General features: G+C 56.5%; 54 protein-coding genes and 1 tRNA gene (1 of these 55 running past the window's edge). 31 read left to right on the top strand and 24 right to left on the bottom strand.

Going from position 1 to position 57,671, the window contains the following annotated elements; all coding sequences use genetic code 11:
- The coding region (locus tag ROO76_02440) for a winged helix-turn-helix domain-containing protein (GenBank protein MDT8067004.1) at window positions 1–1,310 on the bottom strand (1,310 nt) is incomplete at its 3' end.
- A gap of 122 nt (window positions 1,311–1,432) precedes the next feature.
- On the opposite strand from ROO76_02440, the gene ROO76_02445 reads away from it, so the two are divergent.
- From ROO76_02445 to ROO76_02475, 7 genes are all read left to right on the top strand, one after another.
- The gene (locus tag ROO76_02445; GenBank protein MDT8067005.1) at window positions 1,433–1,903 is read left to right on the top strand and encodes a hypothetical protein; all 471 of its coding nucleotides are present in this window, start codon (window positions 1,433–1,435) and stop codon (window positions 1,901–1,903) included.
- Window positions 1,904–2,515: 612 nt separating this feature from the next.
- Window positions 2,516–3,682, top strand: coding sequence for an MFS transporter (locus ROO76_02450; protein MDT8067006.1), 1,167 nt, complete (start codon window positions 2,516–2,518; stop codon window positions 3,680–3,682).
- 10 nt (window positions 3,683–3,692) lie between these two features.
- A complete protein-coding gene (locus tag ROO76_02455) occupies window positions 3,693–4,766 on the top strand; it encodes an MFS transporter (protein ID MDT8067007.1) in 1,074 nt (357 codons plus the stop codon).
- Between the two features lies 1 nt (window position 4,767).
- Window positions 4,768–6,990: a molybdopterin-dependent oxidoreductase gene (locus ROO76_02460; GenBank protein MDT8067008.1), complete on the top strand. Its 2,223-nt coding sequence runs from the start codon at window positions 4,768–4,770 to the stop codon at window positions 6,988–6,990.
- Window positions 6,987–7,610: a 4Fe-4S dicluster domain-containing protein gene (locus ROO76_02465; protein MDT8067009.1), complete on the top strand. Its 624-nt coding sequence runs from the start codon at window positions 6,987–6,989 to the stop codon at window positions 7,608–7,610. The genes ROO76_02460 and ROO76_02465 overlap by 4 nt, the downstream gene beginning before the upstream one ends.
- Window positions 7,610–8,134, top strand: a complete 525-nt coding sequence (locus ROO76_02470; GenBank protein MDT8067010.1) for a Rieske (2Fe-2S) protein — start codon at window positions 7,610–7,612, stop codon at window positions 8,132–8,134. Before ROO76_02465 ends, ROO76_02470 begins: the two co-directional genes overlap by 1 nt.
- 1 nt (window position 8,135) lies before the next feature.
- Complete coding sequence (locus tag ROO76_02475) at window positions 8,136–8,375, top strand: DUF6755 family protein (protein MDT8067011.1); 240 nt, start codon at window positions 8,136–8,138, stop codon at window positions 8,373–8,375.
- Window positions 8,376–8,433: 58 nt separating this feature from the next.
- On the opposite strand, the gene ROO76_02480 is transcribed toward ROO76_02475, so the two are convergent.
- A complete protein-coding gene (locus ROO76_02480) occupies window positions 8,434–8,904 on the bottom strand; it encodes a PA2169 family four-helix-bundle protein (GenBank protein ID MDT8067012.1) in 471 nt (156 codons plus the stop codon).
- A 124-nt stretch (window positions 8,905–9,028) separates the two neighbouring features.
- Between ROO76_02480 and ROO76_02485 the strand changes: the two genes are divergently transcribed.
- A tRNA-Arg gene (locus ROO76_02485) sits at window positions 9,029–9,105 on the top strand.
- A 2-nt stretch (window positions 9,106–9,107) separates the two neighbouring features.
- Here the strand turns inward: ROO76_02485 and kdpC are convergent.
- The 7 genes from kdpC to ROO76_02520 form a co-directional block, all read right to left on the bottom strand.
- Window positions 9,108–9,701, bottom strand: coding sequence for a potassium-transporting ATPase subunit KdpC (kdpC, locus tag ROO76_02490; protein ID MDT8067013.1), 594 nt, complete (start codon window positions 9,699–9,701; stop codon window positions 9,108–9,110).
- Window positions 9,702–9,711: 10 nt separating this feature from the next.
- A complete protein-coding gene (gene kdpB / locus ROO76_02495) occupies window positions 9,712–11,742 on the bottom strand; it encodes a potassium-transporting ATPase subunit KdpB (GenBank protein MDT8067014.1) in 2,031 nt (676 codons plus the stop codon).
- 75 nt (window positions 11,743–11,817) lie between these two features.
- Entirely contained in the window at window positions 11,818–13,614 is a 1,797-nt protein-coding gene (kdpA, locus tag ROO76_02500) for a potassium-transporting ATPase subunit KdpA (GenBank protein ID MDT8067015.1), read from the bottom strand.
- A complete protein-coding gene (kdpF, locus tag ROO76_02505) occupies window positions 13,615–13,704 on the bottom strand; it encodes a K(+)-transporting ATPase subunit F (GenBank protein MDT8067016.1) in 90 nt (29 codons plus the stop codon).
- 199 nt (window positions 13,705–13,903) lie between these two features.
- Complete coding sequence (locus ROO76_02510) at window positions 13,904–14,620, bottom strand: hypothetical protein (protein ID MDT8067017.1); 717 nt, start codon at window positions 14,618–14,620, stop codon at window positions 13,904–13,906.
- A 579-nt stretch (window positions 14,621–15,199) separates the two neighbouring features.
- Window positions 15,200–15,916, bottom strand: a complete 717-nt coding sequence (locus ROO76_02515) for a response regulator transcription factor (protein ID MDT8067018.1) — start codon at window positions 15,914–15,916, stop codon at window positions 15,200–15,202.
- Window positions 15,917–15,918: 2 nt separating this feature from the next.
- A complete protein-coding gene (locus ROO76_02520; protein MDT8067019.1) occupies window positions 15,919–17,040 on the bottom strand; it encodes a histidine kinase in 1,122 nt (373 codons plus the stop codon).
- A 55-nt stretch (window positions 17,041–17,095) separates the two neighbouring features.
- On the opposite strand from ROO76_02520, the gene ROO76_02525 reads away from it, so the two are divergent.
- Entirely contained in the window at window positions 17,096–18,541 is a 1,446-nt protein-coding gene (locus ROO76_02525) for a DUF4118 domain-containing protein (protein MDT8067020.1), read from the top strand.
- 149 nt (window positions 18,542–18,690) lie between these two features.
- Window positions 18,691–19,329, top strand: coding sequence for an FMN-binding negative transcriptional regulator (locus tag ROO76_02530; protein ID MDT8067021.1), 639 nt, complete (start codon window positions 18,691–18,693; stop codon window positions 19,327–19,329).
- A 38-nt stretch (window positions 19,330–19,367) separates the two neighbouring features.
- Here ROO76_02530 and ROO76_02535 read toward each other — a convergent pair whose 3' ends face one another.
- Complete coding sequence (locus ROO76_02535) at window positions 19,368–20,789, bottom strand: PLP-dependent aminotransferase family protein (protein ID MDT8067022.1); 1,422 nt, start codon at window positions 20,787–20,789, stop codon at window positions 19,368–19,370.
- A gap of 188 nt (window positions 20,790–20,977) precedes the next feature.
- On the opposite strand from ROO76_02535, the gene ROO76_02540 reads away from it, so the two are divergent.
- The 4 genes from ROO76_02540 (at window position 20,978) to ROO76_02555 (ending at window position 29,726) form a co-directional block, all read left to right on the top strand.
- Window positions 20,978–22,621, top strand: a complete 1,644-nt coding sequence (locus ROO76_02540; GenBank protein ID MDT8067023.1) for an amidohydrolase — start codon at window positions 20,978–20,980, stop codon at window positions 22,619–22,621.
- A gap of 44 nt (window positions 22,622–22,665) precedes the next feature.
- Entirely contained in the window at window positions 22,666–24,051 is a 1,386-nt protein-coding gene (locus tag ROO76_02545; protein ID MDT8067024.1) for an amino acid permease, read from the top strand.
- A gap of 273 nt (window positions 24,052–24,324) precedes the next feature.
- Window positions 24,325–27,528 carry a carboxypeptidase regulatory-like domain-containing protein gene (locus ROO76_02550; GenBank protein MDT8067025.1) on the top strand — a complete coding sequence of 1,068 codons (3,204 nt, stop codon included), beginning with the start codon at window positions 24,325–24,327 and terminating at the stop codon, window positions 27,526–27,528.
- Between the two features lie 86 nt (window positions 27,529–27,614).
- Window positions 27,615–29,726, top strand: a complete 2,112-nt coding sequence (locus ROO76_02555; protein ID MDT8067026.1) for a prolyl oligopeptidase family serine peptidase — start codon at window positions 27,615–27,617, stop codon at window positions 29,724–29,726.
- On the opposite strand, the gene ROO76_02560 is transcribed toward ROO76_02555, so the two are convergent.
- A complete protein-coding gene (locus ROO76_02560) occupies window positions 29,713–30,933 on the bottom strand; it encodes a PepSY-associated TM helix domain-containing protein (protein MDT8067027.1) in 1,221 nt (406 codons plus the stop codon). The genes ROO76_02555 and ROO76_02560 overlap by 14 nt on opposite strands.
- A gap of 344 nt (window positions 30,934–31,277) precedes the next feature.
- Here ROO76_02560 and ROO76_02565 point away from each other — a divergent pair, with 344 nt between their 5' ends.
- Complete coding sequence (locus ROO76_02565) at window positions 31,278–33,194, top strand: sialidase family protein (protein ID MDT8067028.1); 1,917 nt, start codon at window positions 31,278–31,280, stop codon at window positions 33,192–33,194.
- Window positions 33,195–33,235: 41 nt separating this feature from the next.
- On the opposite strand, the gene ROO76_02570 is transcribed toward ROO76_02565, so the two are convergent.
- Both ROO76_02570 and smpB read right to left on the bottom strand, forming a co-directional pair.
- Window positions 33,236–33,496, bottom strand: a complete 261-nt coding sequence (locus tag ROO76_02570; protein ID MDT8067029.1) for a DUF3079 domain-containing protein — start codon at window positions 33,494–33,496, stop codon at window positions 33,236–33,238.
- Window positions 33,497–33,549: 53 nt separating this feature from the next.
- Window positions 33,550–34,080 (bottom strand): SsrA-binding protein SmpB, encoded by a 531-nt coding sequence (gene smpB / locus ROO76_02575; GenBank protein ID MDT8067030.1) that lies wholly within the window; start codon window positions 34,078–34,080, stop codon window positions 33,550–33,552.
- Between the two features lie 236 nt (window positions 34,081–34,316).
- Between smpB and ROO76_02580 the strand changes: the two genes are divergently transcribed.
- The 3 genes from ROO76_02580 (at window position 34,317) to ROO76_02590 (ending at window position 37,712) form a co-directional block, all read left to right on the top strand.
- Complete coding sequence (locus ROO76_02580; protein ID MDT8067031.1) at window positions 34,317–36,635, top strand: cohesin domain-containing protein; 2,319 nt, start codon at window positions 34,317–34,319, stop codon at window positions 36,633–36,635.
- Between the two features lie 211 nt (window positions 36,636–36,846).
- On the top strand, window positions 36,847–37,305 hold the full coding sequence (locus ROO76_02585) for a type II secretion system protein (GenBank protein MDT8067032.1): 459 nt from the start codon (window positions 36,847–36,849) through the stop codon (window positions 37,303–37,305).
- 2 nt (window positions 37,306–37,307) lie between these two features.
- Window positions 37,308–37,712, top strand: a complete 405-nt coding sequence (locus tag ROO76_02590) for a type II secretion system protein (GenBank protein MDT8067033.1) — start codon at window positions 37,308–37,310, stop codon at window positions 37,710–37,712.
- 155 nt (window positions 37,713–37,867) lie between these two features.
- On the opposite strand, the gene ROO76_02595 is transcribed toward ROO76_02590, so the two are convergent.
- The gene (locus ROO76_02595; GenBank protein MDT8067034.1) at window positions 37,868–38,815 is read right to left on the bottom strand and encodes a hypothetical protein; all 948 of its coding nucleotides are present in this window, start codon (window positions 38,813–38,815) and stop codon (window positions 37,868–37,870) included.
- Window positions 38,816–39,111: 296 nt separating this feature from the next.
- Here ROO76_02595 and ROO76_02600 point away from each other — a divergent pair, with 296 nt between their 5' ends.
- A complete protein-coding gene (locus tag ROO76_02600; protein MDT8067035.1) occupies window positions 39,112–39,492 on the top strand; it encodes a response regulator in 381 nt (126 codons plus the stop codon).
- A gap of 64 nt (window positions 39,493–39,556) precedes the next feature.
- On the opposite strand, the gene ROO76_02605 is transcribed toward ROO76_02600, so the two are convergent.
- The 5 genes from ROO76_02605 to uvrC form a co-directional block, all read right to left on the bottom strand.
- Window positions 39,557–40,411, bottom strand: coding sequence for a hypothetical protein (locus tag ROO76_02605; protein ID MDT8067036.1), 855 nt, complete (start codon window positions 40,409–40,411; stop codon window positions 39,557–39,559).
- A gap of 212 nt (window positions 40,412–40,623) precedes the next feature.
- Window positions 40,624–41,073, bottom strand: coding sequence for a MarR family transcriptional regulator (locus ROO76_02610; GenBank protein MDT8067037.1), 450 nt, complete (start codon window positions 41,071–41,073; stop codon window positions 40,624–40,626).
- 57 nt (window positions 41,074–41,130) lie between these two features.
- A complete protein-coding gene (locus tag ROO76_02615) occupies window positions 41,131–41,703 on the bottom strand; it encodes an isoprenylcysteine carboxylmethyltransferase family protein (GenBank protein ID MDT8067038.1) in 573 nt (190 codons plus the stop codon).
- A gap of 200 nt (window positions 41,704–41,903) precedes the next feature.
- Window positions 41,904–42,698, bottom strand: coding sequence for a hypothetical protein (locus ROO76_02620; GenBank protein MDT8067039.1), 795 nt, complete (start codon window positions 42,696–42,698; stop codon window positions 41,904–41,906).
- A 190-nt stretch (window positions 42,699–42,888) separates the two neighbouring features.
- Window positions 42,889–44,730: an excinuclease ABC subunit UvrC gene (gene uvrC, locus ROO76_02625; protein ID MDT8067040.1), complete on the bottom strand. Its 1,842-nt coding sequence runs from the start codon at window positions 44,728–44,730 to the stop codon at window positions 42,889–42,891.
- Between the two features lie 376 nt (window positions 44,731–45,106).
- On the opposite strand from uvrC, the gene ROO76_02630 reads away from it, so the two are divergent.
- The 3 genes from ROO76_02630 to ROO76_02640 all read left to right on the top strand — a co-directional run bounded on the left by ROO76_02630 (window position 45,107) and on the right by ROO76_02640 (window position 48,166).
- Window positions 45,107–45,844, top strand: a complete 738-nt coding sequence (locus ROO76_02630; GenBank protein MDT8067041.1) for an OmpA family protein — start codon at window positions 45,107–45,109, stop codon at window positions 45,842–45,844.
- Between the two features lie 140 nt (window positions 45,845–45,984).
- Entirely contained in the window at window positions 45,985–46,659 is a 675-nt protein-coding gene (locus tag ROO76_02635; GenBank protein ID MDT8067042.1) for a hypothetical protein, read from the top strand.
- A 154-nt stretch (window positions 46,660–46,813) separates the two neighbouring features.
- Entirely contained in the window at window positions 46,814–48,166 is a 1,353-nt protein-coding gene (locus ROO76_02640; GenBank protein MDT8067043.1) for a hypothetical protein, read from the top strand.
- An 868-nt stretch (window positions 48,167–49,034) separates the two neighbouring features.
- Here ROO76_02640 and ROO76_02645 read toward each other — a convergent pair.
- The gene (locus ROO76_02645; GenBank protein MDT8067044.1) at window positions 49,035–49,442 is read right to left on the bottom strand and encodes a NifB/NifX family molybdenum-iron cluster-binding protein; all 408 of its coding nucleotides are present in this window, start codon (window positions 49,440–49,442) and stop codon (window positions 49,035–49,037) included.
- 135 nt (window positions 49,443–49,577) lie between these two features.
- Between ROO76_02645 and ROO76_02650 the strand changes: the two genes are divergently transcribed.
- From ROO76_02650 to ROO76_02675, 6 genes are all read left to right on the top strand, one after another.
- On the top strand, window positions 49,578–49,967 hold the full coding sequence (locus tag ROO76_02650) for a helix-turn-helix transcriptional regulator (protein MDT8067045.1): 390 nt from the start codon (window positions 49,578–49,580) through the stop codon (window positions 49,965–49,967).
- A 53-nt stretch (window positions 49,968–50,020) separates the two neighbouring features.
- The gene (locus ROO76_02655; GenBank protein ID MDT8067046.1) at window positions 50,021–50,362 is read left to right on the top strand and encodes a hypothetical protein; all 342 of its coding nucleotides are present in this window, start codon (window positions 50,021–50,023) and stop codon (window positions 50,360–50,362) included.
- Window positions 50,359–50,832 (top strand): vitamin K epoxide reductase family protein, encoded by a 474-nt coding sequence (locus ROO76_02660; protein MDT8067047.1) that lies wholly within the window; start codon window positions 50,359–50,361, stop codon window positions 50,830–50,832. Before ROO76_02655 ends, ROO76_02660 begins: the two co-directional genes overlap by 4 nt.
- Entirely contained in the window at window positions 50,829–51,308 is a 480-nt protein-coding gene (locus tag ROO76_02665) for a PaaI family thioesterase (protein MDT8067048.1), read from the top strand. Before ROO76_02660 ends, ROO76_02665 begins: the two co-directional genes overlap by 4 nt.
- 37 nt (window positions 51,309–51,345) lie before the next feature.
- Window positions 51,346–51,813 carry a hypothetical protein gene (locus tag ROO76_02670; protein ID MDT8067049.1) on the top strand — a complete coding sequence of 156 codons (468 nt, stop codon included), beginning with the start codon at window positions 51,346–51,348 and terminating at the stop codon, window positions 51,811–51,813.
- 276 nt (window positions 51,814–52,089) lie between these two features.
- Window positions 52,090–52,959, top strand: coding sequence for a DUF5602 domain-containing protein (locus ROO76_02675; protein ID MDT8067050.1), 870 nt, complete (start codon window positions 52,090–52,092; stop codon window positions 52,957–52,959).
- Here ROO76_02675 and ROO76_02680 read toward each other — a convergent pair.
- A complete protein-coding gene (locus ROO76_02680; protein MDT8067051.1) occupies window positions 52,925–53,197 on the bottom strand; it encodes an RHS repeat-associated core domain-containing protein in 273 nt (90 codons plus the stop codon). The genes ROO76_02675 and ROO76_02680 overlap by 35 nt on opposite strands.
- A gap of 6 nt (window positions 53,198–53,203) precedes the next feature.
- On the opposite strand from ROO76_02680, the gene ROO76_02685 reads away from it, so the two are divergent.
- A complete protein-coding gene (locus ROO76_02685) occupies window positions 53,204–53,440 on the top strand; it encodes a hypothetical protein (GenBank protein ID MDT8067052.1) in 237 nt (78 codons plus the stop codon).
- Here ROO76_02685 and ROO76_02690 read toward each other — a convergent pair.
- Both ROO76_02690 and ROO76_02695 read right to left on the bottom strand, forming a co-directional pair.
- Window positions 53,416–54,414 carry a radical SAM protein gene (locus ROO76_02690; GenBank protein MDT8067053.1) on the bottom strand — a complete coding sequence of 333 codons (999 nt, stop codon included), beginning with the start codon at window positions 54,412–54,414 and terminating at the stop codon, window positions 53,416–53,418. The two genes, ROO76_02685 and ROO76_02690, sit on opposite strands and share 25 nt — an antisense overlap.
- A 178-nt stretch (window positions 54,415–54,592) precedes the next feature.
- Window positions 54,593–55,345: a copper homeostasis protein CutC gene (locus ROO76_02695; GenBank protein MDT8067054.1), complete on the bottom strand. Its 753-nt coding sequence runs from the start codon at window positions 55,343–55,345 to the stop codon at window positions 54,593–54,595.
- A gap of 70 nt (window positions 55,346–55,415) precedes the next feature.
- Here ROO76_02695 and ROO76_02700 point away from each other — a divergent pair, with 70 nt between their 5' ends.
- Window positions 55,416–55,862 carry a Mov34/MPN/PAD-1 family protein gene (locus ROO76_02700; protein MDT8067055.1) on the top strand — a complete coding sequence of 149 codons (447 nt, stop codon included), beginning with the start codon at window positions 55,416–55,418 and terminating at the stop codon, window positions 55,860–55,862.
- 766 nt (window positions 55,863–56,628) lie between these two features.
- Window positions 56,629–57,630 carry a hypothetical protein gene (locus tag ROO76_02705; GenBank protein MDT8067056.1) on the top strand — a complete coding sequence of 334 codons (1,002 nt, stop codon included), beginning with the start codon at window positions 56,629–56,631 and terminating at the stop codon, window positions 57,628–57,630.
- A 19-nt stretch (window positions 57,631–57,649) separates the two neighbouring features.
- Here the strand turns inward: ROO76_02705 and ROO76_02710 are convergent.
- Window positions 57,650–57,671 carry part of the coding region annotated (locus ROO76_02710) for a sorbosone dehydrogenase family protein (protein MDT8067057.1) on the bottom strand (this coding region is incomplete at its 5' end). Its footprint extends 125 nt past the window's final position, so 22 of the 147 annotated nt are shown.

The raw sequence follows: 57,671 nt of genomic DNA on the forward strand, positions 1-57,671 counted from the left end.
TCGAGTTGAAGTCCTCTGCGACAAAGGGCAACCGCCTGTTGATACCGCCCGGCGAAATATTCGATCATTCCCGCGCTGCCATGTACCAAGGCGGACGTGGGCTCCAACTGCATGGCTCGCTCGATTGTGCTTGTGGCCTCCGCAATCCTTCCCGTTTCGGCGAGCAGCATGGCCAGGGTATGGCAAGCGTCGGCATCGTGCGGGTTGATAGCCAAGACACGCCGCAACTCTGGCTCGGAGTAGCGCCAGTCGAAGTCGTAATGCCATTGAATAAAGGCGAGCGTCCAACGAGCGCGTTGCTGTTCTGGCTCGAACTCCAGCGCTTTCAGCGCGGCGGCTTTCGCTCGCGGCACGGCGTCCGGCGTACTTGCGCCGAACATTGGGTGGAGAGCGTAGCAGAATGCCAACTCCGCATACGCCGCGGCGTATCCCGGATCAAGTGTGAGAGCCCGCTCCAGAACCTCTACGGCGTTGCGCAAGGTTTGAGACCCGGCATGATGCGATCGCAAGTACTTGGCCTGCATCACCAAGCGGTACGCTTCGGCGTTGGGGATCGGCTCGGACCTGGAAGCTCGCTGCGCGACCCCACCAACGTTCAATGCAAGTGCGGCGACAATCTGGTCGGTCACCTCGTCTTCCAACTTGAACAGGTCGTCAAAAGGGCAATCGAACTTCCCGGCCCACAAGGTTGTGTTGCTCGGAATGCCCACGAGCTGAAGCGTCAGACGTACTCGGGTACCAAGTATACGGAGGGTGCCCTCCAGAACGCAGTTCACTCGCAGCGCCAGACCAACCTCAAGAGCCTCAGCAGATCTGGAGGTAAACGCAGCTACCGCGCTAGTGGGCCGCACCTCCACGTCGCGGAGTCGCCCCAGGCGGGTGATGACCGCATCGCACAATCCGAGGCCGAGATAAGCGTGATCACCGCGGAGAACCCGGAATGGCAGCACGGCCACTGATCGCGGAGCCTCGATCGGGGCACCGGGTTCGCGACGAAACTGCGCAGGCGAGGTAAACCGGTAGCCGCGCCGCGGAACCGTTTCAATCGCGGCGCCATATCCGTCCAGTCCTTTGCGCAGGTCGCAGATGTGACGCGCAAGTATTCCCTCAGTCACGAAGGTGTCGGGCCAGACACGTTCCAGCAGATGCGGCTTGGTCACCACGTTGCCCTGCTGTTCCAGTAAAAGCTTCAGAATGTGGACCGCGCGGGGAGCGAGTGGCAGCTTTTCGCCATTCCGCAGAAGAAGCAATTGTTCGGTGTCGAGTCGATACGGCCCAAACTCGTACCAGGACACTGAATCGATGCCCATAGGAGATTTCAGAACTCCTTCATGACTCCGACAAATGTTCTAGTTACGCTGCTGGCCGCAGCATTGTAGCGCCCGCAGAACAACAAACAAAGCGGTTTCGGCCGCACAGAGGGGGAAGTGTCATGCGTAAAGCCATCGTAATCGTCATCGCGCTGATGATTGTAGCCACTGCGGCAACAGCAGGCGAAAAACCAAAACAGGAGATCGTCGGCATGTGGCAGACGATCGTGCAGGAGACCGGAATCACCGGCGTGCGCGTGTATAGCGCCGACGGCACCGTCAACCAGGCGCAGTCTGTTCCGGGTTCCATGAGCAACAGCGTCGGTGTGTGGGAGGTCTGCGATACCGACCCCTGTGCCCCCGGTACACAAAACCGTTATCGTCTGCGCATGATCATGTACGCCGTGGATCAAGGCGTGCCCGTCACAATCGAAACCCAGGAAGTCGTCACAGTTCGCGACGGCAAGATTATTACGGACGATGATGCTGGAGATTTTGTTGCCATTCACGTCACCAGCCTTGACGGGACCCCGTTTTCACCGCCTGGGGGCTTCCGCTTTCATGAGTTCGGCGAGAAGCTTCAAATCAAGTAACCGAACGAATAGATTCTCGGATCCGGTTCTATACCTACCTGCTCGCGACGCGCCTTTCGTCGCGAGCAGGTGGGGCAAGGAATCCAATTGGACTCGTTGAACTGAAGGAAGATACCAGGCGGCGCGTGTTGAAGTGGCAGATTCCGCGCTTCTTGGGAACCAACGGCTCTCTACATAATTGGCGCTTGGCAAAATAGCGTCCACGCCAGAAATAGGAATGAAGTGGAACGGCTCTGTACCGTTCAAAAGTGTGGGGGGCTGTATCCACGAGCATCCGGAAGACACTCGCAGCCGAGCTGGCTGGGTTTGTTACGGATTGCAAGCGTGAACTTTGACCAGGTAACCCAACCTTCCCCAATCGCGAGAATAAAGACGCCAGGCATCATTCCTTCTCGGCGCACTTCTCAGAAACCGCTGCATAACTCAATAACAGTCCTCTCGGGAGCGAACCTGCGTGAGTTTCATAGAGCGGCTTCGCTGCGTACTTAAGCCAATGCTTAGAGATAAGCGAGCTGTGACAAAAGTCCTCGCTCAGTGCGCGGAGGCCCTGTTTGGATTAATCTGGCTAAAAGCAGTCTAGTGTGGGTCCGACATTTACCTTGTAGGAACTCTATGTCGCAAGATTCTCCCTCGAAGCTTCAATTGACGCTCGGCACAGGGGCATTCGCATTGTGCTTTGCTGTGTTTGGAACCATGTCGGCAATGATGCCAATACTGAGCAAGCAAATGCAGCTCAGTTCGGTCCAGAAGAGTATTGCCGTCGCTGTTCCGGTACTACTGGGAAGTTTAGGGCGCATTCCGCTCGGTATGTTGACGGACCGATTTGGCGGACGTTTGGTGTTCAGCATCGTTATGGTGCTGTCGATTGTTCCAGCGTTTCTCATGGGATCGGTCCAGGATTACCCCCACCTGATCGCGTACGGTTTGTTGATTGGCATTGGACTCGCGAGTTTCTCGGTAGGCGTCGGATTCGTCAGCGGGTGGTATTCCGCTGAGAAGCAAGGATTCGCACTTGGCGTCTACGGTGCCGGCAATATCGGTCAATCGCTTGCTGCCTTTGGTTCGCCTTTCATCGCCGCCGCTGCAGGAGTGCGTTGGGGATTCTGGACATTCGGGATTCTGCTGAGCGTATGGCTCCTTATCTTCGTGGTGCTCGCACAGGACGCACCTCGTCGCACCGCGGCGAAGTCATTCGGCGAGATAATTCGCCCGCTCAATGACACTCGGAGCTGGGAACTCAGCCTGTTTTATTTCCTCACCTTCGGTGGATTTGTCGCCATGGCCATCTACCTGCCAATCTTTCTTACGGAAACGTTCAGGCTGACTCCGCAGGATGCTGGAATGAGAACCGCGGGATTCGTGGTACTCGCAACGTTGATGCGTCCGATCGGCGGCACCTTGGCAGATAAAATTGGCGGGCGTACGATTCTGAAGTGGGTGTTTCCCGCCGTTGCAGTGATGGCAGCATTTCTGGCCTGCCCAATGATCTCCACCTTCACGATTGGGGCTCTCGGCATGGCAGCCGCCATTGGGTTGGGCAATGGAGCAGTGTTCAAGCTTCTGCCCGAGTATTTTCCCGCATCGGTGGGGAGTGTGACGGGGTTGGTCGGGGCCGCTGGCGGCCTCGGCGGATTTTTCCCGCCATTGGTGCTCGGTTTCATTAAGGAAGAAACCGGTGGGTTTATGTGGGGCTTTGTTCTCCTTGGAGTATTCGCACTCATCTCTCTCGCCGTACTCCTTGGAAGACGCGCACCAGCAAAAAGTGTTATGACGGCGTAATAGGAGGCGCATGAAACCTGTTCCTGCAGCACGTGGTTCGGACACGGTACATGCGACAGTGTGGGGCTTGGTTGTCGCGTTCGTACTCATTGCTGGCATCGTGGTGGGGAGCCGCGGATTGCGCGATTTCGATCCGGCACTTGTCTCCTACGCCGGTGCGACAGTGTTCGCCGGCTTTGGCATCGGGTACCGCTATGCCATGTGGCTGCGGCGGCCGCCAACGCGAATGTACTGGTATCGCGGATGGCAGATCTTTATCAAGCCGAAGAAACTCCTTGGCAACATTGGCCATCTGGGCCAGATCTTCTGGAACAACATCCTCCTGCAACGCTTTATTGAGCGGCGGTCGAAGGTGCGCTGGACTGCGCACTGGTTCATAGCCTGGGGATGCCTGCTGGCAGCGGCAGTTACTTTTCCGCTCTCATTCGGATGGATTCGGTTCGAAACTGCGCGCGACACGCAGGACATTTACACCGCATTCGTGTTCGGCATTCACATGGGCAGCTTCCATCTCGGAACTCCGGTCGCCGCTCTCGCATTCAACATCCTGGACATATCGGCGGTCATGGTGCTCATCGGCATCTTTTTCGCGATGTGGCGCCGCGGCCGGGATCACGGCGCAATGGCGGTGCAGCAGTTTTCAAGCGATCTCTTGCCTTTGATACTTCTGTTCTCAATATCGATTACGGGACTATTTCTCACGGCTTCCACGCACTTGATGCGCGGACTTCATTATGTCGTTCTATCGCAAATCCACGCCGTCACCGTGATCATCACGTTGCTCTACTTGCCCTTCGGCAAGTTCTTCCATATCTTCCAGCGTCCTGCACAACTCGGAGTCGATTTCTATAAGCGGGCAGGCGAAGCTGGCGCCGAAGCTCTCTGCCTGCGCTGCGGCCAGCCGTATGGAACCAGGTTGCAGATGGATGACCTGAAGGATGTTCAATCTGCGCTCGCAATCAAGTATCAGATGGCGGACGGCACGCATTACCAGGACGTCTGTCCGGCATGCCGGCGCAAGAACCTGGCATTAACACAAGACGCATTGTGGAAGTCGCCGAACATAGAGTTGCGAGGGATCTGATATGGCGAAACTACCAACCGACATTCCAAGCATCGTGAAGGAGTTTGGGCCATCCCTGCATCGGGTTCCTCCCGGCGGGTGGGAGCATACCGGTGAAGACGACAAACTGGTGAAAACGCATTGCTGTTTCTGCGGACAGCAGTGCGGAATTGAGTTGCGAGTCCGCAACAACAAGGTCATCGGCTTCGAACCCTGGGAGGACTTCCCATTTAACAAGGGCAAGCTGTGTCCCAAGGGTGTCAAGCGCTACATGCAAGATGAGCATCCGGACCGCCTGAAAAGTCCTCTGCAGCGGGTGGAAGGCAAAGGCTATGAGCCGATTGACTGGGAAACCGCGTTGAGCCGCGTCGTGAGCGAGATCAAGCGCATCCAGCAGGCCTACGGCAACGATGCCTTCGCTTTTCTGACGGGTGCCTCGCTCACAAATGAGAAAGCGTACCTGATGGGAAAGTTCGCGCGCGTTGCGCTTCGAACTGCCAACATTGATTACAACGGGCGTCTTTGCATGGTCTCCGCCGGCGCGGCTTCGAAGAAAGTGTTCGGGATTGACCGAAGCGCGAATCCCTGGAGCGATATTCCAAAAGCAAAAGCCATTCTAGTTGCGGGAGCAAACGTCGCAGACTGCGCTCCAATCACGACCGATTATCTCTGGCAGGCGCGTGAGAACGGCGGAAAGTTAATCGTGCTCGATCCGCGCATGACGCCGATTGCACGCAATGCGGACCTGTTCATTCCCGTTCGCTCCGGTGGAGACATCGGAATCTTCAACGGAATACTGCACATCATGATCGAGCGGGGCTGGATCGATCGGCAGTTCATCGCCGAACATACGACCGGTTTCGATCAGGTGGTCGAGACCGTAAAGAAGTACACGCCTGAATACGCGGCGAAGATCGCAGGCGTGCCGCCCTCGATGATCGTGAAGGCGGCCGAAATCTGGGGGCCCGCCCCGACCAGCTTCCTGCTCCACGCGCGCGGCATTGAACACCACACCAAAGGCGTGGACAACTGCATCGCCGCAATCAATCTCGTCATTGCAAGCGGACGCATTGGGCGCGAGGGCTGCGGTTACGCCATGATCACCGGGCAAGGGAATGGTCAGGGCGCCCGAGAACAGGGCCAGAAGTGCGACCAACTGCCGGGAATGCGAGACATTTCAAACCCCGAGCACCGCAAGTACATCGCGGGAGTATGGGGTGTGCCGGAGGAGTCGATTCCCGGCAAGGGACTCTCGGCCGTGCCGCTGATGGAAGCCATTCACGATGGGAAGATCAAAGGACTCATCTCTATCTGCTTTAATCCAACGGTTTCGCTTCCGGACGCGAACTATACCCGCGAGGCACTCAGCCGGCTCGAGTTCTACGCCAACATCGATTTCTTTCTCTCAGAAACGTCGCGATACGCTGACATCGTCCTCCCTGGTTCACTGATGGAGGAGGACGACGGCACGACAACCAACGTTGAAGGACGGGTGATCCGTCATCGCAAGGCCGTTACTCCGCCTGAAGGCGCGCGTGAAGATTGGAAGATCATCTGCGACATCGCGGCCCGCCTTGGGGTTCCGGAAAAGTTCAGTTACTCGTCTGCGCAGGATATCTTCGAGGAGTTGCGCATCGCATCAAAGGGCGGCATCTCCGACTATTACGGCATGACGTGGGAGCGTATCGAAGACAACAACGGGATATTCTGGCCATGCCCAGAGCCGGGACACCCCGGCACGCCTCGTCTTTACGAAGGTGGAGAGTTCGTCCATCCGGATGGAAAAGCGCACTTCATTCCGATTGAGTGGCGACCGTCCGCCGAAATGCCCGACGATGAGTATCCAATCATCCTAACCACGGGTCGCGTAGTCTCACAGTTTTTGTCTGGTACGCAGACGCGCCGCATCGGAGGACTGGTCGACCAGTATCCCCAGCCGATGTGCGAAATGCACCCGCAATTGGCGGCCAAACTCGGTATTGCAGACGGTGATTTCGTTAAGGTCGAGAGCCGGCGGGGTCACGTCGTAGTTCGCGCGCAGGTGGTCAAGACTATTCGGCCAGATACCGTTTTCGTGCCGTATCACTGGCCGCTGGATCGATCGGCAAACAACTGCACGATACGCGCAATCGATCCCGTGTCTAACATTCCGGAATTCAAAATCTGCGCAGTACGGGTGAGCAAGACCGAGCAACCGACCGATCCGATTGCGCAGTTGGAAGTTCAGGCCGGGGGAGTTCGATGAGCGAGCGGTTTTTCTTCATCGACTACTCGCGGTGCATTGGCTGTCAGGCGTGCCTGCAGGCGTGTGCCGAGTGCGATACGCATCGCGGTACCAGCATGATCCACCTCGAGACGATTCAGCGCAGAGACAGCGTGCAGACCGCTCCTCAAGTCTGCATGCACTGCGAAGATCCGATCTGCGCTCGCGTCTGCCCGGCCGACGCCATCAAGAAGACTCCCGACGGGGTTGTCCAGAGCTCGCTTAAGCCGCGCTGTATCGGATGCTCGAATTGTGTGGTCTCGTGTCCATTTGGTGTGCCCAAGTACATGGCGGAAATCGACCAGATGATGAAATGCGACATGTGTTACGACCGCACCAGCGTCGGCAAAGGGCCGATGTGCGCAACCGTCTGTCCTTCCGGCGCGCTGAAATACACGACGATGGAAGAGATCCAGCGCACGCGTCGCGGAATTCCGATCAGTGCGTGGAAGTTTGGAAATGAGGAAGTAACGACCAAGGTTCATGTGATGGTTCCGCGCGAGGTGGAACGGGTAAACATCGATCTGGTGCAGATTGCGCCGACGCCGGCGCCTCTGCCGGAGGATTCCTATGACGTGGCGCTGATGTTGGAGGAGGTCTGATGAGCACAGACACGAAGAATCGCGAAACCTTTGCAGGGTGCGCGAAGACGCCGAAGTGGCGAACGGATTTTCCGATTGAATGGGAAGGCGACCACTACGTCAGCCGCCGGGAGATGGTGAAATTCTTGACGCTTGGTTCGTTACTGCTCGCCGGCGCGAACTGGTTCACCGCATTCGCCTCGGGAATGCTTCGTAGGGGTTCGAACGCACAACGTTATATCGGTTCTGCAGCGAAGCTCGACGCTGCGGGGTACATTCTGTTTCGGTATCCGACGGACCGCGACCCGTGCATCGCGGTGCGCTCGGCTGACGGTACTCTCCACGCATATTCGCAGGTCTGCACGCATCTCTCCTGCGCCGTCGTATTTAACGGGCAGGCAAACACGCTCGATTGCCCCTGTCATAACGGCGTCTTCAGTGTTCAGGAGGGCCGCCCGATCGCTGGGCCGCCTCTGCGTCCGCTGCCCCGCGTTCGCTTACAACAAAGAGGCGATCAACTCTTCGCCACCGCGCTGGAGGTCTAGAATGAGCATCCGAGAACAGGGAACAACTCTCTTTACCGCGATTCTGATTTTCGTCGCCGCAACGGTTGTGGTTCAACTTTGGCTGTTGACCGTTTCCATGGAGGCTCTGCTGGCAAGGGAACCAGGCATTCTGATTCCGAGCGCAATCGGCTCTACTGTGATGCTGATCATCAATGCTGGACTCCTGAGATATGTGTTCCGATTCGACCAGGACGTGCAGAGATCGACGAATAATCAGTAATACCCCTCTCCTGAGTCTCTTCCCTCCTGAGCTGCTGCCTATTGTGTATCTTTCCGCTTTAAGCAGCTTTGCTTTGATCGCGTAACGTTCGGATGCGGTCGTGGTCGGAAGTCACCTGTTCTGATTGCCGCCGGAGGATGTCCTTGATGTCCAGCGGCAGCTTGTCATTCAGTGCATCCTGGTAAAGCTTCATGAGTGCATCCTCGCCGGACTCGACGGACGAGAGGATGGAATGGTCCCCTGCACCCATCGCGGATTTCAGGTCGATCCATTTGCGATGCAGCGCGCCAGCGGTCGTGGGCTTGCGATCGGGGTCGTGATGACCGAGGCGTATAACTTCATTTTCTAGTTCGCCAGCGAATTCTGCGCGGACCGTACTTAGCTGATTAAAGAGGGTACGCAGTTCGGGATTCTTAACGTGTGTGGCGGCGTCGCGGTAGCCTGCCTGACCGTCGCGACAATTCTCGATCAGCTTCTCCAGCACGCTGATCACGTGATCGTTATCAATGTGTTCTCGAACATCTGCCATGATGGACTCCGGAAACGATATCAACAGTTAAGATGGTAGTAAGAGAGCGCGGGTGGCTGGGCTGGAGACTTAATTCGTGGCGCTGTGCCGTGAACTGATCTGCGATAATAGACTACTAACTGATGGCCCTGTAGCTCAGATGGATAGAGCAGCGGTTTCCTAAACCGTTGGTCGGCAGTTCGACTCTGCCCAGGGCCTCCATCCTACTTGTGTGCTGCAGTCTGCCTGTTCAGCGGAAAACGCTTATCCAGTTCCAGATTCAGTTCCAGCAGGTTCACTCTCGGCTCGCCCAAGACCCCGAACTGGCGTCCTTCTGTGTATTTTGCGACCAGGGATTTCAATTGACCGACAGTTATTCCACGCTGTTGCGCAACGCGGGCCAATTGATACTCGGCCGCTGCGGGGGTGATGTTGGGATCAATACCGGAAGCAGAGGTGGTTACGAGATCAATTGGAACCGGTTGGCCCGGATTTTGCGCCTGGAACTCGGTGACGTCCTGACGCACACGATTAATGAGTTTCCGATTTGTGGGCCCAAGGTTCGATCCCCCAGAGTTCGCGGCATTGTAACCATTGCCCGCAGCTGAGGGTCGCGAATCGAAGTAGCCGGGCCCAGAGAATCCCTGGCCGATAATCCTGAAACCAACAAGCCGTCCGCCTCTCTTGATAAGTTGTCCATTCGCCTGATCTGGAAATACAACCTGCGCAATACCGGTTACAACAAGCGGATAAATGACTCCGAGCAGGATGGTAGTGGCGATAGTCATGAGTACGGCCGTGATCAGGTTCTTTTTCAGCATAATTTCCTCACACAAGACCCACGCGAGTGATGATCATGTCGATCAGCTTGATTCCAATGAACGGGACGATGATGCCGCCGGCTCCATAGATCAGCAGGTTCCTGCGCAACAGGGCCGCAGCGGAAAGAGCCCGGTATCTGACTCCCCGCAATGCGAGCGGGATCAGAAAGATGATCACCAGCGCATTGAAGATCACGGCGGAGAGAATCGCGGATTGCGGCGTCTGCAAGCGCATTATGTTCAGAGTGTTCAGTACCGGAAAAGTTCCCGCGAACATCGCCGGGATAATCGCGAAGTACTTCGCAACATCATTCGCGATTGAGAAGGTAGTCAGTGAACCGCGCGTCATCAGCAGTTGCTTTCCGATTTCAACTATTTCGATAAGCTTGGTCGGGTTCGAATCGAGATCGACCATATTCCCGGCTTCCTTGGCGGCCTGGGTGCCGGTATTCATCGCGACGCCGACGTCGGCTTGCGCCAGGGCAGGGGCATCGTTGGTACCGTCACCGGTCATGGCAACGAGCTTGCCGTCGGCCTGTTCTTTTTTGATCAGCTCCATTTTGTCCTTGGGGGTTGCCTGGGCAAGGAAATCATCCACGCCAGCTTCACGCGCGATTGCCGCGGCGGTCAGCGGATTGTCCCCGGTGATCATGACCGTTCGAATCCCGATCGCACGAAGCTGATCGAACCGGTCCCGCATTCCACCTTTGACAATGTCTTTCAACTCGATTACCCCAAGGGCGCCACGCTTTCTTTCAGCAACGACCAACGGGGTACCACCCGCGCGAGAAATTTCCTCGACCGTTGCCCGTAGGTCCTCGGGCGTTGCGCCGCCGTTTTGGGAGACGTAAGCTGCAATGGCGTCGGTCGCACCTTTCCGAATCTCGAACCCGTTCAGATCAACGCCGGACATGCGGCTTTGTGCGCTGAACGGGACGAAGTGGGCTTCGTGTGCCCCCAATTCCCGGCCGCGCAGACCGTACTTGTCCTTTGCGAGAACCACGATCGAGCGACCCTCGGGAGTTTCGTCGGCCAAGGACGAAAGCTGCGCGGCATCCGCCAGTTCCTGTTCGGTGACGCCCGGCGCCGGAATGAACCGTGACGCCTGCCGGTTACCGAGAGTGATGGTCCCAGTTTTGTCCAACAACAACGTATTCACGTCGCCAGCAGCTTCCACGGCGCGTCCGGACGTGGCCAGCACGTTATGCTGAATCAATCGATCCATTCCGGCGATTCCAATTGCGGAAAGCAACCCTCCAATTGTGGTCGGAATCAGGCAGACGAGCAGCGAAACCAACACGAATACCGTCTGTGGTGACCCTGAATAGATTGCGAATGGCTGAAGTGTTACCACGGCCAGCAGAAAGATGATTGTTAAACCGGCCAGCAGAATGTTGAGTGCGATTTCGTTCGGTGTTTTCTGTCGTTCGGCGCCTTCCACCAGCGCGATCATGCGGTCCAAAAAGGTCTCACCAGGGTTAGAGGTGATCTTCACCTTGATTCGATCCGACAGCACACGAGTTCCGCCGGTCACGGCTGAACGATCCCCGCCGGCCTCGCGAATTACCGGCGCAGATTCTCCCGTAATTGCGGATTCATCGACTGACGCCACGCCCTCGATGATTTCGCCGTCAGAAGGAATGAACTCTCCTGCCGAGACGTAGCAAAGATCGTTTGCTTTCAGCTTCGAACTCGGGACACGCTCTACCTGACCGTTCGCAAGAATTCGGTTCGCTATTGTTTCCGAGCGGGCTCGTCGGAGCGTATCTGCCTGCGCTTTGCCGCGTCCTTCCGCCATAGCTTCCGCGAAATTTGCAAACAATACCGTAAACCACAGCCAAAGCGTTATCTGCAAATCGAAGATGAATGCAGGTCCACCCCTGAACAGAAGTGTGGTGGTGATCACACTTCCAATTTCAACGACGAACATGACCGGGTTGCCCATCATCTTTCGCGGATTCAGCTTTACGAACGCGTCGAGAATCGCGCGCCGGACGATCTTCCATTCCCAGATTGCCTTCTTCTGTGAGGGCTTCATGGGCGAGTGGCCAACCCGAAATGTTGCGACGTTCGCCAGAATTGGTGGTTGCGTTGTGGGTGCCATATGAATCCTCTAGAAGGTCTTCCCAGCCGCCATGAGCAGGTGCTCCAAGATGGGTCCAAGGCTAAGGGCCGGGAAGAATGTAAGTGCGCCGATGATCACAATCGTGCCTATCAGCAGTACTGTGAATAACGGTGTGGTCACCGGGAATGTTCCTGAAGATGGCGGAACGTACCTCTTTTCCGCGAGATTGCCGGCGATTGCCAGCATCGGAATGATCATCAGGAAGCGGCCGACCAGCATCGTGATCCCGCCCGCGACGTTGTACCAGAGCGTGTTCGTTGTTAGCCCGGCAAATGCGGAGCCGTTATTGCCGGCCTGCGACGTAAACGCATACAAGATTTCCGTCAGCCCGTGCGGCCCCGGATTCAATATGCTCGATGTGCCGAAGCCCTTCACCACCGAGATCGCCGAGAAGACGAGAATCACGACTGGAAACACCAGCGTGACCAGCATTGCCATTTTTACGTCATAGGACTCGATTTTCTTTCCGAGATACTCCGGCGTTCGTCCTACCATGAGTCCGGCGATGAAGACGGCGAGCACGATATAAATCAGCATTCCATACATGCCGGCGCCCACTCCGCCGAAGATCACCTCGCTCAGCATGATGTTGACCAGAGGTACCATGCCGCCAATCGGGGTGAACGAGTCATGCCAGCTATTGATGGCCCCGCAGCTCGCGTCCGTAGTAACAGTGGCCCAGAGCGCACTGTTGGCGATGCCAAAGCGGACCTCTTTGCCTTCCATATTTCCGCCGGCCTGCAGGGCGCTCACGTGTTGATCGGTTTCGGTTAGAAGGGGATTGCCCTGCGCTTCCGCCCAGTAAGCTACCGACACTCCCACCAGGAAGAGAATCGCCATGGCGGACCAAACTGCCCAACCGTGCTTTTGCGATCCCGTCATTCTTCCCAGCGTGTACGTCAATCCGCTGCCAATCGCGAATATTGAAACCAGTTCAAACAGGTTCGTGAATGGCGTGGGATTTTCAAACGGGTGCGCACTGTTCGCATTGAAGAAACCGCCGCCGTTGGTGCCAAGTTCCTTGATGATCTCCTGCGAAGCTACAGGACCTTGAGCAATGGTCTGATCCTTTACGGTTTTCATGACAGGGTTACCGTCCGGGCCGACCATTGGCTTACCATCGGCATCCGTCTTCTGTGCCTGCATCGGTTGAACAAGTTTCACAGTGTCATACGGCCTGAGGTTCTGCACGACTCCCTGTGAAACAAGAACGAGCGCACCAACCACGCAAAGCGGCAACAGAATCCAGAGGCAGCAGCGTACGAGATCGACCCAGAAATTACCGATGGTCTTCATCTGACGGCGCGCGATGCCACGAATGAACGCGATCGCGAGGATGATGCCTACCGCAGCCGACATGAAGTTGTGGTACGCGAGACCGGCCATCTGAGTGAAGTAGCTCATGGTGGCTTCCCCGCTATAGTTCTGCCAGTTCGTGTTCGTCGTGAACGATGCCGCCGTGTTAAACGCGAGCGCGGAAGTCACAGCCCCAAAATGCTGTGGATTGAAGGGCAGATAGAACTGCAGGCGCTCTATTGCGTAAAGCACGAGCATTGACACGACGCTGAACAACAACATCGCGGCCGCATACTCCGTCCAGCGCATCTCGCGATCTTCATCGACACGCGTCACGCGATAGAACAGCTTCTCTATTGGACGCAGCGCGGGATCCATGAACGTTCGCTCGCGGTTGAACACGCGAGTCATGAATGCGCCGAGCGGCTTGGTTACGGCGAGCACCAGGGAGAGAAACAGCAAAATTTGAAACCATCCGTTGGCCGTCATTCAGAATTTCTCCGGGCGCAAGAGCGCGTACACGAGGTAAGCGCCCGTCAAAGCACAAAGTGCGAGCATGATCATGGTTTCGAGGCTCATATCTGTCTCCTCACTTCATGCGATCGCAGAAGTGGACATACCCAATCGACAGGACGAAGAATGCGACCGTCAGTACTATCCAAAGTAGATCTTGCACGTTTACTCTCCAGGGTCCACAGACAGCACGGTTCTTGCTTGCGTCCTCGGCACCGGGTCAGCCGCTGAATCGGCCGATAAAACAAAATCCTTGGCCATTTCGCTAATTGATATTCCACCCAAGTTCAGTCAGGAACTGGTGATTTCCGTTGGTCAGGCCTGTGTTGCCCAGTTGGTAGGCGGCATACCAGGTTAGCTTGGGCGTAAGCTTCAGAATGAGGCCGGGCGTCAGGTAACCCGCTCCGTGCTTCCCGGTGAACCAATCTGCCGCAATAATGAACTTCTTGCCGATACTCTGCTCCACCGCGAATTGGCCACCTCCGCGCTGCGCTACATCGAAGACGTTTGCACTTGCGTAATAACCGCCAAACGTCGCGCGTGTCTTGGTCTTGAACGTCTTCACGAACTCGGCATAAGTCCAGGTTCCCACATCGAACGTTTTGTTCTGCATGGGGATGAACAGGTTATCCCCAACCAGGAACGCAATACCGTTCTTCTCACTGTCGTAAAGCTTCCACTTAAGCGCGGGCGTGATCGTGGTATGGCTCGGACCGGGGTCGACGAGTCCGTTGATGTTGACCCCAGCCTCGAAGCGCTTCCCGAATCCAACAACGACGCGTGGAGTGTAGGTTGTGAATGCATCATCAGGGCGATACGAAAAGTCGAACTCGGTGTATACCTTTCCTTTGTCGAGAATATCGCCGCTCGGAACATTGAAAACTGTTTCCTGCGCGAAGGAATGTGCGACTAGAGCCACGAAGAAGATGGCACCAAATGCATATTTCGCTGGAGACCTGGTGAGCTGCCGAGATACTTTCATCGTTTCTTTCGTGCCAAAACGTTCGATAAAACAATTGCCGCTCAGGCAGGCTTACGGGGGCGAGCGTGTGTGCTCCGATCATGTGCTCGAGATGTGGGCATCGTAAGGACATTGTTTGCGGAATAGCTCACATCCGAGTCGACTCTGGGTGATTCTGGCTCGACCTTCCACAGAGTGTCTGAAGGTGCGGATCGTTCTGTGTCAACTTTAAGGACCTCACACACCTTGATCCGGCTGCCGTCAGTGCATATCCCCACGAAGAAGACAGCCATGAACGCAACGGCCATCATCGAGATTCCGACGATCGTCGCTGCTACCATCCTCTTCTCCTTGGCTTATGTCTGCTTCGCTCGCTTGCTCCTAGTCGATTAGAGATGACTCGCTCTAAAGAGCGAATAAAGGGTTCATAAAATCTTCATTAAGATGTGCGCTGCCTGGTCAAGGAACCTCTGCGGGAAAGTTCGTCAAATCAAAACAGACAAATGGCGAGGCTTACTGCAAAAACCAGCGCGTGCACCGAACCAGTGATTCTTTTCACTTTGCCGGATTAGCGTTCGTGAAGATGCGCGATGCGGGGAATCAAGCCAGTTCTTCGCCCGGTTCGAAGCGATAGCCAACCCATGGTTCCGTCACGATGTACTTCGCCGATTCGTTTTCGAGATCAAGTTTTTTACGGAGGTGATTGATGAACACGCGCAGATATTCCGGCTGTTCCGTGCTGTTAGCGCCCCACACTGCATTGAGCAAAGCGCGATGGGTAATCACCTTGTTGGGATGGTTTGCCAGGTAGGTGAGGAGTTCGAATTCCTTGGGCGTCAGCCGCACTTCGCGATCGCGCACCAGCACCTGCCGCGTGGAAAAATCGATATGGAAATGTCCTACGTCAATCGTGGTTTGCTCCGTACTCGGCTGAGGCATTCCCGCCCGGCGCAACCCCGCGCGAACCCGCGCCATCAGTTCGTTCATGTTGAAGGGTTTCGTCACGTAATCGTCGGCCCCCGCATCCAGGGCTTCGACTTTGACTTTTTCCTCGCCGCGAACCGACAACACGATGATCGGGATCTGCGATTTTGCCCGGATGCGCCGGCACAGTTCCAATCCCCCCATGTTCGGCATCGAAAGATCCGTCACGACCAGGTCGGGAGACCAGGCCCGCATTACTTCGAGTGCCTCGTCGCCATCCCCGGCCGTTCTCACCGTATACCCATGGCCGGACAGCGTGGTTCTCAGCACGCGTGTAATCTGGGTCTCATCATCAACCACGAGGATGTTGCGACGGCCAGAACTCTCAACCATATCTAGCGAGGCTCCTGCGTTACTATGTGAACGTCAACGGCGGGCGCGTCTCGGAGAAACCTGTGGATTGCCGACCAGTACAGGTACCTTTTCCATCCTTTCACTGCTGAACGGCCAAACACAACTTGCGTAATGTGCTTTTCCTTCACAATCTTTGCAACCTCTTCCGCGACGTTCCCACCCTTTGTCTTTATGATCTGCGCACCAAGATTCTCGGCGAACCGGATGTTTTCACTGAGCGTACGACGATTATCGGGAGTGTCATCGACGCCGATATCGATGTAGATCACGTAGAACTCAGCACCAATCCGTTGCGCCATCCGTGCTGCCCGGCCCATCAAGTACTGAGCCGCCGGATTCGAACTGATACATACTGCGAACCTCTCCGTTATCGGCGCTCGTTGCTCTACATGTTCTTTTTCAAGGTAGGACTCAAGGCTGCGATCCACAACCTGGCTCACTTGTTGTAAAGCAATTTCACGGAGCGCGATCAAGTTGCCGGGGCGGAAGAAGTTCGCCAGCGCCCGTTCCGCTCGATCCACCGGATAGATATCCCCACGCTTCATCCGGTTCTGCAGTGCCTGCGGCGTCAAGTCGGTGAGAACTACCTCATCGACACGCTGCATCACCCAATCCGGCACAGTCTCGCGCACGACAACTCCCGTGATGCGGCCCACGAGAGGAGTAACACTCTCAACGTGCTGGACATTCATCGTGGATATCACATCGATGTTGGAATCAAGTAACTCGAGAACGTCTTCGTATCGCTTCCGGTGCTTACTGCCATCAATGTTGGTATGCGCCAGTTCATCGACGAGCGCGACTTGAGGCTTGCGCGCCAGAATTACGTCCACATCCATTTCGTCGAATGTGGCTCCCTTGTACTCCAGTTGCTTCCGGGGGACGATCTCAAGGCGCTTGACCAAGTCTGCAATGCCAGCCCGACCGTGGGTTTCAACGACACCAACGACGACGTCCTCGCCACGGCTGTGGCGGCGGATGCCCTCGCTGAGCATATTGTAGGTTTTGCCCACACCAGGAGCGTAGCCAAGAAAAAGTTTAAAGAGCCCACGTTTCTTGGAGGGCGTGGTTTCTTCCAGCCACTGTTCCGGTGTCTTTTGCATTCGGCATATTGTCGCCAAAGGATCGCAGCTTGTCGAATCGGGTACAATCTGCGCAATGAAACCACGCCGTAGTTCGCCACTGCGCTTTACGCTGGGCGTGCTCATCATCGCCATCATAGTCGTGGTTTACAGGTACTTCATACACCTGAATCCGACAACGGTGGGATTCACACTTCTTCTTGCTGTACTTGTCATTTCCGCCGCATGGGGTCTCAGATATGCTGTCGCAATTTCGATCCTCGCAACGATTGCTTACAACTTCTTCTTCTTCCCACCAGTTGGCACTTTAACCATTTCGGATCCTCAGAACTGGGTAGCACTAGGGACGTTCCTGATAACCGCCGTTATTGCCAGCGAGCTTGCGGAACGCGCGCGACGCGAAGCCCAGACCGCCAACCGTCGCAGGGAGGAATTGGAACACCTCTACACGTTCAGTCAGCAGATGCTCACCGCAGAAAATGTGCTTACCCTGGTTAACAGTATTCCCCAGAACATCGCTTCAACATTTTCAGCTACCGCGGTCGGAGTGTTTCTTCCGGAGAGAAGGAAGGTTTACTACTCCGACATAGCTGCCCAGGGTTTGATTGGCGAGGACGACTTGAAACTGGTTGCGGATCGAGGGGAGCCTTCATCAGAGTCCAGTCGCGGCGCGCTGATCATTCCATTGCGGGTTGGTGTTCGAAGTGTCGGAGCTCTCGGGATTGTCGGGGCCGATCTCGAGCGCCAGACGTTGGACGCCGTTGGCAGCCTGGTGGCAATCTCGATCGAAAGAGCGGGGGCAGTCGAGAAACTCGCACACGCTGAAGCAAATCGCGAAAGTGAACGGCTGCGATCCGTCCTGCTTGATTCGGTAACGCATGATTTCAGAACACCTCTGACCTCAATTAAGGCGTCAGCAGAGGCTCTACTGGGAGACACAGACCTTGGAGAAGACGCACGCCGTGAGCTCCTGACCGTCATTAACGAGGAGAGCGATCGGCTGAATCGTCTCGTGGGCGAAGCGGCGGAAATGGCACAACTGGATGCCGGCGCCGTTGAACTCCAACGTGAGCCGTGCCACATAACCGAAGCCATAGATGCGGCCGTGGCGGCTTCGAAGAATGCAATCTCGAAGCATGCGGTCACAGTTGTTGCCGAAAGTTCACTTCCTGCGGTGAATATGGATTTGCGCCGCATCAGCGAGGTGCTCTCGCAACTCCTGGACAATGCAGCGAAGTACTCGCCGGAGGGAACAAGAATCACGATCACGAGCGAAGTACAGAAACGAAAGCTCGTGACCAGCGTTGCTGACCAGGGTCCCGGCATCGAGGCAATTGACCAAAGCATGATCTTCGACAAGTTTTATCGCGGTCGCGGACGACGCTCGACAATTCAAGGGACGGGAATGGGGCTTGCGATAGCCAAGGCGCTCGTCGAAGCACACGGGGGGACGATCAGTCTCGTGAGCCAACTCGGGCGGGGGTCTGTGTTTTCGTTTTCATTGCCACTCGAGCCTCGCTGAAGCTAATCGGTGTACAGAGCCGAAATCCCCCTCAGCTGCCAGGCGCTGGAACCATCGCCAATTCATCTTCTGGACCTTTACGTGGACCAGTTAACAGGACATTATTCTTCGTAATCTCCCCTGTATTTCAAGAATGACTCGGAGCAGCGATGTTTGTTCGCCCTTGCTGGAAACCTCATAGTTGCGAAGAACTGTTCGCATTTATCGATGCCTATCCCTGGGCCCTGCTTATAAATAATGGTGCGGACGGCCCGCTCGCGACGAATTTGCCTCTCTTGCTCGATCGTTCCCGGGGATCGAATGGCACGCTCGTCGGCCACATTGCCCGGGCTAACGAGCATTCGCGGATATTGAAGAATGTCGATACGCCAACCCTCGCAATCTTTCAAGGCCCATACAGTTTCGTTTCCGGTTCTTGGTATCCCAACCGTGATATGCCGTCGACCTACTACTACACGGCAGTGCATTGTTACGGGCGGATTCGGTTGCAGACTGAAAGCGAATTGGAGCATTGGGTTGGCGTTCTGACGAACCGCTTTGAGTCTGAGTTTCCGAACGGGTGGAAGATGACGGATGTCCCTTACTCTGACATCACTCGCCGGTTACCCTCGATTTCCGGATTTGAACTGGAGATCGAAAGGATGGAAGGAAAGTTCAAGCTCGGACAAGACGAACCCAAGAAAGACGCAATGGCAGTGTGCACGCGTCTCGAACAAAGCCCCGATCCCTCACTTCGAGAACTCGCATCCCTCGTACGCCGCTATAACAGTGATCGGGAAGAGAAGTGAGCGGTTCTTTCGACGTGAAGGGCCTTGCCCAGATCCTTCTAAGAGACGGAGCGCAATACCTTCGTCATTCGGTCAAATGACGAACGGATTGTGTTGGCGTCAAAGGCTGTGAACCCGAAGATCAGTCCGGGGTCCCCATGCTTGATCGAGTAATGTGAAATGGGTGGGACATCGAATTCGGCTGCACGTAATTTTTCCGACCACTTCGCGTCGTCTGTTCCCGGCGGAAGATGCCCGATCAGGTTCATTCCACCATCGACATGGCGGAAGTCGAATGGGAGATCCGATTTTCGAAACATGTCGAGAAACATCGATTGACGCTCTGCATAAACTCGACGGCATCGCCGAATGTGAGAAAAGAAGGCGCCGCTTTCGAGAAATACTGCGAGCGTCGCCTGATCGACGAGTGGCAGATGATCATCAATCAGGTGCTTTATCTCTTCGAAGGCATCCAGCAGTTTCTCCGGTACGACAACGTATCCCAGGCGCAGGGACGGGAATAGCAGCTTACTGAACGTTCCCACGTAGATGACCCGGTTATTCCGATCGAGGCTTTGGAGACTGGGGAGCGGCTGCGCGTGATACCGCAGTTCGGAATCATAATCGTCCTCAATGATCCAGGTTCGGGTGCGCGCGGCGAAGTCGATCCAGGCCAGTCGTCGTGGGAGAGACATCGAGATCCCGGTCGGGAACTGTCGCGAAGGGGTCATATAGGCCAGTGAAAACTCATCCATGTGTCCCGTCGGCAGCGTCAGCCCTTCTTCGTCGACGACGCCGGGGTGAATTCGTGCACCGGCGCTGTGCCACGCCAACCGTGCCTCCACATATCCGGGGTCCTCGAGATAGACGCGGTCTCCGGAGTTGAGAAGTATCTTAGCCAGAATGAACAGTGCCTGTTGTGACCCCGAGGTGATGACAACCTGACGCCAGTCGCACTGAACGCCTCTGCTGTCGCGAAGGTAAGAAGCGAGCGTCTCGCGCAATGCCGGCACTCCTGAGATGCAGGCCGCCTGGTAATGCAGTAGCGCTCGCCCCTGGTGCCGAAGGACTCGCCCGCGGAAACGGTTCCAGATTGGAAGTGGAAAGAGATTGACGTCCGGCTGACACGGCCGAAAGGGAGCGGGCAATCGCATCGCCGCGGGACGGGGTTGCCGTCTCTGAGGGGCTGCCTTTGCTTTTTCAGGCCATTTCGAATGTGGGGACAGCAGGATCGATGGACTTATGAAGACTCCCGATCTGGCCTGAACCTCCAGGTATCCCTCTGCTTCCAAACGATCATAGGCATATACCACCGTATTCCGAGATAGCTTCAATTCGTGTGCGAGTTCGCGCGAGGACGGCATTGCCTCACCGGGCGACAAGCGGCCCTGCTGGACGTACTGTTTGATCTGGCGCACTAGTTGCTCTTGCAGCGTCAGCTTCGCGTCGCGGTCCAGCCAAATGCCTTCCAATATCCGCATAAGCCACCCTCTTCTGGACCCATCGTATCACTGACTTCTGGCTCTTTACCCCATCCACGCATTGACGCGACCATTACCGCGACCGTATACCATTAGTCCCGCTATCAGAACGACAATGTGAATTGCGACTCACGAGCACTGAAGTTCTAAGGTGGACGAAGACATTAGTTCGCGACTTTGGAGAGCGCATGGGAAAACAAAACGCTGGCGTTGACCTCATCTTGACCGGCGGCAGGATCTGGACGGAAAACCCCGCACAACCAGAAGTTGAAGCCATTGCGATTTCCGGCAGCAAGATCGTCGCAGTTGGAAGTGGTGCGGATATCGATGGGTTGCGAAGTGGGAGTACGCGGGTGATCCAACTGCACGGACGGCGCGTGGTCCCTGGATTCAACGATGCGCATGTGCACTTTTACTACGGTGGAGCCTCGCTTACGAGCGTGCAACTCCGGTCGGCAAAGAGTAAGGAAGAATTTCGCGACCGCATCGCCAAGTTCGCACAAGGAATCGCCAAAGGAGAGTGGATCCTGCTGGGTGAGTGGGATCCGCAGGCTTGGACGCCGCCGGGCCTGCCGACGCACGAACTGATCGACGACGTTACCCCGGACAATCCCGTATTCGTGAATCAAGTGGACGCCCACACGATGCTGGCGAATTCCGTGGCCATGAAGCTGGGCAGGGTGGATCGAAACACTCCCGACATGGCTGGCGGAGTCATCGGGCGACATCCAGATGGCAGGCCCAATGGCATCTTCATCGATTCCGCCAAGAGCCTGATCGAACGAGCGATTCCACCGCTCACGATCCGGCAGATGATGACCTCGTTGCAGGCAGCACAAGCGCACGCGTTTCGGTTTGGCGTGACCAGCGTTCAGGACATGGGATTCGTCGTACCGATTATCCAGCAGCGGACCATCGATCTGTTTCAGTCTTACCAGCGACTACATAAGAATGGTGATCTCAAGATTCGTGTAGCTCTGCACACTCCATTACCACTGTGGAAAATATTGGCGAACATTGGGGTCCTTGCGGCATTCGGTAACGAAACCCTGCAGATAGGCGGTCTGAAAGGGTTCGCAGATGGATCGCTTGGCTCCAGCACCGCCTGGTTTCTTCAACCCTATACCGACAATCCCGAAAATTGCGGCGGACCTAGCGATGAATTGACTGATCCGAACGGAATGTACGCGACGATGCTCGGGGGCGATTCGGCCGGCTTGCAGTTGGCAATTCATGCCATCGGTGATCGCGGGATCAAGATGATCCTGGATTTCTTCGAAAGGATCGAGTCGTCGAACGGACCGCGTGATCGGAGATTCCGGATCGAGCATGCCCAGCATGTCCATCCGCCCGACTTCGCCCGCTTCTCGAAGATGCGCGTAGTTGCCTCCATGCAGCCATACCACTGCATCGACGATGGCCGTTGGGCCTGTGGCCGGATCGGTGCTGAACGGGCTAAGGGGGCATGGCCAACGCGGTCGCTGCTGGACGCAGGTGTCCGCCTGGCTTTTGGCTCAGACTGGTGGGTAGCGCCAATTGATCCGCTTGCCGGGATCCACGCAGCGACAACGCGCAGGCCAATCGACGGGAGTCATCCAGAAGGTTGGGTGCCGGAACAGAAGATCTCCGTCAAAGAGGCGGTACACGCATATACCGTAGGCTCAGCATTCGCCTCCTTCCAGGACCACGTAAAGGGCTCACTCGAGCCCGGTAAGCTCGCTGATATGGCCGTGCTATCGAAAGACATCTTCAATATACCTGCCGAAGACATTGCGCAAGTGAAAGTCGACATGACGATTGCTGGCGGAGAAGTTGTGTTCGACCGTAACTGATACTGCTGGACAAGAGCGTGCGCGGACCCACCGCCGAGGTCAAAATGGAACCGAACCAAGACAAGTCACGCATCCAGGAAACGTCAGGAGCGCTGCTCCGGCAGCTTGGAATGCTGGACTCTGCCGCACTGGTGATGGGCGTCATCATCGGTTCCGGGATCTTCCTCGTGCCCGGGAGTATTGCACGCGAGGTCCCGCCCCTGTCAGCCGTGATTGCGGTATGGCTGGTCGGAGGTTTTCTCAGCGTCCTCGGTGGTTTGGCATTGGCCGAATTGGGCGCGAGCCTTCCGAACGCCGGCGGCCTTTATATATACATTGAGAGGGCCTACGGCCGTTTCGCCGGTTTTGTCTATGGCTGGATGGGGCTGGCCATCATCAACAGCGGAAGTGTCGCAACCATGGCCGTGGGCGCGGGAACTTATGTCGCAAGTGTCGCGCACCTTTCCTTGGTTCAACAGAAGGTCTTCCAGGTTGCGGTTCTCCTGTTCTTCACGACCATTAATTGTCTTGGCGTGACGCTCGGCAAGTGGGTTCAGAACGTTCTTACATCGATCAAATTCGGTGGCCTCCTGGTCATGACGGTCTTCCTGTTCCTGCATGGGCACTGGACGAACCTGACGGGCAGTTTCTGGCCGACTCCAGGACAATTTAAGTTTTCGGCGTTTGGAATAGCGTTGATTGCGGTCCTTTGGGCCTACGATGGCTGGCATACGTTGTCATTCGTGGCAGGCGAGGTTAAGAACCCGACTCGAAACATTCCGGCGAGCCTTATCTTGGGCACTCTCGCGTGCATGAGCATCTACGTACTCGCCAACGTCGCTTATTATTCGGTGTTGAACCCCGCCGCAATTCGTTCCAGTGATCACGTTGCGGCTATCGCGGTCTCTACGGCGTGGGGCAGCAAAGCCGCAATGGTTCTGACCGTACTGATTTCTCTTTCGATCCTCGGAGCCATCAACGGTTCGACCTTCGCTACGCCGCGCGCGACACTCGCCATGGCGAATGACGGACTCTTCTTCCGAGTATTCGGGCGCGTTAACAAGAAATATCACACGCCGGTGACCGCACTGATCGCGCATGGGATTTGGGCGGCGATTCTCACGCTGCTGGGAACCTTCCAGGAACTGTTTACTGCGGTGATTTTCACGGCGTGGATCTTCTATGGCCTATCGGTGCTGGCCGTCATTGTACTCAGGGTGAGAGAACCACAGCTTCCGCGTCCGTATCGCTGTCCGTGGTATCCGATCGCACCGTCGCTTTTTGTCTGTGCTACTCTCTGGATCGTGGGGAACACGATCATCTCTGACTTCAAGCACGCGCTTTCAGGACTCATTCTGCTCGCCCTTTCAATACCGTTGTATTGGTTCTTCAAGTTGTTGGATCGGAATAGAAACACGCGCCTCGACCAACGTGCCAGTTCTACCAGTTAAGCACTGCTCCCCTTAACTCTGCCGCGAAGTTTCCTCCGTAGCCAATGAAAATCGAGACAGACTGTAAGAATAGCTTTTCGCATTTTCGGTTTGAGAATTCGGTGTCGCCAACTCGGAAACAGTCGCGTGCTCTGGACCCATCATCGCGTCAACTTCTGGCTCTTTACCGATGCCAACCCGGGTGTAGGATTCCCGCAATCCCCATTCAGGGCCCACGCGTGGTGTGGAGCTTTCGAACTCTGTTAACCCAGTTGTCAGTGCACAGGAGGAGAAGTGAAGCGATCCGCCGAATTACTCTCACTATTGCTGTTTCTATTCGTGTGTTTGTGCTTGCCTCCGGTGCTGTTGGGACAGACTGAGACCGGAAGCATCGCAGGCCAGGTCCGAGATCCCCAGGGAGCGGCTGTTCCCGGTGCGGATGTGAAGATCACCAATACCGCTACGGGTGTTACGGTTGCAGCGAAGACGAATGGAACTGGAAACTACTACTTTCCCAGTCTTCGTCCCAGCAATTACAAGATCTCGGTAACAGCAGCGGGTTTCAAGGAGAGCGTGTTGAATGTGGAAGTGCACGTGCAGGATCGGCTCTCGGAGAATATATCGCTTGCGCTCGGGGCAAGTTCGGAGACGGTGAACGTCAATGCATCGGCCCAAGAGGTTGACACATCCAGTTCCGTCTCCACCGAAGTTTCACGTTCCTTCATCGAGAACATGCCATTGAACGGACGTAGCTTCCAGGCACTCATCGACCTCACTCCTGGAAGCGTCACGGCGAAGTCTTATTACAGTGGCATCGGCCAGTTTAGCGTCGATGGCCAGCGCACAGACGCGAACTACTTCTCGATCGACGGCGTGAGTGCCAACGTGGGCATCACGCAGGGCAGCAACGTATATCTCGGCGCAGCCGGCGCCGGCGCCGCCCAGGCGACCAGCAACAACGGCGGCTACAACAACATGGTGTCTGTGGACGCGCTGCAGGAATACAAGATCCAAACGTCGACGTTTGCCCCGGAATACGGCCGGACCCCCGGCGCACAACTCTCGATTGTGACCAAGTCGGGAACCAACAACCTGCACGGAAGCCTTTTTGAGTACCTCCGAAATGATGTGTTCGATTCGAGGGACTACTTCGCCCGGGTGAATCATCTCGCTAAGCCGGCCGAAAAGCAGAACGACTTCGGCGGAACCCTGGGTGGCCCGATCATCAAGAACAAGCTGTTCTTCTTCTTCTCGTATGAAGGATTGCGGCTGAGGGTACCATTTACGCGCACCGAAATCGTTCCGTCCACCTACGCTCGGCAGAACGCCATTGCGGCGGTTCAGCCATTGTTTAACGCCTATCCGTTGCCTACGAAAAATGATGTGCCGGGTGTTTACACGGCGGATGCCATCATGACGTTCTCCAATCCCTCCACCCTCAATGCAACGAGTCTGAGGCTGGACTACAACGTCACACCCAAGCTAACCGTCTTCCTTAGGGGAGACGACGGTCCATCGAACGGTTCGCAACATGGAGCGTTTGACTTCTATTCAAGATCAACGCTGAGCACTACGATTTCGAACGTTGCAACGATTACGGGCGGCGCTACCTACGTATTTAACAACCGCCTGGTGAACGATCTTCGCGTCAACTTGAGCCAGGCGAAGGGTGCGACTGTGGTTACGCCCACGGACTTTGCCGGTGCAGTGGCGCCATCGGATGCTTATCTGTTCTCGACCAATCCCAACTACAACATCAAGAACTCCGTGTTCAGCCTCTATATGTTCGACGGAAGCACGGGGTGGTATGTCGGCAACGACGCGACAAACCATCAGCGGCAGTTCAACATCGTTGACTCCGTTAGCTTTTCCAAAGCCAATCACAACATGAAGTTCGGCGTGGATTACCGCCGTCTGTCTCCAACCAATGGGTATCGTCCGTGGGATATCGGCTATGTCGCGACCTCTTTCGCGGACCTCGCTCAAGGCAATATCTACTACGCCTCGATCGACGGGTACGATACTTCAGAGCTTCGGCCGATATTTACCAATCTCTCTTTCTACGCGCAGGATGACTGGAGGGCAACCAGCAGGCTGACTTTTACCTATGGGCTCCGCTGGGACTATGACCCGCCGCCATCGGAAAATAGCGGGCACCCGTTTTATACCGTGCTCAATCTGAACGATCCGGCTAATGTTCAAGTAGCCCCGAAGGGGACCCCTCTGTGGCAGCCGAACAAGAAGAACTTCGCCCCGCGGCTCGGTGTCGCCTACACGGTACGGAATACTGCCGGAAGGGAACTGGTTCTCCGTGGCGGCTGGGGACTCTTCTACGGATTGGGCAATCAGCAGGGAGCACAGGGAACCTTGGGCTTCCCTTACGGACGGACGAAGTATCTATATGGAGTCAGCAGCGGCTTCGGAACGTACACATTCCCGATCAGTCCGGCCGATGGCACAGCACCTCCGTTCACAGATACTCCTGTGTCGGCCTTCATGTTCGCGTTTGATCCGCATCTGAAGGATCCGAGAGTGTATCAGTGGAATGTGACGGCTGAGCAATCACTCGGGTCATCGCGCTCTTTGACGGTCAGCTACGTAGGAAACAAGAGTAACGATTTGCTTCGCCGGGAAATGTTAACTCCCGACATGGGCGGAAATGCAGCCTTCAGCTACTTGGACGTGGTCACAAATGACGGCTGGTCTAACTACAATGCTTTGCAAACCCAGTTTAGGCAGCGCCCATGGCAGGGACTTCAAGTCATCGCTTCCTATACCTGGTCGCATGCGATCGACAACGGGTCAAGCGTTAATCTTCCGAATCCCTACTATACGGTTTACAGTCCTAACCTCGATCGGGGCAATTCCGATTTCGACATGCGGCACAACTTCTCTGCCGCAGTAAGCTATGACATACCTACCGCCCAGCGAAGTGCACTGCTGAAGGGCCTGACCAGCGGCTGGGCAATCGACAGTCTGTTCCGGGCGAACTCATCGGTTCCCGTAAACGTCACCACGGGTGTGCTTCCCGCCTTCGGTCTGTGGTGGAACGCAGATGCCGGAAACCAGCGACCGAACATCGTCCCCGGGCAGCCTTTCTATCTCCATGGTTCCCAGTATCCGGGCGGCAAGATATTCAATGCGGCGGCATTTTCAACGCCTTCGGATTCCTTCACGCAGGGCGACCTGCCTCGCAATAAACTGCGTGGCTTCGGCGCCTGGCAGGAGGACATGGCGGTTCGCCGGACCTTCAAGCTGACCGAAAGACTGAACCTGTTGTTCCGTGCGGAAGCGTTCAACCTCTTCAATCACTCGAACTTTGGTGATCCGGGTGCGCAGTCGGATGGCACCAACCATCTCAACAGCCCGAATTTCGGTTATTCAACGCAGGTTCTTTCTAACAGCTTGGGGACAGGTGGTGCCGATGGTGGATTCAGCAGTCTCTACCAGATTGGCGCGCCGAGATCCCTGCAGTTCGCGTTGAAACTTCAGTTCTAACTCCCCCCGGAAGGAGCGTACGGTAAACTTTGCCGCACGCTCCTTGGTTTTTGGACGGTATTCCTGCTCTCCCCTGGAGGTACGGCTTGAACCGCTCATGCCTGAAATCGTATTTCTGGAAATCATTTTTGGTTTTCACATGCGTGTTGGCGGCGCTGTGTTCGGCCCAGGTCGCGACGCTATCCGCTCCGCCCAAGTCGGTCGCAGAAGACACCAAGGACACTATTCATAGCGTTGTCGTCTCCGATCCCTACCAGTGGCTCGAGGACTCGTCGAGTCCGGAGACGCGCTCATGGATCAAGCACGAACAGGCGTACACGGCCTCACTGTTGGACCATCGCTCTGACCTTCCCGGCCTTCGCAAGGATGTTCTTCAGCTCTCCAACATCGAACAACCACAACGTGTTATCTACCGCGCCGGCCGATATTTCGTTTTGAAGAAGGATCCCGGCCATCAAATCCCGGCTCTCTACGTGCAGGACGCCAAGACGGGAAAAGAAGAATTGTTGATTGATCCCAGCACTTGGAGCGCAGATCATTCCGACACGATCGATCTGCTGAACGTCTCTAAAGATGGGAAACTGGTCGCATACGCCGTCCGGCGCGGTGGCCGTGACCAGGTCAGCATCCATTTCTTCCAAATGGACTCTCGCAAAGACCTGCCTGATGTCCTTCCCGAGGCACGTTATATCTATTGGAGCCTGCCGATGATGCCGGACGAGTCTGCATTCTTCTACATCAAGATGGATGGCGGGCCACGCCTGTATGAACACAAGTTTGGTGGACCAGCGGGATCTGACCAATTGATCTTTGGCTCCAATCTCGGTCCAGAGATGATCATGCTCGCGAACGTCTCGGAAGATGGCGCCACGCTACTCATCAGCGTGCTTCACGGTGCCTCGGGTCCAATCGACCTCTATGTGAAGGATCTGAAAAACGCCTCCCCCACAAAGCCGGTAGTCAGCGGTATAAATGCGCAGTTCATGGCTCAAGCGGAAGCGGGACATTTGTATATCCAGACCAACTGGAAAGCGCCTTTCGGGAGAGTCATGGTAGCCGACCTCCAACAACCGGAGGTCGAGCATTGGCGCACCCTTATTCCGGAGGGCAAGGATGCGATTGAGACAATCGACGCGGTTGATGGCAAACTGCTCGTGAATTACATGAAAGACGCGCACTCGGAGCTGCGCATCTTTGACATGAATGGAAAACAGACCGGGGCGATTGCTCTTCCGGGATTGGGTTCGGCGAACACAATCGATGGTGAGTGGGATTCGCCGATCGTCTGCTTCCTTTACTCTTCTTTCCAAACGCCTGCGACAGCATTTTCGTATTCCTTCAAGAGCGGACAGAAGACCGTTATCTCCGCCGCGAAGGTTCCATCGGCTCTTGCCGACATTCAGGTGGAACAGGTCTGGTATTCCTCCAAGGACGGCACTCGCGTCCCAATGTTCATCGCTCACAAAAAAGGTCTTATCAAGAACGGAATGACTCCGGTTCTCTTGCACGGATACGGCGGTTTCGATTGGGCGCAAATGCCAACATTCTCTCCGGAAGAGGCCGTCTGGCTGGAACGAGGGGGAATTTACGCCGAGGCCAATATCCGCGGCGGCGGCGAATTCGGCGAGGAGTGGCACAAGGCCGGATCGGGCGCGCACAAGCAGAACACTTTTGACGACTTCATCGCGGCGGCTCAGTGGCTGGTCGATAACAGCTACACGAAGCCAAGTCGATTGGCGATCCAGGGCATGAGCAATGGCGGCCTGTTGGTGACCGCTTGCCTGACTCAGCGACCTGACTTGTTCGGTGCCGTGATCGGACGCTATCCGCTCATCGACATGGTCCGTTATGAGCGCTTTTCCATCGCGCGCTGGTGGACGCCCGAATACGGCTCAGTGAGCGACCCCGCGCAGTTCAAGACGCTCTATTCTTATTCTCCCTACCACCACGTCAAGAAGGGAACGAAATATCCTGCCGTTTTGCTGGTGACGGGAGACGGTGATACGCGTGTCGATCCGTCGCACGCCAGGAAGATGACGGCCATGCTGCAGAACAACACAGCATCCGGGAAGCCCGTCCTGCTGCTTTACGACTCAAAATCCGGGCACTCGGGAACGCTGCCGACGGCTAAGGAAGTCGAGCAGACGAGTCTCGAACTGGCGTTTCTATTCTGGCAATTGGGAGTCACTTCGCAATAGATCCCGTGGGCTCTTCAGGGATCAACTTCGGGGCGGAGATTGGCTGAGTCGCTGGACTCTTCAAGTTCCGCCACTTCTTTTTCAGGACGCGGTTCCACCACATGATCAATCCAGTGATCGCCAGTAGTGCAGGGGAGAGTCCGATAACGAACCACAGAAACTTGATGGACTGCCCGCCAAAGTCTCCGAAATGAATGGAGTAGACCGCAAGAGAAAGCTTCTCTCCGGCCGTGAGCTTTCTTGTGCTGATATCCGACAGTATCTCCAGTGTAGCCGGGTCGAACGACACGACATCCTCCATCATCACCAGCGGCCGTTCCGGATCTCGCGAAAGAAATACCTTCACGACACCGCCGTCGCGCGCGGTGTTCATGTAGAAGTAGGCGAGTTGTGCATCGGGGTATAGCTGCTGAGCTTTGCCGATATACGCATCGGGGTCGTGGATTCCCTCGGAAGTGCGCCACTGCGACGGCTTCTCCTGCATATGGGCCATGGAAGAGAAGAATGCGATCCCGCGCGCGAATGGCTGGGGAAAGATGAAATAAGCCCCCGTAATTCCCCACATGCCCACAAGCAGCAGGGTCCAGAAACCGAACGCACTGTGCAGGTCCCAGTTGACTCGCGCCCAACGCGCGCTCCATTTAATGTTCAGTGCGCGCTTCCAATTCTTTCTGCCCGGCCACCACAGAACGATGCCTGTGATCGACATTAACGTGAGAAGGAAACCGCCGACCCCATTGATAAGAGCTCCGCTCCGGCCACCAGCCAATTCGTTGTGCAAATCTTCGAGGAACTGCAGCACAGGGTGGCGCGCTTGCAGAATCTCTTCTCCGACAATCTTGCGGGAGACGCTGTCGACATACACAATGCGGTCGCGCTCGCCATCCTTAAGGCCAACGGGAACTACGCGCCTATCCAGCGTACGCAGATCGATATTGTCGAGGGGTTCCCCGGGATAGGCTTTTTGAGCAATTGCAACGATGGGATCGAACTTGGCGTCATCGGCGCTGTCGTTCTGGGCGAGTCGCGGCGTGTCATCCTGAAGGTCGCGCTGATAAACAAGAATGCTGCCGCTCAGGCTGATCGCAATCATGTAAGCAGCGACAATCACTCCGGCCCAAAGGTGGACCTGGAATAGCGCTTTGCGCCACCACACCATCTGCGGGCGATCAAGGAAGCCCATAAAACTCTTATTCGCGCTAGTCATGAAGTTCCTGGAGGAGGGATGTGATCTCGAGTTTACAGGAATCCCGCAAGCCGACCCCACGCCAGTCTGACAATGTTCCATCCAGATCATCGATCCGGTAAAGGTCCAGATCCTATGCAGAATTTAGATCCAGGAGCAGGTGCAGTTCTCGCCCTCGCTTATGTCGGTGAGTTGGATCGTGGACCTACACTTGAACTTGAATCTGGACCTTTACATGATCCAGATCAAGCCCCTAGCCTTTCCTGCAAACCTAGTCTGTCGTCAGAAGCAGCATGGAATCGTGGTTTGGTTTAATTCCGTACTGGAAATCTGAAAGAATTGCGTTAAGAAATACCGGGGATGTCATGAAAACATTTCATTCGTTTGCAAACGCCGTCTGCGTCGTATCGATGCTTGCAGGAGTCTCACTTTTGGAACTGTCGGCAATCGCGCAACAAGCGCCTGATTCGACCGGAAGCATGCATGTGGGCGCAAACGTCCATGTAAGTAAGGACTTGGCGGCAGCGCCGCACGGTGAAACCGAGATCGCCGCAAATCCCAACGATGCCAGCCAACTCGTCGCCTGTTCCATGACTTTTCCCAACGATTCGCCCTCCAGCGAAGTCGCGACCTACGTTTCGTTCGATGGTGGAACCACCTGGAAGCTGGCATTGCAAACGAAGGGTGAGGACGGCTACGAGAGCTGGGATCCTGATTGTCGGTTCGGTCCCGGTCACACACTGTATTCGCTTTCCGAGGGCACCGGACCCGACGATAAGGATGGCTACGACCGGGTCGATCGTTCTAATGACGGCGGTAAGACTTGGGAAGCCCCTGCGCGTGTCATTCATGCCGAACGCAGTTTCATCGTCGTGGACAACAGGCCGGGGCCTCACAACGGCTGGGTATATCTGTACGGTATGGGTGAAGACGACAAGAGCATTCGCGTGGGCTATTCGACCGATGGCGGCAAGACGTTCTTCACGCAAGTGGTACCGATGGAAAAGGGATTCCACGATGTAAACGTGGGCCCCGGCGCGATCCTGTCCGATGGCAGCCTGGTAATCCCGATGCCCGTGATGAAGCAGTCTCCAGAAGACTCAGAGCAAGGATTTCGCGTTCGTTTGCCCGCCGAGATTCACCTGGTTCGAGTAACGTTCGAACATCCAAATTGGCCTCTCAAGGTGGAGATGTCGAAGATTGCACCCTGGTTCGCGGATTTCGAGCCGAACGGGAGTTATTACACGAGTCTCGCGGTGGACGAGAGCAATGGTCCTTTTCGCGACCGCATTTATGTCGTCTGGGAAGACCGGTCTTCCGACAGGTCACAGGTGAAATTGTCGTTCTCGACGGACAAAGGGAAGAAATGGTCGCACCCGCGAATTATGGATGACGATATTGCCAGGCAAGTCGGCGACACTATCCGCGGGCCCGATGATATTCACGCTCAAGTCGCTGTCAATCCCCGCGGTGTCGTGGGAGTGATGTGGCTCGATCGGCGCGAATTTCCGGACAATCTCGGATGGGCTGCGCGGTTCCGTGCGTCTTTGGACGGAGGAGAAACATTCATGCCCAGCGTGAAGGCTTCGAACGTCGACTACGATCCGGGCCGCGGCGGGCGCGTTTACCTGTTCGGCGGTAGCGGTGAAAAAGGACCACATTCGACCAACACGCTCTCCATTCCGTGGTTTGTTTTCCATGGCGGCCACACGATGGGGTTAGCTGCCGACGCAAACGGCGGATTCCATCCACTCTGGATCGCCAATCCAACGGGGCTTCCTCAACTTTGGACAACCGACATCACCGTGGATGGCGATGTCGTGAAGAACGGAAGTCCCGAACTGGCTAAATTGGAAGATGCGAGCAAGCTTGTTCGTCTCGAATTCCTAAATCGCTATTACGACATGAAGACCCATTCCGTTGACTTCGAACTCCGGCTCGAAAATGCCAGCAAGGCGACTATTCGCGGGCCACTGAAAGTCAGGGTTCTTGATGCTGGCTCCTATGTGGGCGACGTAACGATCCAGGCAGATGGCAGGGAAAAGAATGTGGAAGGTGCGGTTTGGGATTTCAGTTCACTGTTGCCCCGCAGTGTTTTCCAACCTGGCGACGTGACCAGGCCGATTCATGTGCGCCTGGTTGTTCGTGGTATCGATCCGTTTACCCAGATTGGCCGTTTCACATGGTTCTTGACCCCATTGGCCACACTGACTACAAAAGTGCTCGCCGGATCGATAGAACAGCCGAAAGCAACAGAAACGCAGAAGAATCCGGAGGAGTAATTCAGAACCAGGTGAAACTACCGGTCGGGGGCACCGGATTTTCACGCATCTGCGTTTGCGGACTCATGACCCGAGAAAACTCCTTCGTCCTGGTTCCACTCCAGCCAATCTTCACCGAACAGCTCGCTTGGATGTTGAGTTCGTACTGTTCCATTACCGCAGCGCAGGTCGTCTGCCGAGCAGTATTGGTCGCAGCCCCAGCAGATCCGTTCCGGATGCTTCGGGTGAAGGACGATTTTCGGCTTTTTTCTTGAGGGTTCAGCCACGATTTGAGGATAGGAGGGGATGGCGAGGGATGCCATGACTTATGTCACGCGGGATGTGTTGGGTACACCGGTACCGAGGCACAGGATGCCTAGGTTTTTCTGTTCCTCGCAATCGCCTCTCTCGCCTCGCGATCCGCAGTCTTACGCCGCTCGGTCTCGCGCTTATCCCAGAGCTGTTTACCTTTTGCTACCGCCACCTCGACCTTGACTTTACCGTTCCTGAAATACATTCGAGTCGGAATTAAGGTCACGCCCTTGGTCTGCAATTTGCTGCCGAGTTTGAGGATCTCGGGCTTTTTCATCAACAGTTTACGAGTTCGCAGCGGGTCGTGCTGGTAGTAGCTTCCGCCAGGTTGGTAAGAGCCGATGTGCAGGTTCAGGAGGAACAGTTCACCCTCTTTTACGATCGCGTAGGCGTCTTTGAGATTCGCCTTTCCTTCACGGATCGCTTTGACCTCAGTGCCGCGAAGCACGATTCCGGCCTCGGCTTTATCCGAAAGGAAATAATTGTGCGAGGCGGCTCGGTTTTGCGTGGCATCGCGCTCGCCGGAGGCGACCGGGTCGCGCTTCGGATTCTTCTGCTTGTCAGGAGCGACTTGGTGGGTAGTTTGACGCGCCATTTTTCTTACGACTTACAGTCGGGTACGGGAGTCCCTGGCCGGAAGTGGGCTGGTACCAAAGGCCCCCGTGCATTTGCTGGTTCAACCCTGACGCCAAAGCTCGTATGCTAACACAAGTAGGGCACTTACCTTGCAAACAGGTGCTATACTCGTGCCCTGCCCGTAGTGTGTCAGGCCCAGCGAAGGCCTTGTTTTTTGTGAGCAGCACCTTGCTGCTCACTTTCATAAGGAGCGCAATGAAACGCTTGCACTGGTTCGGCTTGGTTCTCCTGATCGCGCTCATCGCCGCGATGCCGGCGCTTGCCGATAAAGCAAAGTCATTTTATGAAAAGGGTCGTGACGCCGAGGCGCGACAGAATTACGAATTGGCGTACGACAACTACAAGCAAGCTTACGACCTCAAGCCCACGGAGATGCGGTATCGCGTCGCCTTCGAGCGCACGAAGTTTCTCGCGTCGGCGTCGCACGTGCACAAAGGTCAACTGCTTCGCGACGCCGGTAAGTTGCAAGACGCGCTGAAAGAATTCCAGTCAGCTCTTGCCATCGATCCGTCCAGTTTCATCGCCCAGCAGGAGATTCGGCGAACCGAGCAGATGATCAAAGAGGTGGAACAGGGGCCTCCGCCGCCGGAAACTAAATCCCAATCCACCATTGATCACCTCCTGCAGGAAGCTTCGGGGCCTGTTGAACTGGCGCCGATCTCGACCCAGCCGATCACGATGCAAATGACCGCGGATGCAAAAGTTGTTTACGAGACGATCGGCAAGCTCGCTGGAATCAACGTCCTATTCGACCCCGACTACTCGACGCAGTCACGAAGCATCCACATTGCCCTGAATGGCGTTACCCTGAACCAGGCGCTGGAAATCGTCTCGCTGGAATCGAAGACCTTCTGGCGTCCCGTCACCCCCAACACCATTTTCGTCGCAGCCGATACCCAGGCGAAGCGCAAGGAACTCGAACAAAGCGTCATCCGCACTTTTTACCTATCCAACTTATCGACGCCTACCGAGATCCAGGACGTAACCAATTCGCTGCGACAGATCCTCGAGATCACTCGCGTACAGCAGTTGCCCTCGCAGGGCGCCATCATCGTGCGCGGAACCCCGGACCAGATCGCGCTCGCGCAGAAAGTCATCGACGACATCGATAAGGCGCGGCCGGAAGTTGTAGTCGAAGTCGCCGTCATGCAGGTCTCGAAAGACAAACTGCGTCAGTTGGGCATCCAGTATCCCTTCTCGCAGAGCAATAACCCGACGATCTCGATCATCCCGAAGGGCGGCACAACGAGCGGCGGAACCAGTGGTACGACCGGAGGAACCACCACGAGCAACGGTCTGACCCTGAATGACCTGGCAAATCTTGACGCGCGCAACTTTGCCGTCAGCATTCCTTCAATGAGCCTCGCCATGCTGCTGAATGACAGCACCTCCAAGACCCTGGAGAATCCGCAAATTCGTGCGCTCGACGGACAGAAGGCGACTCTCAAGATCGGCAGCCGCGTCCCCGTGGCAACGGGTTCGTTCCAGCCCGGCATCGGCGGTGTCGGCATCAACCCGCTGGTCAACACTCAGTTCCAGTACATCGATGTCGGCGTAAACATCGACATGACTCCGACGGTTCACGCCGATCACGAAGTCACACTGAAGATGATGTTTGAAATTTCGTCCGTCATCAGCACCTCGAACATCGGTGGCATTAACCAGCCGGTCATCGGGTCGAAGCACATTGAGCAGACCATCCGTCTCAAGGACGGCGAGGTGAACCTGCTTGGCGGCTTGATGGAGTCGAGCGACGTTCGCTCTGTTGCAGGCCTCCCCGGACTCGCGCAGATTCCTATCCTGAAGTATCTCTTCGGCAACAATTCCAAGGAAGTTACCGACAACGAGATCGTGTTTGTCGTCGTTCCGCACATCGTTCGCGAGCAGGACATCACCCGCCAGAACGAGCGTGCCATCGATGTTGGTACCGCGAACGCAATTCAATTGAGGCAGGACAACACGGCGCCGGCGACCCGCCAGCCAGTTCCTACTCCCGCAACTCCGGCACCCGCACCGGCGCCGGAGCAGCCGATGCCGCAGCAGGCGACTCCGCCACCGCAGGCCGAGGCTCCGGCTCCGAACATGGGACCGCAAGGCGCTGGCGCAGTACTCAGCTTCGATCCGCCGACCGTTGATCAGGCCCCGGGCACCACGTTTGCGGTGAACGTCAGCGTGACCGGAGCGCAAAATGTATATTCGATCCCGGCGCAGATCAATTACGATCCGAAGACTCTTGAGTTGGTGAATGTCTCCGCTGGTCCTTTCCTGTCCAAGGACGGCCAGGCCGTTGCGCTGGTAAATCGCAATGACCCGACCATCGGAACCCTGAACGTCACCGCCACGCGTCCACCCGGCGCTGGCGGAGTCTCCGGCGATGGGCAGGTGTTCACCTTAACCTTCATGGCGAAGGCGGCTGGCCAGAGTAATCTCACGATCAACCGCGCCCAACTCCGTGATCCGGCGAATCAGGCGATGCCGGCCAGCGGCGCGCAGGCTGTCGTGACCGTGAAGTAGATTGTGCAGGTTTTGTTTTCTCCGTGCCCCACGTCTGCCGTGTTTGGCAGACGTGGGTGAAGGAAACTCGTTAGTCCAGATGTAGTTCTTGAGGGCCACCCCAATTGGGGCACCAAGGTTGCAGGATTCGGACTCGATTGACGGGTAAAATAGACGCACGGGCCCGCATCTCCCAAACCCTGCGCGGGACGGGGCATCCAAGGTTTTAACTGTGAAACACACGTTCGCCAAAACCCGCGGCATGACGCTGATCGAACTCATCGTCGCAATCGCCATCATGGCGCTGCTGGCGGGAGCGGCGGTACCCATTGCGCGCGTCAGCATCAAGCGCGAGAAGGAAAAGCGACTTCGCGCCGACCTCTGGGAAATGCGCGACGCCATCGATCGCTACAAGGATGCGGCCGACGGAGGTGCCTTCCAGACCAAGGTCGGTTCCGAAGGCTATCCGCCCGATCTCGATACCCTTGTCAACGGCGTCGACGTCAACGGAAAGAAGATCAAGTTCCTGCGCCGCATCCCCGTCGATCCGATGACCGGAACCACCGAGTGGGGGCTGCGCTCCATGCAGGACGATCCGCAATCGGACTCATGGGGAGGACAGAACGTCTTTGACGTCCACACCACCTCGCAAGGAACGGCGCTGGACGGAACGAAGTATTCGGATTGGTAACTATGAACAACCGGAAGATTCGCAGAACTCGCGGCTTCACCCTCATCGAACTGATGATCGTCATCTCGATCATCCTTATCCTGATGGGCGTGGCGATTCCCCAATATCAGCAATCCGTGCTGCATGCCAAGGAATCGGTTCTGCGCCAGGACCTCCACGTGATTCGCAACGCCATCGACCAGTACACGCTCGACAAGCAGAAGGCGCCGCAGTCGCTTCAGGACCTCGTCGATGCCAACTACCTGAAGGAAATTCCCAAGGACCCCATGACCGGCTCCAATGATACGTGGCAGACCGTGCAGGAAGACACCCTGATGGCCGTCGACCAGCAGGAACCCGGCATCGACGACGTCCACAGCGGCTCACAAGCCACCGCCAGCGACGGCACCGCATATAACACCTGGTAGGGAAGTTTTAGAGCTCCAATCGCGGTCTCAACGTCTGCACTAAAACGGTGAATCAATTTCGTGAGTCGGTGCTTCGGGTTCGCAAAAACCAACGGAGCCCGATTGGGCTCCGCTCGTGGTTCGTGTCGGGAACAGTTATTGTTCTTTAAGCCGTGCTAGTGTGCCGTTCTTTGCGACACAATCAAGTACTGGTCCAATCTCAGATTCACCGTCGTCCGCGCCGGCAATTCAATATCTTTTCCGGCGTTCGCCATCGCATAACCGCCGCCCGCGATAGCTCCAATCGCTGTACCTTTTAGAGCGCTTCCGAAGATCATCCCAGCAATCGTTCCGACGCCCGCGCCCACAGCCACCTTCTTCACCGCATCCCCCGCCCGCGTGCCGCTCGTGATCTCGCCTTCCTGGTTCACTGAGGCCTTGGTCTTGTTCGGCCCGATGGAGAGGAGGGTTGTTTGCATCGGCAGCCGCCGCCCATCCGGCAGCACAACGGTATCGAACCGGAGCACCAGACGCCCCTTGCCGCGCATCGAGGCAAACACCTTACCCGACTCCGCGTCCTGCACCGTCCCCAGTATCTTTGAGCCGGAAGGAATCAGCACATCGCGGTGCGAGCTTTGCAGCGGCTCATCCAGCGTCGCCGTGAAACTATCCCCAGAGTGCGAAGTCTTCGTAGACAGAGTCTCATCCAGCACCACCTGGAACTGAGTATTGAGAGGGATCGTGCTCGAGGCAGGGAAGTACGTTGGAGCCGGCGTGCGCTGCTGGAGTACTGGGCCGTTCGAAGCCGACGGCTGTTGTCCCGCATTCTGATCCTCGTTCTGCTGGTCCGCACTCTGCCGAGGGGTGGGATTCTGCTGTGGAACAGAGTATGGATTGTTCTGGGAATTCCGGTCGGGCTGCTGCGGCTCACCTGGCTGCGCATCCGGCCCTGGCGTCGGACGCCGCTTCAGCACCGGCCGGTCCGGATCATTCTCTTCCTGCTGCTGAGCCTGTTGCTGTGCCGTCCCATACTGTTCGTCGGTTACGCCGATTCCAGCCGCAGACAGAAGAAGCGGGTTTGCTGCCCCAAGTTCGCCGTGTCCCACTTCTGCCGCTGTTAGCACAAGTGGGTCTTTTCCCCTCCCGGTGTTGGCACCCCATACTGCAACTGCACACACCAATAGGCAAACGACGGCCAACACTGTCCTGCGCATAAAGATCCCCCGGGAGTTAGTAGTTGGAATGCAGAACTCCGCAACAAGGTTGGCCTCGGAGGCTGACAGTGGCGTGCGGTTCCGGCGGCGGCGGTAGCGTCATCTCCAGCGGCGCACATCACCTCCCCGCCCATTCACCTCTGAGGAGTTATAATCTTCTCAGCAGCGTTGTGCGGGAATACTGCATCGAAGAGGTGGGGTTTTTAATGAGCGATGGGAATAACAACAAGGGGAAGCCGAAAGTCCTCGTAGTCGACGACGAGCACGTCATTGCCGACACCCTTGCCATTATTCTGAACCAGCACGGGTTCGACGCATCCGCCGTCTATAGCGGCACCGGCGCCGTCGAGCGCGCCAAAACCGTCCGCCCGGACCTCATTATTAGCGACGTCATCATGCAGGACATGAACGGCATCGAGGCCGCCATCAACATCCGCGGTTTCCTCCCAACCTGCAAAATCCTATTATTCTCCGGTCAGGCCGCCACCGCCGACTTGCTGGAAACCGCCCGAGCCCAGGGCCACGAATTCGAAATCCTCGCTAAACCCGTCCACCCGCAGGATCTGCTGGCGAAACTTAGAGAGTAGCTTTTTCCGACTCGGTGCTCTATTCCTGCCCTCTTTTGCCAGCTGTGGATTCCATCCTTATTTCTCAGTCTCCCACCGGATTCCCTGGCATCGTCGGCGTCTTCTGCTTGGTGCTGTTCTGAATCCTCAGGGCCGCTTCGCTCGCCCGTTTTTTCGCCTCCGGCTCCCAACTCCCCTTGTTGGCGTACGACTGCATCATGCCCATCGCCTTCGCTTTGGTCGCGACCTCCGTCGCTTCCATCCCGATCCGCTCGACAGCCACCACGGCTATCATTCGTACTTCCATTCCGCCAATCGGGGCCGCTGAATCAAGAGGCGCAACAAGCTGGTCAAGTGCGGCGCTATAGGCGCGATCGTTATTGCTTTGCTCCACCGTTCGCACAATCGCATTGATCGCGGGTATGCGTATGCCATTATTTCCGCTGCGGACGGGTTCGCCGAGCAGCTTCACGGCTTCCAGCGGCAAGTCGCTCGCGCTGGTCCACCGAATCTGGTTGATTGCATCGACAACAGCGATGCGGATGGGCAGTTGCCCGGAGACGATCGGTTCGCGCAAGGTCGAAAGCGCCTTCATTTTCACCGGGGTATCATTCGTGCTGTTGGCGATCTCCGCAATGGCATACACAGCCGGCATGCGAATGTGATCAGAGGAGCTTCCCAGCGGTTCGGCCATCAGCCCCAGTGCCGTCATCTTCACTTCAGAGCTGTCGGACTCAAGAGCGATCGTCCATACACGGTGGAAGGCCTCCACGCGCGTTCGAGTGTCAGAATTCTTGATCTTGTCCTTGAGCCCGATCAATTCAGCTAGCTGCGTCATCGCCGAATTCTGCGCGAGGACGCTGCCACTCAGGATCAGCACAATGAATGCAGCCAGGAACAAACGTATTGTGCGTGGGAAAAATGACCTGCAGGAATTCATGCGAACCTCCTTGGTCAGAAAAGAACTGTGATTGGCCAATGTTCCGCCCGCTCTATAGTGAAGTCAAGGAACGGTTCGTGGCGATCGAGGTGGCGAGTATCTCCTGTCGATCATCCCGCGAGAGGTGACACCGAAGCTTGAGCCTGGTGCTCCTATCAGCGCGTTTTGTCGCGGATTCGGCTTTTCTTCGTGCCTCTTCTTGCCGTTCCTGGTTAGCTATTCTCCAGCAACTTCCTTAGCGTCCCCACCCCGACGATTGCCGCCTCTCGCTCCTTTGGCGATGCCTTCCGCAACGCCTCTGCCAGCGGAGTCACTTCCAGCTTCGGCCACTCGTTTTTCAGATACTCGCGAACGACCTTCGAGATCACAATTCGGCTGAAGCGCTGATCTTTGTCGTCGATTTTGCGTTCCACCATGCCTTTCTTCTCAAGCCGATCGACCACCCCCGACACGGTGCTGTGCGCAAGCCCAAGCTGCGCGCTCAGCTCCTTTAGGCTCATTCCCTCGGACCTCGCCAACAGGCGCATCGCATTGAACTGCGGCCCCGTCAATTCGCCGCGCGCGACCACCTGTTCCACGGGCCTTCGCAATATCCGACGAATCGCCCTCAAGTCCCGATCCAACTCCTGCGCCATCTGAGACATGTCGGACTTCTTTTTCATCGCCGTAATCTCTGTTTTGGTTTTGCTTTTCCGTCTTTTCATCCGTCATTTCGACAGTCAATAAACAAACGGTATGATCGCCTTCACATGCCTCCGATACTCTTCGTATCTCTCCCCGAACTTGGTTATCAGCAACGCTTCCTCAGTTCTGGATTTCACCAGCCAGCTTACGAACGCAAGCGCAACGCCTACGAAGCACCGCAGACGTCCAATGCCGATCGCGGTTCCGAGCGCCGCCAGCACCATGCCTGTGTAAATCGGGTGGCGAACAATCGAATATGGTCCCGACTGGATGAGCGTGTGATCCTGCTTAAGCGTTACGCGGCCGCTCCAGTTTCCTCCGAGATAAAACCGCGCCCAGATCGCGAACCCTATTCCTGCGTAGGTGAGCGCGACCCCGGTAACTTCGAACCCGGTGGTCAGAGGCACAACTCTCATGTCCAGCGGCCCAAGACGCGCGTGTTCCCAGAAGATCAGCACGAACGCCAGCCCATTGGTTATGACGTGAAACATGCGAGACCTCGCCGACTCAGCCCGCTCGACCGGCTTCACCGAAATCGCAGCCAGCGCCCAAACCATGCCAAAAATGATCCACGCAATCTCGAAAGGCAGTAACGATCCAGGGTGCATTGCACTTACTCCTCAGCACGTCGTATACGACGCGTCGTATACGACATATATTCCGGCATGCCGGCTCAGGTTGTCAAAGGACATTGGGGCCCATCAGCAGGGAAGTGCAGCTCAGAGGAGTTCTGGTGTTGGTTGCTTTGCGAAAACCAGGTCCAAAAAAAGGGGGGCTGCCGAAGCAGCCCCGACGAGTCACTCAGGAATCAGAAGGTGTACTTGATCAGTAGACGGCCCTGGAACCCCGGATTAAACTGGGCAGCCTGGCCATAACGGGGATCAAGATCGACGGCTTGGCCGCGCGCGGCAGCCTGCGATGCCAGCAGCCCTTCCCAATCGAAGCCATTTCTCAAGTCGATGTTGTTCAGCGCCAGTCCTGTCGAGGTCCGGTGCAAACGGTTGTTGTAGAACCGGTACGTCCAGACGTTCGTCTTCTGGTCGAAGAGATTGCTGACGTTGAACTCGAATCGCAAGCGCTTCGTTTCGCTCTGGCCGATCTTGAATGTGTGTGCCACCATCAGGTCCGTTTGGTTGAATATCGGTTCGCGACCCGCATCGCCTCGGCCCTCAACATACATACCGACTGAACGCGTGGTCCAGACGTTAGTCGTGATCGGCACTCCACTCGTCGCGGTGAAGAACGAACCCACTTCGGTTCCGAACTTGAACTCCTTGGCGCCATATATCTTGAACACATGCGGACGATCCGTAGGCAATGGACCCAGGATGTTCGCGTTTCCATGTGCGTCAAAGAATGTCTGGTCGAGATCGAAGTAGCGGTTAGCGTTGCCACCCGGACGGTAGGTTTGGCCAAAGAACGACTGGTTACCGCCGTATGAGAAGCCGTAAGTCGAAGGTAGTACTTCGTCCGTGCTCTGTAGACCGGAATAGTTGCCGTATAGCCTGCTGTACACATAGCTGGCATTGAACAACCATCCGCCTCCGAATCGCTTCGATACAGAAAGTTCCATCGCGTCATAGGTACGCTTCGCCTTCGGCATTGGGACGGAGCACGTTGGTTCGATAACCGCGTTCCCCTCCTCATCGACCCCGGTCTGGGCGTAGCACGATGCCGCTTCCGTGTTCTGACCAGTTGGCCCTACCGAAAATCATAAGTCACGACTCTAGAAAAGTCGGTCTCATGCTCCTTCGGCATCCGGGTCGCGGAAACCCGACACCTTAGAAGTTGGCTTACTTGTGGTCTTCGGCAGGCTCCTCAAGACTATGGAAGTGGCCCCAGATCGCCTGTGCCTGCTTTGAATTCACCACCGCACCGAGCGCCGTGGTATTCGCATTTCGCACCGCTTCGAGTGATCCGAAGTGTTGCAGTAGTCTCGTCCGCGTCGTATCCCCGATCCCTGGAATATCGAGCAGTTCGCTATGTCTGTCGCGAATCTCGCGGCGCTTGCGGTGATACGTCACGGCGAATCGATGAGCTTCGTCTCGAACCTGCTGGATCAGGTGCAGCGCCGGCGAGTGCCGGTCAAGGACGATGGGATCGTCCTCCTGCCCGTATAGATAAAGGATCTCTTCGCGCTTCGCGATTGACGCCAGCGGCTGATTGATAATCCCGAGCGACTCCAGCGCCTCAGCCGCCGAATGCAGTTGCCCTACGCCGCCGTCAATCAGAATTAGGGATGGCATCGGCTTCTTGTCTTCCAGCACCCGCTTGTACCGCCGGCCGACGACCTCGCGCATCGACGCGAAATCGTCCACGCCCATCACGCCCTTGATCATGAATTTCCGGTACTCGGAGTTGCGCATCTTCCCGTCTTCCCACACCACCATGCTCGCAACCGTCTCCGCTCCCTGGATATGCGAAATATCGAAGCACTCAATCCGCTTCGGCAACTCCGGCAGCATGAACACGTCCTGCAGCACCGACTTCAGAACATCCGTCCGCGGCTTCATTACCCGGAAGCGCTGATCGTACGACTGCTTCGCATTCGAGCCGACCAGATCGACGAGCGACCTCTTCTCGCCCTTCTGCGGAACGATGATGTGAACCCGCTGTCCGCGTTTTTCGCTGAGCAAATCCTCCAGCGCCGCGCGATCTTCGAAATCCACCGGAATGTAAACCTGTCGCGGCACATATTGCTGGTCGAGGTAAAGCTGCTTCAGGAGGGTTGAGAAGAACTCGCCGACATCGAACGTCGCACTCAACTCCAACTCGCCCAAGTCTTCCCAGAAGAACTCCCGCCGATCGAGCACCTTGCCGCCGCGCATATGAAACAAGTTCACAGCCAGCATGTGATTCTCATAGTGGTACCCAAGCACGTCCGCATCGTCGTTCTCCGACGTCGCGATCCGCTGCTTGTCCTGAACATTCTCGACTGTCGTGATCAGGTCCCGATACTTCGCCGCCAGTTCATACTGCTGATTCTCCGCCGCCGACATCATTCTCTCTTCCAGCGACTTCGACAGGTCCCCATGCCTCCCCTCAAGGAACATGCGAACGTCATGTACCGCCTCGCCATACGCTTCCGGCGTAGTTAGCCCCGCAACGCAAGGCCCCAGGCACCGCTTGATGTAGTACTGCAAGCACGGCCTCGGATGATCCTTATTCAAATCCACGGTGCACGACGGCACGAGGAAATGCCTGTGAATGAGATCGACGATCCGGTACGCCAGGGAGGCAGGGAAGTACGGTCCAAAGTAGAGCGATCCATCCTTCCGCAGCCGACGCGTGACATACACCCGCGGATACCGCTCGCCAACCGTCAGTTTGATCGACGGGTAACTCTTGTCGTCCCTGAGGAGGATGTTGTACCGGGGCTTCTTCTGTTTTATGAGGTTGTTCTCGAGCGCCAGCGCCTCGTGCTCGTTGTCGACCACGATGTACTCGACATCGACCGCCTCCCGCAGCAGCGATCCGGTCTTCGCGTCCTCGGCCGCCCCTTCGACAAAATACGACCGCACGCGTGCCTTCAGGCTCTTCGCCTTTCCGACGTAAATGACCTTGCCCTCGGCATTCTTGTACATGTAAACGCCGGGCCGCGTCGGCAGCGTCCGTATTTTCTCGTGAAGGTCCATCTCAAATCAGTTTCCGGTACATGGAACCCGGAACCCGGTACCTTGCACCCAGCTTACTCCCGGGCAGCAAAGGTAAAAACCGCCGTTCGCGTCCACCTTCCTTCCAGGAACAACAGGTAAAAAATCCATCCTGCCGTCCCGGAATGCTCCGTCCAAACCGCTCAAGCCCGGCGGTCAGGGTTCCACATCCAGCCAACTGATTGGAAAGAAGCAGCTTAGCGCTCCCGTAGAAATCACCCGATTGGCAACTGCCGTGCTCTATCCAGAGCAGGCAACGCTCGACTGTGCCGCCCTGTTAGGCGGACGGCTCCCAAGGGTTCGAGCTGCCAAGACATCCGTAGCCGCCCGGTTCTCCGGGCAAGCAAGGAGCCCAGACATGAAGCGTTTTCCTGTGGCAGCAGCCATCATCCTGACGGGTACTCTGGCGTTCACCGCCGGATGCACAACCAAGAAGACCGTCGCGCGCGAAACCGCGCCTCTCATCAACAAGACTAATGAATTAGATGATCTCACGGCCAAGACGACCCGCGGCATCAAGGACTTGGACGCCCGCACCACGCAGGGTCTCAATGACGTGAACTCAAAGTCCGCCGCTGCCGATCAGAAAGCCCAGGCCGCCCAGCAGTCGGCCGATCAGGCCAGCCAGGCTGCCAACACGGCAATGACCGGCGTTAATACGCTGTCCAACCAGGTCGCCAACCTCGACAATTATCACGCCGTAGTCGAAACCACCGTTCACTTCGGTTTCGACAAGGCTGACTTGACCCAGAAGGCCAAGGACGCCCTCGACAAACTCGCCGCCGAGATCCCGAACACCAAGGGTTACATCGTGGCCGTGGATGGCAACACCGACTCGGTCGGTCCGTCTGACTACAACTACCAGCTCAGCCAGCGTCGCGCCCGTGCCGTCATCCAATATCTGGCTGCCGAGCACCAGGTCCCGGCTCACAAGATCTACGTTATCGGCCTCGGCAAGGATAAGCCGGTGGCGAAGAACAACACCCGCGAAGGCCGCGCCGAGAACCGCCGCGTCGACGTGAAGCTGATGACCAACGTCGTGGGTGCGCAGGAAGCGCAGGCCCCGGCTCAAGCTCCAACTACAGCTCAACAGTAGTCTTCTCGTACTCCCCCAAATGCCCGAAAGGGCTGCCAACTACCCGCCCGCAAGGGCGGGTTTTTTGCGGCTGGTTTCCACAGCAACTTTTTGACATCGGATTGCAGTGCCGCCGCATCTCAGCAATTCAGGGCGACAAGATGTGGTGGACAGTCGGTCTTGACATCGTCGTCGTCGGTCTTCTGGTCTTGCTCTGGTACAGCTTGTGTCTGCGCTGGAACCGTCGTCGCGGGCGGAAACTGCTCTCGAATATCGAGAACACCTTTTCCGCTTACGGACACGTTTGCGGCGTCAAGTGGCAGTCAGCTTCCCAGTTGCAGGTCCGGCTGCGTCTCACTGCGTGCGCGTTCACCAATTCAACCGTGACCATCCGAATGTATCCGCTGCAACGGCCGCTCGGTTGGATCGTTTCGCGCCTGCGTCGCGAGCGCGAGACGTTTACCTTCGACGCGAACCTGCTCTGTCCGCCGCAGTTCAATCTCGAAATCCGGAATCAGCGTCGTGTCGCGAAACTCAAGTCCACGAAACTTGGAATAACGCGCCGATTGCCAAAGGGCTCAGTCGTCCACTTGCACCGGCTCGGGCCTTTCATCCTGACCAGCCGCCGCGACTGGCAGCGCGACGTCGCCAGTTCCGTTCAGTCGCTCGCCAATGCCCGCGACTCCGACCTGATCTCCGTCTCTTTCCACCGCAACTCACCAAACTTCTCGGCGACCCTGCCTCTCTCGGCGCTTGCCGGCCTCAGCAGCTCGCGCGAACGCCTCTTCGATTCTCTCCGCGACCTCGCCTCCAGCGTCTCCGCCGCCCGGCGCTAATCTCTTCACCTGAAGCTGGTCGCTGGGGTTGTGAGTCACAGTCCGACACAAACCCAGGCCAGTCATACACATAGCGAGTCATAAATGAATCCGCGACGAGTCCTTTGACTCTCCCGCCGCCCCCGGTTATTCCATCTCCATGAGGGGAGGAACCATGAAGAATTCAACTCGAGCGGCCAGGGCGATCTTTCCAGTGATCGGAATTGTGCTCCTGTCGTGTAGCGCTCCCGCATTCGCACAGGTATTGAAGGGCTCAACCGCACCGCAGCGCAGCTCTGCGACCATCTCGCGGACTCCGCCTGCGAACCTTCGCATGATCACCAGCGAAGCCGATTACGAGAAATTGGCGGCTCAAGCACATTACTTACCCGCGAACGGCAGCGCCCGCACCATCCGGAATCTCGCTGCATCGTCCGCCCAAATGTCGCTGTTCAGCCAGCTCTCGCTGCAGAAACAATCGGCCAACACGGACCTGATGCAGATTCGCGCTGCCCGCATGCAAAAAACGCCCATCGCGGTCCAACCGCAAACGGGGACGCTGAACTCTCGTATGGTCGGCGCCTCCAACACCCGCACCTCGGCTACCATGCCGCCTGCTCCGTCGCAAATCGGACCGGGAACGGTGCAAAGCCAAAGGACAGGCGCTTCGCGCTACGCTACGATATCGAACAACACGCATATCAGCGCATGTCCGTTCTCCAACGGCCAGGTCGCCATCGGCAAGATGAGCGGTCCTGGCCAGTCGATGACCTTCACGCCCATTCCCGAATACAACCTCTACACCATTCATGGCTGCAACTTCGGCGACGCCGTCGCCGGCAACAAGGCATGGATCTACACCGCCGGCTTCCACGCCGACTTCGGCATCGAGGAGTGGAGCGACAGCATGATCGTCCTCAAACTGGGCGAGAACATCAGCGGCGTCGGTGACATGTCGAACCTGACTCTGGTCGTCCATCGCGCCGACGGCAAGGAGGCTCAAGCTACCGGCTACAAGTTCTACGCTGCGCGAGTCGACAAGCCCATCCTGCTCAAGTACGTTCCTCCCGGATGGCGAAAGCTGGATTACTCCGTGAACGGCGTCCACCATTGGGGCTGGAAGGCGTCTCCTACCAGCGATTCGCCGATCCCGACGACGAACCTCACGATCCCAAGCGACGCGCGGAACTCGTCGATCTATGTCACCCGCGGACTGAACGAGAAATTCTCCAAGACCGCGACCGATTACTTCGACTTCAGCAAGCTGCCACCGGGCTGGGTCGTGGATTCGGTGATGTGGGAGAACTATCCGACGAACTGTTTTGGCGTTGTGACTTCACGGGAAGATTACGGCCAATGGAATGTGAACTTGAACGGTTCGACCGTGCAGGTCGACTGGGGCGATGAATCCTGCTCCGGTTGGGTTCCCCCGTTCTTTGGATACCAGGATCACACCGCGTCGACTTACTCGCTTCAGGTCTTCGTCAAGGGTCCCCGCGGAACCGACAACCAGCTTCCGCACATGTGAACCGAAGGCTCTTTCTGTCCTTGCGGGTCCGTAGTCCCAGCTCTAACTCCCCGTCCTCGCTTCGCCAGGGCGGGGCTTTTGTCTGGACCGACCCCCTATATTGGGCTTCGCCTGTTTTCAGTCACTTACGGAAATTTTCCGTGTAGCGCGCTGAGAACAAAGAATTTAAATCTGAAAATACCCCGCCGGCGTTTGTTTGCAGGAATTTGCGTGCGAAAAATGTGTTTTTCGCTGCGTGTTGTCGGACAGGACATTGTTTCGTCGCCAGTCGCAAGTCTCAGGTCGCAAAAGGCCGGTTCTCAGTTCTCAGTGAAAGCGAAAAACCAAATCAGTAAAGACCGGAGAGCGAGTCCGAAGCACGGCTGGAGGTAGCCCAGGAAACGAGATATCTTTACGCTCGGAATTTCCGCAGCGGGGCTCAGATCACCCCAGCGCTGAACGCGCCGGGGAACCCTGGGAGGCTGATGATTTCGACAGGTGCGCGGGTTGTGAAAGAGCGAACAACCCCACCCCTCGCTGCGCGAGAAGGGTGGGGCACAAATACTGACGGCGCCCGCTGGGGGCGCCGCTGGAAGGACTGTGTCCAGAACTATTGTAAATGGTGAGGTCAAGGGTTTCGGCGGTTTGGGATGAAGAAGTTTCGTCGAGTTCAAAAATGGGAAAAGTCATGAACGATTGAGCAAATTCCGATGCTTGCAGTTGCCAATCAAGTTCTACGGGCAAAGAACGTGACGCGAAAGCGGACTCGACTACTTCGGGCAAGATACTACGGCCGCGAAGGAGGATGAACCAGAAATGTTGGATGTGTGCCTGCCCACGTTAGCGTCCAACCGCGGGACGCGAACGTGGGCACAAAAGGTTCGTCACGCTAGGCGTGTGAGTGGTCGCAAGCGCCAGTTTCCATTATGGCGGCATTGCCTTTGAGGTGAGCCGTCATGGCGTCTTCGACGGAGTGCGCGCCTCGGACCATGACAGGCTGGATGCCGTTGGCGCGAAGAGCGCTGACGGCTCCGGCGCCCATGCCGCCGCAGAGGACGAAGCTACAGTCGGAGAGCAATTCGACGATGCTGTTGTGGTGATGCGTTCCCTGATGCTCGCCATGATGCTGTCCGTCGTGGTGCCCGCACTGACCCTGGGCGTGCGGCGTGTGGTTGTTGGCGCGAAGCTCGCGCCGGTGGAAGTCCTTGCCTTCAACATCAAAAATCACGAATCCCATGCTTCGCCCGAAATGCTGCGAGAGCAAAGTTCCATCCGTGGTTGCAACTGCTACTTTCATTTAAACCCTTCTTCCCGGAATAAGTGCGATTCCTATTGATCGTTTGTACCTAAGGTGTAATATACACCTAAATGTCAAATACAAGTATGACGCCGATGACGATGGTTCGAGTTGGCGGCAGTAAAGGCGGTGCAAATGCCTAGACGCGGATGTCCGCGGCACGGAGCCGATCACCCGTGCACGTGCGCGATGGGGAACATTTACCGGTTCATCGAGCCGGTGTTGCTGCTGATCCTGAAGGAGAAGGGGCACTCATACGGGTATGAGTTGTCGGAGCGTCTCGGCGACCATGCGTTGACGGACGCGCAGGTGGAGCGTGCGGCGCTGTACCGGACGTTGCGCACACTGGAGGCGAATGGCTACGTCACTTCGAGGTGGAACACGCAGAATGGGGGACCGGCGCGCCGGGTGTATTCGCTGACGAAGACCGGTCACGCGCACCTGGGCGAGTGGGCCGAAGTGATGGAGCGGTTGGGCGATGCGATGAAGACATTTTCAAAGAAAGCTGCAAGGAATGGACGATGAGAGCAGAGGAGAGTGATTCGAACTCGAGGAGTTGTGGGAATGTTGTCAGGGTGTTGAGTCTCATTGTAGTTCTTTGTGCGTTCTCCACGGTGGGCGATTCGGCGGACAAACCTGACCTGGATCGTTTCGCCAAATGCCTGGCGAGCAAGAAGGTCACGATGTACGGCAGTCACCTGTGTCCGCATTGCGAGGATCAGAAACGCCTTTTCGGAAGCTCTTTTAAATACGTTCCTTACGTGGAGTGCTCGATACCGGGAAGCCGTCAGATGACGTTCGATTGCCAAGTCGAGATGATTCGATATACGCCGACGTGGATTCTTGCCAGCGAAGAGCGCCTTGTGGGCACACAGTCGCTGCAAACGTTGAGCGACAAAACGGGATGTCCGCTGCGATGAAGAACAAACTGACGATTGCAATCGTGTTGTTGTGTTGTGCCGGGGGAATTCTGTCGGGAGTGTCGCTGTGGAACCACTACAGCGCGTCAGCGACGGAATATTGCGACCTGAGCGAGATGTTCAACTGCGACCTGGTGAACCGCAGCATTTATTCGGTGTTCATGGGTGTTCCGGTAGCGCTTATTGGTTTGCTCGGATATGTATTTCTCGCGGCAGTGTCGTTCTTATCGAACCGGTGGTGGCAGGTTGTGCGGCTGCTCGCGTCGCTGGTGGGCTTTGGGTTCGCACTTTATCTTGCATACATCGAGGCGCGAGTGTTGGTGGTGTGGTGCTTGCTGTGTATCGGTTCGATGATATCGATCGGCAGCATATTCGTGCTTTCGGTATTTCCGGTGTGGAAACGGAGCAAATCGGGTCGGGAAATTACGGCGGGACCGAAAATTCCGGCGACTGAAATGGATGAAGGATGAGCACATTAATCCAGAACGAAATTGCCGGGGACACGCACAGAAAGCAAGCCAGGCTGAATCCGCGATGCGTGATCTGCGGGGCGGAGAATCCGAATGGTCTTCATCTCCACTTCAATATCGATCACTCCGGAGCGCATGCTGACTGGATGCCGACGGGGCAGTGGGAGAGTTTCGAGGAGACGGTGCATGGCGGGATCGTCGGTGCTGTGCTCGATGAGGCGATGTCGAAAGCGGTGATTGCCCGAGACTGGGAGGTGCTGACCGCGGAGCTTACAGTGCGATTCCGGCATCGCATTGCACCCGGCGAACAACTGCAAGTTCACGGATGGGTGGTGGAGAAGAGGCGGGGGCATATCAAGGCAGAAGCACTTGTCGAGGGTGGTGGGGAGGAGCGGGCGCACGCTTGGGGAACTTTTCTTGTGCCTGCCAGAAACTCAAGAGGAGATCGCGACATTACAGAGCGACAGTTGATCTGATCCCCTGAGCGGGATCGCAGGGCCGGAAGGGGGCTGTATGAGTTGGGCTAACATTGCAGGATGTGCGCTTCTGTTCGCTCTCGTGCTCTATGTGGTCGTACTATTTCGAGTCGCTTTGCGACCGAGCAAGACAGTTCGCCCGCCGGAAATGAAGTGCAAACTTCCATTCATCCTTTCCATCACCAGCCTGGACTGCGAATTTGCCACGATCTGGCAAACACAAATCCCTGCGCTGAAGATGCTGCAATCGTCAGGGAGGTATGGGGTGAGCGAGGCGTCTCTTGCTCCTGTATTCCGGCGCCTGGGGCGGAAGTATCCCGAACTATGCGATGGGGCCGAGTTCGAAGACTGGGTCAGCGCTTTGGAGCACGCGGGAGTCATCACGCGGAAAGGTACAACCGTGAAGATCACGGATAAGGGAATATTTGTGATCGAATTGCTCGAGAGCGGAGCAATGAAAGATTGCTACGAGACGGAATTTTATCAACTGCACCATTCCGGCTAGGTCAACCGAACAATCGAAGATGGTTCGAACCAGAGGACGAGGAACTTACGGGTGAGACAAGACCTAACGACTCTGTGCGAGGACCATTCCCACGGGCCCGCACTTTTGTGCTAAAGTCCCTGCACGGGTGAGGCCGCAGTTCTGCCAAAACAATTCAGCCAGCCAGGCAGGGTATGCCTCTGCGGAGGTGTTTGTGTGCCCAGACTGGTTGCTTCAGGCCGACGACCTCAGAGCCCGAATAACAGGCCCGTAGATTTCCAACTGGAGAAAAAGAGAATGAAAGCGAATTGTGTCGCCAGCACGACAGGGCCTTGGGTTCGGTTGATCCTAACAGTGGTCACCGTGGTAGCGATTGCGCTGCCTGTATTCGCCGATTCCAAATCGAAAGTTTCCGGGACCTTCTACGGAGAACCGCAGGCGGTTGCCGCCGGCACCGCGCGCTCCTATCTCACCATGAAGGAAGGGGTTCCGGTCGAGATAGGTTTTGAGTTAAGCGAAGAAGCTTTGCGGAGTATGCCGCCTGGTGAAAAATGGCAGCCGGGGCACGAGCACAAGATGACCGAATACCTGTTGCCGCTTCCAGCGGAAGCTGAAACTTCAATCGTCAAGGTGCTGGAACTGGACTGGCATCCGGGCGGGCACGAGCCTCCGGGTGTTTATGACGTGCCGCACTTCGATTTTCACTTCTACACGATCAGCCTTGCGGAGCGGAACGCGATCGACCCTGCCGATCCTGACTACATGAAAAAGGCAGAGCAGGTGCCGTCACCGGACCTACTCCCAGCCGGATGCGTGACCGCGACTCCGGTGACGCCAATTCCGCGCATGGGCGTTCACTGGGTGTACGGCGACGCCGAGGAATTACATGGAAAGCCATTCACGAAAACCTTCATTCACGGTTCGTGGCAGGGCCGAATGGTTTTTTACGAGCCGATGATCGCGAAGGCATTTCTGGAAAGCAAGCCGGATGTAACGGTGCAGATTGCCGCGGCGAAGTGTTATGAGCCGGCCGGGTATCATCCGACCACCTACAGGATTCGTTACGACGACGAGAGTCATACGTATCGTGTGTCGCTGGGAGGGTTCGCTTATCGGGGTTGCGAGTCGCGGACTAAAACGGCGTCCAATTCGGAGCATGACCACTAGGGCAAGCGGAGAACTGAAGATCGGGTAAACCGAAGAACGAAAGTCCCACGATCAAAGAGTAAAAACAACAACCCCGCCCTGGCGAAGCCAGGACGGGGCACCCGGCACTGTTTGAGAGTGGATCCGGGCTGGTGAACCGCCCCATGTTGCTGCCGTAGTATCGGGCTCCGAAGTAGTCCAGTCCGGTTTCCGAGTCGCGTTCTGTGCCGGTAGAACGTGATTGTTTTCGATTCAGCATCTCGCGATGATCATGCTACAGGGGGATGTCGGTGAGAGCGAGTGGATTCGAGAGGGAGAAATGCAGGTCACCTCGACTCCGCCGCGCAAAGGCGCGGCTGCGCTCGGGATGACGAGGTTTGGCACCGAGATCAGTGCGGCTGCGCTCGGGATGACGGTTTCTGGGAAAAGTAACAGAACGGCACGGCAGAAGCCGTGCCCCTTCAAAGCAACATCGACTTACGATTTAGCGAAGGACAGGTAGTTGCTGACGTTCTCCCAGAGAAGCTTCGGGAAGCTCTTGTCGAGGTTGGACCGAATTGCGACGTAGCACTGGTCGCACGTATTCGTATTCGTAAATTCCTTCACCATTCGCGCCTGTTCATTGAGCGGGTACTGCTGGAAGATCATCGAGCAGGGTTGCAGCGTTCCGTGTGCGCGGACTACCAGGAATCGATGTCCCGCCTTGCAACCGCCCATTCTGCCGGCATGAAAGAACTTGCGGGTTTCGTGCAGCGTTGTGGGCGCGCTGACGATCCAGTTGGTTTCGTCGCGGCGCGTGTTGATGCGATCGAACTCGGTGTTGAGCTGCACGAGTTGGTTGGGGTGCGGTGAAAGTTCCTTGTTGCCGGTACGCTTGGCGGAGTAGGAGCTGTAGCAGATGTTGACGCCCCATTCGCGCGCCTTGTCGGCCAGGGCATTGATGTAGGGCAGGTTCTCGCTGTGGATGCAGCAGTTGAGGACGATGTCGTCGTAGCCGTGCCTGGCCAGCTTGGGGACGACCTCGCTGAGGTGGTCGTAGAGTCCGGGAAGTCCGCGGAACTGGTCGTGGCGATCGTCGGGGAAGTCGAGGGAGACGGAGAACTGGTCGACGCCGGCTTCGCGGAGGGCGAGGTACTTCTCCTCGGTCATGAGCGACCAGTTGGAGACGAAGATGATGTAGGGAATGCTGGCGCCGTTCTTGACGTTGCGTACTATGTCGACGACGTCTTCGCGCATCAGCGGTTCGCCGCCGGAGATCTGGACGACAGCCGGCCGCAGCACCTTCATGTAGCGCTTGTAGTCCGCGGGCTTCATGTTGCGCGATTCGTCGCGCGGGCCGCCGTGGTCGCAATGCTTGCAGTAGGCGGTGCAGGAGTCGGTGACCTCGAAGGAGAGGACGATCGGTCGAGTTGTAAGCCAGTTGCGCGAGCCGCGAGCGATGATGCGAAGCGATTGCTTCAGGGAGACTTTTCGCATGATGTAGGCAGTATTCGCCGCAAGAATCGTAGCAGGAGCGATGTCCGCGATGGTGTGATAACGGTCACGAAAATGCGGATGCGAGGTTGCAGCGAATGGTAGGAAACAAGTAGCGAGTTGCGAGTAGCGCGTTGCGAGTGGAACCCCAAATCAAGCCATCGCCAGATCGATAATGTCGCTACGGCCTACTGCTGGCTACTGTCTCCACGATGCCTGCAATTACCTCTCGATCGGTCACATCGTAGCGATTCTCGGGCGGATAGAGTGCGCCGCCGAAGGTGACGTTTGGGCGGGATTCGCAGGAGGGATCGTGTTGGGGTTTCCACGCGGCAACGTGGAGTTCGCGACATTTCGTAACGCGCAGGACTTCGGGAATTGCGTAGGGCTTGATGCCGCCGCCGGGCATCACCGTGATGCGGTGGGCGGCGTGCTCCGTGAGGCGGCGGATGAGATCGAGGCCTTCGGGAACGGTATCCTGCTGGCCGCTGGTAAGGACTCGGGTGAAGCCGAGCGAGATGAGTTGCTCGAGGGCGCTGAATGGGTCGGGCGTGACGTCGATGGCGCGGTGGAAGACGGATTCGTGCCGCCCGGTGAGGTCGCGGAGAATGCGGTTGCGCGCGAGGTCGATGGTTCCGTCACGGTTGAGGATGCCGAAGACGATGCCGTCGGCGCCGGCGTCGAGCAGGGCGCGGGCGTCGTGCTGCATGGCGGCGAATTCAGCTTCGGTGTAGCAGAAGCCGCCGCCGCGCGGACGTACCATGGCGATGATTGGAATCTTCAGGCGACGTCGGGCCTCGATCATCGAGCCGATGGATGGTGTGAGGCCGCCGAGAAAGAGGCAGGAACAGAGTTCGACGCGTTGCGCTCCGCCGCGTTCGGCTTCAATGGCGTCGTCGAGCGAGCCGCAGCAGACTTCGAGAAGGACGGACATGGGAAGATGTTAAATGACGAATGACGAATTTCGGAATGACGAATGAACGGCAATTGACTATCTTCTACGCATGGCAGAGTTGACGGAAGTTGTGGTGGACCGGAAGGTGCTGGATGGGTTCAAGCGGAGGGCACTGCAGGTGTACCCATTGGAGCTGCTGGAGCAGGTGGTGGGGCGCGCGGTTGAGGGGCAGGCGCGGGTGTTTGCGTTCCAGGCGATTGAGCATGAGGCGACGGAACGGGACATCACGCTTGACGACGATGTCAATCCCATGACCGAGGGTGAGGACACAAAACGGTACGACATTCTGGGGACAATTCATTCGCATCCGATGGACACGGTGGAGCCGAGCCCGCTGGATTGGAGCTCGATGAAAGAAGATGGCGAGTTGGTGATGGGCGTGTGTTCGATTCGGAAGACGATGAAGAGACGGTTCGTCAGCTTTGCGTTTTTCAATCGGAAGCGGGAGCAGATTCAGTTGACGATCAGCGAGCAGGCAAAGGCGGCGGGAGCGTGAGAAAGCAAGTCGAGGACTTTCAGATCGCCGAAAGCCAGCTTGTGAAGGTCGAGATTCGGGATGAGTAATGAGAACATTCATACCGTCGCGCGAACGGTTTAGCCCAAGAAGTTTTCTTGTTCCACTGTTGGAACAGACACCAGTGCTTTCTGCCATTCCGACTTACAGCGATCCAGTGGCAAGTCCAAAGCCAACCTCGATGTGAAGTTATCGTCGACTGCTTCAGCACATTGATTGCAATAGGCTTGTTCGAGCCTCATAGCCCAGCAAATGACACTGCACAGTATGGCCAGAACTCCAAGTTCCGATTTCGTATCAGATAAGCGATATCCTGCGTCGAAAGGACTTGAGGGAGTAAAGTCTCACGCCAAAAGGAGGCGTTATGCGAAGCATGGGATGTTGGCTAATACTCTTTCTGGTTGCTACCGCGGTTTCGGCAGTGTGCCAGTGTACTTCCGGTGATCCGGTTCTGAAGATTACTGCGTGCTGTGGCCAAGGATACTGGGTAAGGCACGTCTGCCAAGGTCTGGACGGGACCTGTGATCCGCTTTACTTGGCGGAAAACTGCGGCAGGAACTGTTATGCATTTACGGCTGGTTCATGCCTTCCGAGTCGGCCTGCGGCAACAAATCGTGAACCATCTCCAATCCTCGTACCGAGCGAAGTGGCAGCGGCAGCAAATTGTCCGGTCCAAGAGGGTTCAATCTCATTTTCAGATTGGCTGAAACAGCATCCCTTATCACGCTAATCAAGAAAAGGTGTCACGATGAGATACAAGCTTGAAACTCTAGCTTTTCTTTGGATTTCGCTGCTCGCTTCTGCAATGGGTCAGCAGCAATCGAAGGCGGAGCCCTTGCCGAGGGCACTTGCCTTATCTTCCACCACGTTGACTCAGGTTCCAGTGTTTGGTTGGTCCGATGATGTACAGTGCGATGGAAGCGGTAATCTCTACTTTCACGCTCCGGGATTGACTTACAACCGCAGCGACATCTTTGAATTGTCAGCTGACGGCGGACGCGGTAAAACCTTCTCGCTGCCGGATGAGATGGCCCAAAAAACGGCATTTGTCGGTTTCTCAGTGAGTTCGGGAGGGAGCCTAAGGGTACTGGCTGAATCACGCAAAGGAGTGCTCGCTTTCACTTTTGGGCGAGATGGCCGTGTAACGTCAGAGACGTCGTTGGAGATTCCCGAAGACGTTACAGTAAATGCTTTCGCCGATTCTGAAAGCGGTTCAGTTGTTGTCGTGGGCTACTTCAACAAACGTGCAAAAGGTGCGATCCAAGGCAAGCCATACGCAGCGTTGTTCGCTCCGTCCGGTAAAGTTCAGACAGTGTTCAGCGAATTGAAGGGCAAAGTGGAATTGCGCGACGTACACGACAAATTGATGGATGGAGCTGCAGCGGTTGGTGAAGGTGGAACAATATACCTGTTACGCTCTGGTGAGGTCATCGTGTTGTCGGCATCAGGCACCATTCAGAGGCACATGAGATTCTCCCAGCCGGTTGGAAGTGCAGCGACCCAGTTGCGCTTATCGGAGGGCCTGTTGTCGGTGACTCTGAGCACTCTGCCAAAGCCAGGCTCAGGGAACAAAATGCTGAAGAGACAATACCTGGTTTTAAACAGCTTCACGGGCGACGAATATGGTCTTTATGAACCTTCGGAAGAACTCGGTAACATGGATGTCTGTTTCTCGCGTCAAAACGGATTCACTTTCATTCGGACGACTGAAACAGGCGTCCTAAAACTGATGCAAGCAACAATGAAGTAAGTGCTCAGTTGTCCGGCATTTACTTCCCGGGGTAACTCACA

Source organism: Terriglobia bacterium (genome assembly GCA_032252755.1).
In the GTDB taxonomy this organism is placed as follows: domain Bacteria; phylum Acidobacteriota; class Terriglobia; order Terriglobales; family Acidobacteriaceae; genus JAVUPY01.

Bases quoted from the DNA above. Each gene is read 5' to 3' on its own strand.
- ROO76_02445 (MDT8067005.1), top strand. From the start codon at position 1,433: ATGCGTAAAGCCATCGTAATCGTCATCGCGCTGATGATTGTAGCCACT.
- ROO76_02450 (MDT8067006.1), top strand. From the start codon at position 2,516: ATGTCGCAAGATTCTCCCTCGAAGCTTCAATTGACGCTCGGCACAGGG.
- ROO76_02455 (MDT8067007.1), top strand. From the start codon at position 3,693: ATGAAACCTGTTCCTGCAGCACGTGGTTCGGACACGGTACATGCGACA.
- ROO76_02460 (MDT8067008.1), top strand. From the start codon at position 4,768: ATGGCGAAACTACCAACCGACATTCCAAGCATCGTGAAGGAGTTTGGG.
- ROO76_02465 (MDT8067009.1), top strand. From the start codon at position 6,987: ATGAGCGAGCGGTTTTTCTTCATCGACTACTCGCGGTGCATTGGCTGT.
- ROO76_02470 (MDT8067010.1), top strand. From the start codon at position 7,610: ATGAGCACAGACACGAAGAATCGCGAAACCTTTGCAGGGTGCGCGAAG.
- ROO76_02475 (MDT8067011.1), top strand. From the start codon at position 8,136: ATGAGCATCCGAGAACAGGGAACAACTCTCTTTACCGCGATTCTGATT.
- ROO76_02480 (MDT8067012.1), bottom strand. From the start codon at position 8,904: ATGGCAGATGTTCGAGAACACATTGATAACGATCACGTGATCAGCGTG.
- kdpB (MDT8067014.1), bottom strand. From the start codon at position 11,742: ATGAAGCCCTCACAGAAGAAGGCAATCTGGGAATGGAAGATCGTCCGG.
- kdpA (MDT8067015.1), bottom strand. From the start codon at position 13,614: ATGACGGCCAACGGATGGTTTCAAATTTTGCTGTTTCTCTCCCTGGTG.
- kdpF (MDT8067016.1), bottom strand. From the start codon at position 13,704: ATGAGCCTCGAAACCATGATCATGCTCGCACTTTGTGCTTTGACGGGC.
- ROO76_02510 (MDT8067017.1), bottom strand. From the start codon at position 14,620: ATGAAAGTATCTCGGCAGCTCACCAGGTCTCCAGCGAAATATGCATTT.
- ROO76_02515 (MDT8067018.1), bottom strand. From the start codon at position 15,916: ATGGTTGAGAGTTCTGGCCGTCGCAACATCCTCGTGGTTGATGATGAG.
- ROO76_02520 (MDT8067019.1), bottom strand. From the start codon at position 17,040: ATGCAAAAGACACCGGAACAGTGGCTGGAAGAAACCACGCCCTCCAAG.
- ROO76_02525 (MDT8067020.1), top strand. From the start codon at position 17,096: ATGAAACCACGCCGTAGTTCGCCACTGCGCTTTACGCTGGGCGTGCTC.
- ROO76_02530 (MDT8067021.1), top strand. From the start codon at position 18,691: ATGTTTGTTCGCCCTTGCTGGAAACCTCATAGTTGCGAAGAACTGTTC.
- ROO76_02535 (MDT8067022.1), bottom strand. From the start codon at position 20,789: ATGCGGATATTGGAAGGCATTTGGCTGGACCGCGACGCGAAGCTGACG.
- ROO76_02540 (MDT8067023.1), top strand. From the start codon at position 20,978: ATGGGAAAACAAAACGCTGGCGTTGACCTCATCTTGACCGGCGGCAGG.
- ROO76_02545 (MDT8067024.1), top strand. From the start codon at position 22,666: ATGGAACCGAACCAAGACAAGTCACGCATCCAGGAAACGTCAGGAGCG.
- ROO76_02560 (MDT8067027.1), bottom strand. From the start codon at position 30,933: ATGACTAGCGCGAATAAGAGTTTTATGGGCTTCCTTGATCGCCCGCAG.
- ROO76_02565 (MDT8067028.1), top strand. From the start codon at position 31,278: ATGAAAACATTTCATTCGTTTGCAAACGCCGTCTGCGTCGTATCGATG.
- ROO76_02570 (MDT8067029.1), bottom strand. From the start codon at position 33,496: ATGGCATCCCTCGCCATCCCCTCCTATCCTCAAATCGTGGCTGAACCC.
- smpB (MDT8067030.1), bottom strand. From the start codon at position 34,080: ATGGCGCGTCAAACTACCCACCAAGTCGCTCCTGACAAGCAGAAGAAT.
- ROO76_02580 (MDT8067031.1), top strand. From the start codon at position 34,317: ATGAAACGCTTGCACTGGTTCGGCTTGGTTCTCCTGATCGCGCTCATC.
- ROO76_02590 (MDT8067033.1), top strand. From the start codon at position 37,308: ATGAACAACCGGAAGATTCGCAGAACTCGCGGCTTCACCCTCATCGAA.
- ROO76_02600 (MDT8067035.1), top strand. From the start codon at position 39,112: ATGAGCGATGGGAATAACAACAAGGGGAAGCCGAAAGTCCTCGTAGTC.
- ROO76_02605 (MDT8067036.1), bottom strand. From the start codon at position 40,411: ATGAATTCCTGCAGGTCATTTTTCCCACGCACAATACGTTTGTTCCTG.
- ROO76_02610 (MDT8067037.1), bottom strand. From the start codon at position 41,073: ATGAAAAAGAAGTCCGACATGTCTCAGATGGCGCAGGAGTTGGATCGG.
- ROO76_02615 (MDT8067038.1), bottom strand. From the start codon at position 41,703: ATGCACCCTGGATCGTTACTGCCTTTCGAGATTGCGTGGATCATTTTT.
- ROO76_02620 (MDT8067039.1), bottom strand. From the start codon at position 42,698: ATGCCGAAGGCGAAGCGTACCTATGACGCGATGGAACTTTCTGTATCG.
- uvrC (MDT8067040.1), bottom strand. From the start codon at position 44,730: ATGGACCTTCACGAGAAAATACGGACGCTGCCGACGCGGCCCGGCGTT.
- ROO76_02630 (MDT8067041.1), top strand. From the start codon at position 45,107: ATGAAGCGTTTTCCTGTGGCAGCAGCCATCATCCTGACGGGTACTCTG.
- ROO76_02635 (MDT8067042.1), top strand. From the start codon at position 45,985: ATGTGGTGGACAGTCGGTCTTGACATCGTCGTCGTCGGTCTTCTGGTC.
- ROO76_02640 (MDT8067043.1), top strand. From the start codon at position 46,814: ATGAAGAATTCAACTCGAGCGGCCAGGGCGATCTTTCCAGTGATCGGA.
- ROO76_02645 (MDT8067044.1), bottom strand. From the start codon at position 49,442: ATGAAAGTAGCAGTTGCAACCACGGATGGAACTTTGCTCTCGCAGCAT.
- ROO76_02650 (MDT8067045.1), top strand. From the start codon at position 49,578: ATGCCTAGACGCGGATGTCCGCGGCACGGAGCCGATCACCCGTGCACG.
- ROO76_02660 (MDT8067047.1), top strand. From the start codon at position 50,359: ATGAAGAACAAACTGACGATTGCAATCGTGTTGTTGTGTTGTGCCGGG.
- ROO76_02665 (MDT8067048.1), top strand. From the start codon at position 50,829: ATGAGCACATTAATCCAGAACGAAATTGCCGGGGACACGCACAGAAAG.
- ROO76_02670 (MDT8067049.1), top strand. From the start codon at position 51,346: ATGAGTTGGGCTAACATTGCAGGATGTGCGCTTCTGTTCGCTCTCGTG.
- ROO76_02675 (MDT8067050.1), top strand. From the start codon at position 52,090: ATGAAAGCGAATTGTGTCGCCAGCACGACAGGGCCTTGGGTTCGGTTG.
- ROO76_02680 (MDT8067051.1), bottom strand. From the start codon at position 53,197: ATGCTGAATCGAAAACAATCACGTTCTACCGGCACAGAACGCGACTCG.
- ROO76_02685 (MDT8067052.1), top strand. From the start codon at position 53,204: ATGATCATGCTACAGGGGGATGTCGGTGAGAGCGAGTGGATTCGAGAG.
- ROO76_02690 (MDT8067053.1), bottom strand. From the start codon at position 54,414: ATGCGAAAAGTCTCCCTGAAGCAATCGCTTCGCATCATCGCTCGCGGC.
- ROO76_02695 (MDT8067054.1), bottom strand. From the start codon at position 55,345: ATGTCCGTCCTTCTCGAAGTCTGCTGCGGCTCGCTCGACGACGCCATT.
- ROO76_02700 (MDT8067055.1), top strand. From the start codon at position 55,416: ATGGCAGAGTTGACGGAAGTTGTGGTGGACCGGAAGGTGCTGGATGGG.
- ROO76_02705 (MDT8067056.1), top strand. From the start codon at position 56,629: ATGAGATACAAGCTTGAAACTCTAGCTTTTCTTTGGATTTCGCTGCTC.